Genomic DNA, 57,671 nt, shown 5'->3' with positions numbered 1-57,671 from the left:
TACGGGTACTCCTAAAGGGGTGCAGTGGGTGCGCATTCACAAACTCCCCGACTTTACTTATTTCAATCACAGTCAGCACGTAGCAGTGGGTGGATTGGAATGTCAGAAATGCCACGGAGAAGTACAACAAATGGAGGTGGTACACCAGCACGCTCCTCTTACGATGGGGTGGTGTATAAACTGCCACCGCCAAATGCCTGTGAATGCTAACAACCCTTATTATCAGCACTATGAAGAAGTGCATAAGGCTTTGGCTAAAAAGCTAAATGTAGCCAAACTGACGGTTGCCGAAATGGGAGGCTTAGAATGTGCTAAATGCCACTACTAATAATTACGAATTACGAGTTACAAATGACTAAAGAGTCCATACATAACATACCAACATCACGGCGGGATTTCCTAAAATTCTTAGGTTTTTCTACGGCGGTGGTAGCCTTGGCAGGTTGCGAAGGTGCTGTACACAAAACAATTCCGTATGTGATACAGCCCGAAAGTATTGTAGCAGGTGAAGCCAATTACTACGCTACTTGCATCGCCGATGGTTTTGACTTTGCCAGCGTACTGGTGAAAACTCGCGAAGGGCGCCCCATTGCTGTATTGCGCAACCCCGAAGCCAAAGCAGGAGGGGCAGTGAATGCAAGGATATTGGCATCGGTATTGAGTCTATACGACGAAAATAGGAAACCTCCCACCATTGCAGGGGAAGGTTTTTGGCAGAAAATTGACACCGATACTCTTTCAGCCTTAGAGAAAGCAAAAGCTGAAGGCAAGCAAATTGTGATGCTCAGCCAAACACTCGCAAGCCCGTCAAGTTATGCCTTAGTAGAACTATTAAAAGAAAAATACCCTACCTTTAAGCTCGTTGAATACGATACCATATCAGAAGATGCTATTCTCACCGCTTTTGAATGGCGCTATGGATTGCGTGCAATGCCTGATTACGATTTCAGCAAGGCAAAGCTCATTGTTTCCTTTGATGCCGATTTCTTGGGCGATTGGAATGGCGGGGGCTATGAAGCAGGCTATGCGCAAGGACGTATCCCCAGCAAAGCAAACGGAATGTCGCGCCATATTCAGTTGGAAGCTAACCTCAGCCTTACAGGCGCTAATGCCGATGAGCGTATCGCCCTCACCCCTCAACAACTAAAAATAGCTTTAGCACAATTCTATATTTTTTTAACAGAATATCAAACTTCTCATTCTGAAGATCTTCCTGCTGAAATCAATGAAAAACTCAAAGCAATAGCCGATGAAGTAAAAAAAGCGGGTAGTGATGCCGTAATCGTAACAGGTATTGATAAGGACAATGCCCAAGAACTCACCTTTGCGCTGAATAAAAGACTGAAAAGCAAGGCTTTTATACCTGAAACACCCGTACTCACGCGCAAAGGAGATATAGTGTGGAAATTCAAACCATTGCTCACCGATATGAACGAAGGCAAGGTAGGCGTTCTCTTTATCAACAATCTCAACCCTTTATACAGTTTGCCTAACGCCGAAGCATTTGCCACAGGCTTGAAAAAAGTACCTTTTTCGGTATCCTTTGCGATACGTGTTGATGAAACTGCCGTGCAAACGACCCTTTGGACGCCTCAACCTCATTATTTAGAGTCGTGGGGCGATGTAGAATTTAAATACGGGCACTACGGACTGATGCAGCCTTGTATACGTCCGCTTTTCAACACCCGCCAATGGCAAGACTGTTTTTTGCAATGGATAGGACACAAGGAGAGCTATTACGATTTTATCAAAGCTCATTGGGAAGGCCATATCTTAAAAGGATTTCCTTGGGAACAAGCCCTACACGACGGCACTTTTGTAGATAAGGAAAAAAGATTTGATTTTGAACAACAAGAAGAGGAACGACTAAGTTTATTCCGCACCAAAGAATCTTTTACTGATATATCTATCTCTCAATTACTTATAAGCCAAACGGAATCGCCTTTTGAACTTTCTCTCTACACTAGCACCGCTTTGGGCGATGGGCAGCAGGCTAACAATCCTTGGCTACAAGAGCTCCCCGACCCTATCCACCGCACTACGTGGGATAACTTCCTCACGATGCACCCCAGCGATGCCCAGCGTCTGAGTATTGAAAATTGGCATACAGCTGATGGTGCTTTGGACGGGCATCAGGCGAAAGTGAGTGTTAACGGCAAAAGTATCATCGCTCCCGTACTCATCACTCCTGCACAAGCGCAAGGCAGTGTGGGGCTTGCCTTAGGTTATGGGCGCAAGTCAGGTATACAAACCGAAATGCAAATAGGCGTGAATGCCTTCCCTCTTTATAAAGACCATTGTAAAAACCAAGGCGTACAGATAGAAAAAGCAGACGGCACACACGAATTTGCCTGCTTGCAACTGCAAAATGAATTGGTAGGGCGCAAAAATATCCTGAAAGAAATCAGTTTAGATACTTTCTTAAACTCCTCTGCCGAAGTGTGGAACCCTCAACCCCCTAAAACAAAGAAAGACTCTACCAGCCCACATCACTTTAAACTCTCTATCGACCTGAATGCTTGCACGGGTTGTGCGGCTTGTGTGATCGCTTGCCACGCCGAGAACAATGTGCCCGTAGTAGGCAAAGAAGAGGTGCGTCGCTCACGCGATATGCACTGGTTGCGCATCGATCGTTATGAATCAAGAGAAAACGAACAAAGGTGTGTTGGTTTTCAGCCCGTGATGTGTCAGCATTGTAATAATGCCCCTTGTGAGACTGTTTGCCCTGTAATCGCTACCGCTCATGGACAGCAAGGACAAAACCAAATGGCTTACAACCGCTGTGTGGGCACGCGTTATTGCGCCAATAACTGCCCTTACAAAGTACGCCGGTTCAACTGGTTTCAGTATAGTGAAAACAAGCAGTTCAACTACAATATGAACAACGAAATAGGGCGTATGGTGCTCAACCCCGATGTAACGGTACGTTCGCGAGGGGTAATGGAAAAGTGTTCCCTCTGTATCCAGAACACCCAAGCGGTGATTCTAAAAGCCAAAAGAGAAGGTCGTGCAGTTGCCCCAGGAGAGTTCAACAATGTAGTAGCTTGTGCCGCTGCTTGTAACACAGGAGCTATGGTATTTGGCGATGCTAACGAAGAAGAAAGCAAAATTGCCCAACTCAGTGCCAGCGAACGTATGTATCAGCTTTTAGCTGAGCTCAACACCGACCCTAATGTGGTGTATCAAGTGAAAGTTAGGAATTAGAATTTATGAAGTTTTACATATTTTTGATATACTTTTGGTGTGTTTCTCCTTGTGTGCTTTATGCAGGGATAGACCACTTGTTGCCTGAGCCACAACAAGTCATCGCTAATGGACAACGTTACAAGGTAGCCTCGGCAGAAATGCGCCCGCTCATTATTGTAGAAAGAGTAGCCGATTTGCCCGAAATTCCTATCAATAAAGAAGAAGGGTATCTATTGGAAGTTACCAAAAATTATATCCTCATTCGGGCGATCAGTGGGAGAGGCGTGTATTGGGCAAAACAAACCCTAAAACAACTTTTGGTTACCAAAGGCAATAAAGCCTATTACGAAGGGTGCAAAATTATTGATTATCCTGCTTTTAGAGTGCGTGGTTTTATGCAAGATGTGGGGCGCACCTTTATGAGTTTGGAGGAGTTGAAAAGAGAAATAGCACTACTTTCGCAGTACAAAATCAATGTATTTCATTGGCATCTCACCGAAAATCAAGGGTGGCGTTTGCAGAGTTTGCTTTATCCTGAACTCAATGCACCGTCTAGCTATGAGCGTATGCCTGCCCAATACTATACCCTACAAGAAGCCAAAGAGTTGATTGCTTTCTGCAAAGAACACAATGTATTGCTCATCCCCGAAATTGATATGCCTGGACACAGTCGCGCTTTTGAAAAGGCTTTTGGGGTAGATATGCAATCGGAAAAAGGAATGGCAATTCTCAAAGAACTATTGGATGAGGTAGTCGAAAATTTTGATGTTCCTTATATTCATATAGGCACTGATGAAGTAGTTTTTAGCAATCCGCAATTTGTACCTGAAATGGTGGCTTACCTGCGTAATAAAGGCAAAAAGGTGATTTCTTGGAATCCTGGGTGGCAATATAAAGCAGGTGAAATAGATATGACCCAACTGTGGAGCTATCGGGGTAAAGCACAAAAAGGCATCCCTGCTATCGATAGCAAATTTCACTATATCAATCATTTCGATGCTTTTGCCGATTTGGTTGCCCTCTACAACAGCAGAATTTTAAATGTAGCCCAAGGCGACGATGAGCACGCGGGAGCTATTATAGGGCTGTGGAATGACCGCTATATCAGAGGAGAGAGAAATATTCTCATCCAAAACAATTTCTATCCTGCAATGCTCGCCTTAGCCGAACGCTCTTGGAAAGGAGGAGGTAGCGAATATTTTGATGGCAAAGGCACTATGCTCCCTACTGATACCAGCGACCCTATATTCCGGCAGTTTGCTGATTTTGAAAGGCGTATGTGTTGGCATAAAACCCATCACTTTACTGCCGAACCCTTTGCCTACGTACCTCAAACGAAAGTAGTTTGGCGCATTACCGATGCATTCCCTAATAATGGCAACCTTTCTCTATCTTTTCCGCCTGAGAAAGCCTTAAAAGAAAGCTACTCTTATGAAGGAAAAACTTATCACACCCATAAAGCTATAGGGGCTGGCATTTATTTGCGACATACTTGGGGTAACCTTGTACCTGCTTTCTATAAAAAACCTCAACCCAACCACACTGCTTATGCGTACACTTATGTATATTCACCCGAAGAACAATCGGTTGGTTTATGGGTAAGTTTTCAAGATTACAGTCGGTCGGAAAAAGATCTCCCTCCGCCACAAGGCAAATGGGATTACAAGGAGAGTAAAATTTGGCTAAACAATACTGAACTCTCTCCTCCTATATGGGAATCAACTCACAGAGAGCTCTCTAACGAAATACCTCTTACTAACGAAAATTTTCAAGTGCGTCCTCCTTTACAAGTTAGGCTCAACAAGGGATGGAATAAAGTGTTGCTCAAGCTACCTGTGGGTGCTTTCTCTACCCCTGAAGTGCGATTGGTGAAATGGCAATTCACTTGTGTGTTTGTAACTCCCGACGGCAAGGATGCTGTAAAAAATCTTATTTATGCAGATACTCAACGATAAATCCTATCATACCATCAGTGAAGATATAGCGCGCCCCATCGAAGGTCGTGCTTCTCGCGCGTGGTGGATTGCCTTTGGCATTACCCTTTTTGCGACCCTCTGGGGGATATGGGCAATATGGGTAACCTTGCGCGACGGCATAGGCGTGTGGGGGCTCAACAAAAACGTAGGTTGGGCGTGGGACATCACCAACTTTGTGTGGTGGATAGGTATCGGGCATGCAGGAACGCTCATCTCGGCGGTATTGTTGCTCTTTCGCCAACAGTGGCGGGTGGCTATCAATCGCTCGGCTGAAGCAATGACTATTTTCGCTGTGTTGCAAGCGAGTATCTTCCCTATCCTACATTTGGGCAGACCGTGGTTGTTGCATTTCAACTTGCCTATTCCTAACCAATACGGCTCGTTGTGGGACAATTTCAACTCGCCTTTGTTATGGGATGTTTTTGCTATTGCTACCTACTTTTCGGTATCTTTAGTTTTTTGGTGGGTGGGCTTACTCCCCGATTTTGCGATGTTGCGTGACCGTGCTCTCAAGCCTTTTCAGAAGAAGATTTACAGCTTGCTGAGCTTTGGGTGGAGCGGGCGTGCCAAAGATTGGCAACGTATGGAAGAAACAATGTTGCTCTTGGCAGGTATTGCCACTCCGTTAGTCATTTCAGTGCATACTATCGTCTCTTTTGATTTTGCTACTTCGGTGGTCTCTGGCTGGCACACTACTATCTTCCCGCCCTACTTTGTTGCAGGGGCTATTTTTTCGGGGTTTGCAATGGTTAGTTTGCTACTGATTATCTTGCGCAAAGTATGCAAGTTAGAAACCTATATCACCCTCAAACACATCGAGTTGATGAATACCGTGATGTTAGTGGCAGGTAGTATTGTAGCGGTTGCTTACCTCACCGAGTTTTTTATGGCGATGCGTTCTCACTCGGAGTTTGAAAAATACGTCTTCATAAATCGTGCTACAGGTGATTATGCGTGGGCATTCTGGACGATGATTATTTGCAATATAGTCCTCCCTCAACTGCTTTGGTTCAAAAAGTTACGCCGTAGTATTGCCTTTTCAGTATGCGTTGCTTTGGTAGTATGTGTGGGGATGTGGTTCGAGCGTTTTGTAATTATCGTTACCTCACTGCACCGCGGCTATCTGCCTTCATCGTGGACGATGTTCAGTCCTACGTGGGTGGATATAGGGATATTTGTAGGCACTTTAGGATTTTTCTTTTTGTTGTTCTTATTATATGCAAGGAGTTTCCCAATGATTGCACAAGCAGAAGTGAAAGGTGTCAGGTCTCAGGTGTCTGAGGACAGATGTCAGGGGACAGATGTTAGCAGGCAGGAGTCTCTTAACTCTTACCTCTTAACTCTTAACTCGCCTGAAGAACTTTTAGATAAAATAAAAGAATTAAAATCAGAAGGTAGAGAAATTCAAGAAGTATATACGCCTTTCTATGTACACGGTTTAGCCGAAGCCTTAGGGCTCAAGCGCACGCGTTTAGGTAAAGCCACTTTTCTATACGGACTCATAGGCTTGTTTTTCGGGTGTTGGCTCACCTATTTCACAATGATAAAAGACTGGCCAATGGATATTGGCGGAAAGCCTAATGCCACTTTCTGGCAAAACCTCCCCTCTTTTGTACCCATAATATTCGAGTTGGTTGTATATTTTGCAGCGCATCTATTGGTGATTAGTTTCTTTATCAGAAGTAGGTTATATCCATTCAAAAAAGCTGAAAATCCTATAAAGAAAAGTAGTGATGATAAATTTGTAATTCAGGTAAGAGATAAGAAGTAAGAGGTAAGAAATGAAACATTTTAATAATTATATAAAGTATTTATTGCTAATATTATTGGTAGTTGGGTGTAGGAACAAGCAAGAGCGCAACATTGAGTTTATGCCCGATATGTACAAGAGTCCTGCTTATAAAACTTATGAAGTCGCACCGCTCTCCCCTCCTGAACACACTGTAAAAAGAGGTGAGTTGCCCTACCGCTACCCTAATACTATTGAAGGGTATGAGCAAGCTAAAGCACAATTGGGCAACCCCTTAGCAACTGATACCCTACAACAAACTCAAAACCTAACCGATGGCAAAAAACTTTACGGTATCTATTGCGCGCTCTGTCACGGTGAGAAAGGCGACGGCAAAGGCATTTTAGTGCAAAGGGAGAAGATTTTAGGCGTTCCCAACTACAAGAGCAGAGAGCTCACCGAAGGCAGCATTTACCACGTACTCTACTACGGACGCAATACAATGCCCGCTTTTGCTAATCAGCTGAATGAGAAAGAACGCTGGCAAGTAGCAATGTACGTTGAACAGCTAAGAGATAAGAGGTAAGAAGTATGAGCATATTGTTTTTAACATATTCAATTTTGTTGTTTGTAGCGCTTACGTTAGTAGGGGTGCTGGTGTTCTATGCTATTAACAAAGTTACGCACGCTGAGTGGGCTATGAGTTTGTACCCTATAATGAAGCGTATCACAACACCTTTATGGTTAGTGTTATTAGTTTTATTGGGAGTGCTGTATATAGTGCATCACGAACCTTATTTTTTATTGCGTACTGTGGGCTATATGGCAGTATGGGTGGGGTATCGCCATACTTTAAAAAAGTTTAAGAGTTTAACGCCTCACGTACTATTTTTAGTTATTTTCTTTCTTACCGAAACTCCAATGGCGTGGGATTGGTTTTTAAGTCTCACTCCCGAATGGCACAGCACCCTCTTTGCGTGGCAATTGCTCAGCAGTTTTCTGCTCTCAGGCATTGCCCTCATTACCTTATTTAGCAAGCCAGAGCACTATTCTGATTTAGGCAAATACCTCTTTGGATTCTCTATTTTTTGGGCTTATTTGTGGTTCTCACAATATATGCTGATATGGTACGCCAATATCCCCGAAGAAACTGTTTATTACCAAACCCTTCTCAGCAAAGGCTATGGAGAGGCTATTGTAGCAATGCTCATTCTCAGTTTTGCACTACCTTTTCTCATCTTGCTTTCCTCCAAAGCCAAACAAAAAAAGTTGCTCCTTTTTGGAACAGCTATCCTTATATTATTAGGGCAATACCTCAACTTCTATCTAATGGTAATGCCGTTTGTAAAATAGAACTTTACTCTTCGGCTTGTTTTTTAGCTTTCTTACTTCCTTCGTACATCTTATATTGTAACAATCGGCTTTCTAATTTACCATTAAAGAGTTTTATTTTTCGTGAAGGACGCAATCCTACATATTTTATACCTTCTAAATTAGAAGTGATAAACCACGCATCGGTATTGGGGTAATGATGTTTAAGAGTGTTGCCTATTGATGAGTAAAGCTGTTCTACATCGGTTTGTAGGCGCTCATTGTAAGGAGGATTAAACACCATATGTAATGGTTGCTGTTTATCTTCTTTTTCAGTAGCAAAAAAGTCTTTTTGGAATACTTGAATGTACTCAGATAGGTCAGCATTTTTTAAGTTATCTTTGGCTTTGGCTACTGCTGACGGTGCTTTATCATATCCTATAATTTGGTGGTGAAACTCTCGTATTTTTTTAATACAACTGCCAAAGATAAGATTAAAGAGGTCTTCATCAAAATCGTTCCAACGTTCAAAAGCGAATTCTTTTCGGTGTACATTGGCTGGAATATTACAAGCTATCATAGCTGCTTCTATCAAAAAAGTACCACTACCACACATAGGGTCTAAGAAATCACACTGCCCTTGCCAACCGCTGAGCAGTAGGATACCAGCAGCGAGCACCTCGTTGATAGGAGCTATATTGGTAGCTGTACGATACCCGCGCTGATGCAGTGAATTGCCCGAACTATCGAGTGACACAATTACTTCGTTGCGCTGAATATGAATATGTATCTCCAAATCGGGGTGTAATACATCTACATTGGGACGACGACCAGTGGCACTGCGAAAAGCATCAGCAATGGCATCTTTGGCTTTTAAAGCCACGTATTGAGAGTGATTAAAAAGTTCGGTTTGTAAGGTGGCTGTAACAGCGAAGGTCTGGTCTACTCTTAGATAGGTTTGCCAATTGAAGTCATAGAGTTTTTGGTAATATTCTTTCTCACTACGCACATAAAAAGAAGCAATAGGTTTCAGTATTTTTAAAGCGGTACGCAAGCAGAGGTTTGCCTTATACATAAAGCCTTTATCGCCTTCGAACTGTACACTGCGAACGCCTTTGGTTACGTGCATAGCCCCTAAATTGCGCAATTCATCAGCTAAAATATCTTCAAAGCCAAAGAAAGTTTTGGCTACCATTTTATAATTATTTTCCATTAGTATATAAAAATATGGCAAATATACATTATTTTTGCCATTTGAGAAAATAAATAACTGAAAAATGAACTTGCTACATACTGCCGATTGGCACTTAGGACAAACGTTTTACCAATACGACCGCTATAACGAACATCAATATTTCTTGGATAATCTTTTGCAAATTATTGAAGAACAACATACTGATGTTTTACTTATCAGTGGTGATGTGTTTGATACTGCTAACCCTGCAGTGGCATCGGTAAAGCAGTTTTATCATTTTCTTCATCAAGCAACTGAGCGTTTCCCTCAACTGCAAATTATAGCTATTGCGGGTAATCACGATTCGCCTGTACGCCTTGAAATGCCCCAACCACTCTTGGAAGATACACAAGTGCATTTGGTAGGATATGTGAAAAGAAATGAACAGAGAGAGATAGATTACAAACGTCTTATTATTCCGCTTTACGAAAAAGGGGAAGTAATGGCTTACTGCCTTGCTGTGCCTTTTCTCCGCTTAGGGGATACTCCTAAAAATGAAGCTACTAACCCCGATTATACTCAAGGGGTGGAGGCTTTCTACCGCGAAATTACGGAAAAGGCTTTAGCTATTGCCAAAGGGAAACCGCTGATTGCTATGGGACATCTGCACGCTTTGGGAGCAGAACTCAGCGATGAGGACACGGCTGAGCGTCCTATTATTGGGGGAATAGAAGGCTTCAAACCTACGAGCTTTCCTAACGTGTTACAATACATTGCTTTGGGACATATTCACAAAGCTCAAGCCTTAGGTGGTAAAGCTCATATACGCTACTCGGGAAGCCCTATACCCTTATCATTTTCAGAAAAGCATTATCAGCATCAAGTGGTGGCTTTTTCATTAGAAAAAGGACGTGTACAGGATATTAAAACGGTGCCTATTCCGTTGCATACTCCTATGTTAAGCGTGCCTGAACGACCACTACCGGTTAAAGAAGTGCTGAATGCTTTGGCTTCTTTACCTAAGGGAACTACTCATACTCCTGCCCCTTATTTAGAAGTAAAAGTATTACTAAACGAACCTGCTCCTGAACTCAAAAACAGCATACTGAAAGCTATCGCTCATAAACACGTACGCTTGGCGCGTATAGATGTGCGCTACCAACAGCAACAAAACACTACAAAGGAAACTTTGCAAAAGGAAATTACTTTAAACGACCTGCAACCTTATGAGGTACTACAAAGGGTTTACCAAAATAAATTCCAAAAAGAACTGCCTGAATTCTATAAACCTTTGTTTGATGAAGCAATGGAGAAAGCGAATGATTAATGGTTAATGGTTAGTGGTTAATTGATGTGAGTTCGATGTAAGAAAAGTGTAGCTTACGCTACAGAAATCTTACAAATCTTAAAAAAATCAAACAAATAAACAGCTTTGCTGTTTTAAATGTCTCGCACAGATTACACGGATTGCACGGATTTAGACTCCGATTGATTTCAATATTATAGAACAAAAGTGCACGGATTTTAGCAACGAGTTGCTTAGATTTTACTGATTATAACGTAAATACAACCGTAAATCAGTGTTATATATATCAAACTGATGCTAATTAAAAGTGTAGCTTACGCTACAGAAATTTTACAAATATTAAAAAAATCAAACAAATAGGTTACTTCGCTACTTTAAAATCTCGCACAGATTACACGGATTGCACGGATTTAGACCCCGATTGATTTCAATATTATAGAACAAAAGTGCACGGATTTTAGCAACGAGTTGCTTAAATTTCAGTGATTATAACGTAATCACAACCGTAAATCACTGTTATATATATCAAACTGATGCTAATTAAAAGTGTAGCTTACGCTACACAAATATTACAAATCTTAAAAAAAATCAAACAAATAAGTTGCTTCGCTACTTTAAAATCTCGCACAGATTACACGGATTGCGCGGATTTAGACCCCGATTGAGTTCAATATTATAGAACTAAAGTGCACGGATTTTAGCAACGAGTTGCTTAAATTTCACTGATTATAACGTAAATACAACCGTAAATCAGTGTTATATATATCAAACTGATGCTAATTAGTAAGAGAATTCTTTTTGGATTTCTGCAAAAGCAAGTTTAATACGTGTTACTAATTTTTATTGACTAATTTTTATTGACTAATTTTTGAATCTTTTCTCGTTCTTCATTATACGGTATTTCGCATTGGAGGGCTTTTTGGAAGAGTTGGTGTGCGGTTTCTTTGTTACCTTGTGTTTGATAAGCTCGCCCTAATAAATAATAGGCTTTCCAATAATGCGGGTTGAGACTTGTTATGTGCTTTACCTCGTCTATTACAATAGGGGTGTGTTCGCGCAAATGTGTTTCTATCTGTTGTTCTAATACCCTATACGCTTCGTAATCTTTAAACGCTTGGGTATACATAAAAGGGTCGGGCGGAATATTTAAGGAAGTTTGAGGATAAGGGCTGTGCGACGGATAAGCTTTGGTAGCAAATATCTGCTTCAAATCATAGGCTACAAAAGTGCCCAACTGATAAGGAGCTGTCGATACCCATACCAAACGTTCTTGAGGTTTAAAAATCACTGCGTGATGTGCCAATAGCTGGTTGAGCGCTTTCTCATTGCCATAGCCTATGGAATCGGCGTGTAAGCCTTCGGTACTGCGGAGGAGTGTAGCTATTTTAGAGGGGTTCAGCTTAGGTTCTTCTGTTAGGAACTCCTGCATTTTGGCATATCTATACGCTGAATGCGAAGTGCGTATCTGTTTGAGATTCTTCTTATCTTTCTTGTATACTTCACTTTGGAAATGATTGGCGCAAAGCACTGCATTAGGAGCTTCGTACACCCCAAACTTTTTGGGTGAAACCTCGATGATTACTGCTTTGCCGTCGGTAGCACTCCCCACCATTATAGCTTCGGACACGAATACCTTTCGCTTTTTAGCAATGGCAATCGCCTCATCGATATTTTTGGCGTACTGCAAGATTTCACGGCAGAGGAGCGAAATAGGGGTGCGAGCTTTCAGCGGAATAGATGACTTTCCTGCATTGATAGTAACCGTAAGACCTTCGAGATTCATACCCGAGAGTACACCTATCATTCCGCCCCAAGCGTAACTCATAAAAGGAATGCCTTCCTCAGGACGCACAAATCGCACTACCTTTTCAGTAGCAAAGTCATCGGAGAGATAAAAATCGAAATTGCGCCCTATGAGGAGCTGACCATCTTCGGTTTTATCGCCCCAAACCGCTAATGAAGAACAGCCTACGAGCATCAAATCTTGCAAAGCGTGCCCTAAATCGTGAGCCGAATGCAGGTAAAGGGTGCGCTGATAAGCAGGGGCTATGTAGTTGAAAATCGTATCGGAGTACTGCGCTTGTCCCCAGAGTTCTTGCCGGAAAGGGGGTATCACACAATTATTGATATCTCGATTGAACCATTTGACGAACTTGCGCAAAAAACGCTGTTTGCGCTGTGAAGGTACGAAATGATTGAGTTTAACAAAAAGTAGACTATCCTGACGGTGGTACAAAGGCTCAGTAAGGGCACCCGAATTGAGCCCTAACTGATAGGGATTTCCTGAAAGGTAGAGCTCCCACAAGCCTTGTTGATTCTTTGCAATATAGTTATCCTGAAAATACCGCAACGTATCATTTAGTGCAGTAATTTGAGGTTTCTGGTACGGATAGGTTACCTCAGGCGGAGTGATTTTCTTGTAGAAAATACCGCAAGAGGTGAGCAGGAGGTAAAAAGTAAGAAGTAAGAGTTTTTTCATTATGCCGACTCTTCGAACTGCTGATTAAGGTGCAAAAATAGAGATTATTTTTTAATACCCAAAATGCCAATAATGCCAATAATACCAGAAATGCGAAAATTGTAGTTTTCTGAGTATATAGTAAAAATTCGTACGGATTCGGATAATATCGGAGATAGTCGAAGGTAGTAGAAGAGTATACTTAGCTTATAGAAAGCTTATAGGAAGCTTATACGAATCTTGGACGATTGGTATAGAAAGGGTATATAAAAAGTTGATTATTAATAATTAAGAGCAAAAAGTGAATTGTTAAAAACAGTTAAATAAACCAAAGTAAAACAATGGTAAAAAGAAAGTAAGACAGAGCAAAAGTAGTTTAAAAATTGGTAATTGGTATTTTTTTACTACTTTTGCAGTCAGAATAAAAATTGGTAAATTAGCAGATTAGTAGATTAGCAAATTAGCACATATGACAGAACCCAAAAAATACAACCCTACTGATTTAGAAGAAAAATGGTATGCCTATTGGCTTGCCCATAACTATTTTCACTCAACCCCCGATGAGCGTACGCCCTATACCATCGTGATTCCGCCCCCTAACGTTACAGGGGTGCTCCATATGGGGCATATGCTCAACAACACCATTCAAGATGTACTTATCCGCCGTGCACGCCTCAAAGGCTTCAATGCTTGCTGGGTTCCAGGTACTGACCACGCTTCTATTGCAACAGAAGCCAAAGTGGTAGCCAAACTCAAAGAACAAGGCATTAAGAAATCCGACCTCACTCGCGAGGAGTTCCTCGTACACGCGTGGGAATGGACACACCAATACGGTGGGGTGATTCTCGAACAACTCAAAAAATTGGGTTGCTCTTGCGACTGGGAGCGCACTAAATTCACTATGGACGAGGAGCTTTCGGCTTCGGTTATCAAAGTGTTTGTGGATTTGTACAACAAAGGACAAATATACCGCGGACATCGTATGGTGAACTGGGATCCAGAGGCTAAGACCACTCTTTCTGACGAAGAGGTGATTTACGAAGAACGTCAAGGATTTTTATATCATTTGAAATATCAAATCGAGGGGACGAATGAGTACCTTATCATTGCGACAACGCGCCCTGAAACTATTTTTGGCGATACGGCTATCTGCATCAACCCCAACGATGAACGTTGGCAACACCTAAAAGGCAAAAAAGCAATTGTGCCTATCTGCAACCGTGTGATTCCGATTATCGAAGATGAGTACGTAGATGTAGAGTTTGGTACAGGTTGCTTGAAAGTAACCCCAGCCCACGACCCTAACGACAAGGTGTTGGGCGACAAACATCAGTTGGAAGTAATTGATATTTTCAATGATGATGCAACCCTTAATCACTACGGTTTGCACTATGCTGGCAAAGACCGCTTTGTGGTGCGCAAGGAGATAGTAGCCGAATTAGAAGCAAAAAACTTACTCGCTAAAAAAGAGACTTATACTAACAAAGTGGGGACATCTGAGCGTACCAAAGCTGTGATAGAGCCTCGCCTTTCCGACCAGTGGTTCCTAAAAATGGACACCCTTATCCAGCCAGCTATCAAGGCGGTATTGGAAGACGAAAGCATCAAACTATATCCCAAAAAGTTCGAGAATACTTATCGCCATTGGGTAGAGAACGTACGCGATTGGAATATCTCACGCCAATTGTGGTGGGGACAACAAATTCCTGCTTACTACTACGGCGAGGGCAAAGACCAATTTGTAGTAGCCGAAACTAAGGCAGAAGCCCTCGCTTTGGCTAAAGAAAAGAGCGGCAATGCACATCTTACTGAAGCCGATTTGCAACAAGATGAGGATACCCTCGATACTTGGTTCTCGTCTTGGTTATGGCCAATGAGCGTGTTCAACGGTATTTTAGAGCCTAACAACCCTGAAATCGAGTATTATTACCCTACCAACGATTTAGTAACAGCACCTGATATCCTTTTCTTCTGGGTAACCCGAATGATAGTAGCAGGTTATGAATACAAAGGCGAGCGTCCGTTTAACAATGTATACTTCACTGGACTTGTACGCGACAAACAACGCCGCAAGATGTCTAAATCTTTAGGCAACTCACCCGATGCACTCAAACTCATCGCCGATTACGGTGCTGATGGCGTGCGCGTGGGGCTCTTGCTCTCATCGGCAGCAGGTAATGACTTGCTGTTTGACGAAGCCCTTTGTCAGCAAGGAAAAGGATTTGGCAACAAATTGTGGAATGCCTTCCAATTGGTGAAAGGGTGGCAAGTGGATAGCTCGGTAGCACAACCTGCAGCTGCTCAGCTCGCTTTACAATGGTTTGAAGCGAAGTTCAACGCTGTACTCACCGAAGTAGAAGACCATTTTGAGAAATATCGCATCTCCGATGCCCTAATGGCAATTTATAAACTCGCCTGGGACGACTTCTGTGCGTGGCTTTTGGAAATGGTAAAACCCGAATACGGCAAACCAATGGACAAAGCAACTTACGAGGGCGTGGTAGCCGCTTTTGAAAATTTACTAAAACTCCTCCACCCCTTTATGCCATTCCTCACCGAAGAAATATGGCAAAGTTTAGCGCCTCGTACCCCTGAACAAGCCCTTATCGTGGCTACCTACCCCACTGTACAGCCGTACGACGAAAAACTATTGGCAGAATTCGACTTTGCTGCCGAAGTGATAGCAGGTATCCGCACGGTGCGCAAAGAGAAGAATATACCTTTCAAAACACCGCTTAACCTTTCGGTATTAAACAAAGAGCAAATGAGCAATCGTTTTAATGTGGTGATTTCTAAAATGGGCAGACTTGAGGCTATTACCGAAGTAAGTACAGCCATAGAAGGCGCAATGTCTTTCCGCGTAAAAGCTAATGAGTACTTTATTCCAATGGAAGGCGCGGTGAATGTACAAGAGGAACTCAAAAAACTACAAGAGGAACTCACCTATACACAAGGCTTTTTAGCATCGGTGCGCAAGAAACTTTCTAATGAGAAGTTTGTAAATTCAGCACCTACCCAAGTAGTAGATAATGAGCGCAAAAAAGAAGCTGATGCGTTAGCAAAAATTGAAACACTTGAAAAAGCAATAAAAGCAATTAATAATTGATAATTAGATAAATGGAACACTTAAAACAAATGATAGATGAGGCGTGGGAGAATCGCTCATTGCTTCGTGAGGAAATTGTACAGCAAACCATTAGAGAAGTGATTCACCTCTTAGATTTAGGTCAGTTGCGAGTGGCAGAGCCTACTGCCAATGGCTGGAAAGTAAACGAATGGGTGAAAAAGGCTGTAGTGCTTTACTTCCCTATCCAAAATATGAAACCCGTAGAAGTGGGTATCTTTGAGTTCCACGATAAGATTCCGCTCAAACACAACTACGACGAGAAAGGAGTGCGCGTAGTACCACCTGCTGTAGCACGTCGTGGTGCTTTTATTGCCAAAGGAGCCATACTAATGCCCAGCTATGTGAATATAGGGGCGTATGTAGATGAAGGTACAATGGTAGATACTTGGGCTACTGTGGGTAGTTGCGCTCAAATAGGCAAGCACGTGCACCTCAGTGGTGGCGTAGGTGTAGGGGGTGTATTAGAACCCTTGCAAGCAGCCCCTGTGATAGTAGAAGACGGGGCTTTCATCGGGTCGCGTTGTATCTTGGTAGAAGGAGTGCGCGTAGGCAAAGAAGCGGTACTTGGTGCTAATGTAGTGCTTACAGCCTCTACTAAAATCATCGATGTAACGGGTAGCGAACCTAAAGAACTGAAAGGTTATGTACCTGAACGCTCAGTAGTGATTCCTGGTAGTTACACCAAGCACTTCCCTGCTGGAGATTACCAAGTGCCTTGTGCCCTTATCATCGGGCAGCGTAAAGCCTCAACCGATAAGAAAACTTCACTAAATGATGCCCTTAGAGAATATGGAGTTTCTGTATAAGAAAAGTGATGAGGATATAAAATAGAAAAGGCTACCCCAAAGGTAGCCTTTTTAATAGATAATAGATTTAGAATTTATATCCTATCTTAATACCAAAGTTAGGTTCGATAGCCCAGAACTTCTTATTTTCATTAACTTGTTTACCAAAGTTTCGTGCAATATTTGCAAAAGGAGCGATGATAAAGGTATCGTCGAGATTCCATTGGTAACCTGCCCCTACACCTAAGATAAAACTATCCAAACGCGTTTTTACTCCATCTTCAGAGAATGTTCCAAAGCGTTGTTTGATAAAAGGATTTACATAGAGCCCTGTGCCTCCGTCTTCTTCAAAATAATAGTTATATCCTATTTGAATACTAGTAGCTCTGTACTTCTCTCCTTTTTTTCTAGGGAATACAGAAAAGCGGTCGTTAAAGAAAATAGTTCCTTCGATAGACTGATTAGGAGCTATGTAATGTTCATAACCTAACTCTACAGAAGCTAACCATATAACATTCAAGATATTCAAGTTTACTTGATGTTGAGGAAAATCACTTTGGGCAAATGTTTTTGCTGAGAAAAACATAAGCATTACAGCTACAATAATTTTTTTCATCGGTTTTCTTAGTTTAAAAATAATGGCAAAGATACTACTTTTATGCTAATACACAAAAATAATGCTGTAAAATCAAAAAAAGTCCAGTGTGTAGCACACTGGACTTTTATATGTAAAACTAACTAATTCACTTGTGAAGAAAAGGTAACAACTATTAAAAACACTAAAAAAGAATACAGACTTCACAAGGAATCGCAAACGAAATATAAAGACTTTACTACTATTATATTCCTTTACTAATAGTGGGGCAAAGGTATATATTATTTTGAATACATCCAAATAAATAGTAGAATAATTTTAAATAACATATATTTAATACTGATAATCAACACATAGCATATTCTCTATTTTTCTACCCAACTTGCATATTTAGGATAGTTTAGGGCAGTTCGCTCGATGAGAGTCCTCTGTTCATCGGTAATATTTTTGAGTTTTTTAGCAGGAACGCCAGCATAGAGGCTCCCTTTTTCTATATGGGTATTAGGAGGTACTACGGCTCCAGCAGCTACAATGCTATGGCTTTCTACCACACATCCGTCCATTACGATGCTTCCCATACCTATAAGCACATCATCTTCGATAGTACAGCCGTGTACGATAGCGTTATGCCCTATGGAAACACGATTGCCAATGGTTGTGGGGTGTGTTTGATAGGTAGCGTGAATCACTACACCATCTTGAATATTGGTGTCATCACCTATGCAAATAGTGTTTACATCGCCACGAATAACCGCATTATACCACACGGTACAGCGGTCGCCTAACTGCACATCACCGGTAAGGGTAGCATTTTCAGCAAAAAAGCAACCTTCCCCGAAGGTAGGTTGCTTTCCGTTAACTTTCTTGACTAACATATTCTTTTAGTTTATCTATTATCTCTTGTAGACCATTAGTTTTTATCTCGAAAGTAGTAGCCAATAGCATTCCTAATTTTCCTTTGGGGAATCCTTGAGTGCTAAACCACTCGAGGTAATAGGAAGGCAAATCAGCAATCATAGTACCCTTGTACTTGCCATAAGGCATAGGAGTAGTGATGATTTCTTTGAGAATTTCGGGGGACATAGAATTAGAAAATTAGGAAATTAGATAATTAGAAAATTAGCAGATTTACTAATGTGCTATTTTAACCATCTTCCTCTTTTCTTCGTTGCGCTCTATTTTATGGTTAGGGCGCGTCCATTTAGGGTTTTCGCCCAAGGAGTGATATTGAGAATCTTCCGCTTCTACGGTGTGTGGTTGTGGATGTGTTTCAAAAGGTTTCTGAATGCGCATACCGAGTACGCCGAGCATTTGCATATCCTCATTGATATCGGGGTTAGGAGTGGTGAGGAGCTTATCGCCTGCGAAAATAGAATTAGCTCCCGCAAAGAAACAGAGCGCTTGTCCTTCTTGGCTCATTTGGGTACGACCTGCGGAAAGGCGCACTTGCGATTGAGGCATCACGATACGCGCGGTAGCTACCATACGCACCATCTCGAAGATATCTACGGGCTCACAGTCTTCCAAAGGCGTTCCTTCTACGGGCACTAAGGCATTGATAGGCACCGACTCGGGTTGTGGGTTGAGGGTAGAGAGTGCTACGAGCATTCCGGCGCGGTCTTCGAGTGATTCACCCATACCAATAATCCCTCCACTGCACACAGTGATATTGGTTTTGCGCACGTTGTCAATCGTTTTGAGACGGTCGTCATAACTACGGGTAGAAATGATTTCTTTGTAGTATTCTTCTGACGTATCGAGGTTGTGATTGTAAGCGTACAAGCCTGCTTCCGCCAAACGTTGGGCTTGATTTTCGGTAAGCATACCGAGTGTACAGCACACTTCCATATCCAGCTTATTGATAGTACGCACCATTTCAAGTACTTGTTCAAATTCGGGACCATCTTTTACGTTACGCCACGCTGCCCCCATACACACACGTGAAGCTCCTGCTGATTTAGCACGAAGGGCTTGGGCTTTTACGTGAGTAACACTCATCATATCGGCGTTTTCTATTTTTACTTCGGTTTCGTAACGCGCCGATTGCGGACAGTAAGCACAGTCTTCGGAGCAACCTCCCGTTTTAATAGAGAGAAGTGTAGAGACTTGTACCGAGTTAGGGTCGTGATATTTACGATGCACGGTAGCGGCTTCGTAGAGCAACTCCATTAGGGGTTTATTGTAAATAGCCATTATTTCTTCTTTCGTCCAATTATGACGGGTTTCGGCATTGCTACAGCCACACGTATGTTGATTTTCGCACATAGTTCTTTTCTTTATTTCGGGGGCAAAGGTAGTAAATTAATTACGAATGACAAATTACGAATTACGAAAGTGTGTGACGCAATATTAACTTTTAACCATTGCTAAGATTTTTTGTACTTGTTCCTCTATAGTAAGATTGGTATTATCGATAACTATGGCATCATTGGCTTTTTTGAGAGGTGACTCTTTGCGGGTAGTATCGATATGGTCGCGGTGCTGGATATTGGCAAGCACTTCGTCGAACGATGCTTTATCGCCTTTGGCTTGTAACTCTTTATAACGGCGCTGAGCGCGCACTTGTTCGCTAGCGGTCATAAATATTTTAAGTTCAGCATTGGGAAATACCGTTGTACCTATATCGCGTCCGTCCATTACAATACCTTTGTCTTTACCCATTTTGCGTTGAAGGTCTACTAAGTAAGTGCGGACTTCGGGTTGTTTGGCAACTTCGCTCACCCAATTGGCTATTTCAATACCGCGTATTTCGTTTTCGATATTCTTACCGTCCAAATAAATTTCAGAAAATCCCAACTCAGGGTTGTACACGAACTTTATTTCCGACTTTCGCAGGGCTTTCATCAGGGGTTTTACTTCGATGCCCGAGGTAGAAACATAACCTTTTTCTAAGGCTAAATAAGTAACGGCGCGGTACATCGCACCTGTATCGATATAGACGTAGCCCAACGCTTTGGCTACGGCTTTGGCAGTAGTACTCTTTCCTGTTGAGGAATAGCCATCAATGGCAATGATAATATTCATTAGTGTTTAGTTATTAGTTTTTAATCGTTAGTTATTTGTAGAGTGATGGGGCTATTTCTATTTCGGTTACAACTTTTTTGTTTTTATCGTAGTAATAATAGTATAGTGTTATATTGTTATCAATGAAAAAGCGCATCTTTTGGCGATTGCTTCTTAGGTTTTGTACAATAGCTTCCTTAGCTGCTGATGCGTCGAACTCTACTTCTTCGGAATCGAAATTAAAAAGAGTTGCATAATACCCCATAGTTTTTTCCCCTTTTAGGGCAACACTATCTAAGCGCACCCCCTCTTCTATTATTTGTGGTAATTGCCGGTTTATTTCGGCTACTTGATTCTTCATTTCATCGGTAACTAAATCGTTTTTAGCTTTTGAAAAGAAGGAGCTTGTGAGATAGCGCGTCGTAAAAAATGCCGCTAAAAATACCACAACAAAAGACACCACACCCACTATTAGTGCCATAATGTTTTTAGTGCGTTTGTTCTTTCGGGTTTCCTGAGTGTTAAGAAAATCGTTCATTTTTATCTCTTTTTAACGCTACAAAGATATAAAACAAAATGCAAACTGCAATGCCCTGATGCGTTTTTATCTTAAAAAAGTACGACTACCTAATGATAAATACTTAAAAACAATGAAATAAGAAAATGAGAAAATGAGGAAATGAGAAAATTAGAGAATGAGAAAATGAGGTGGAGTTACAAGAAACGTGCTAGCGGAGGGATTGTAAGTTTATTCAACTTTGCCAAAGGTCGTAGCACGACGGGCAATTAACTTTGGCAAAGTGTGTACTGCAAAAGCGATGTGTTTGAGTTATTAGGAGAAGGCGGAAGATATCGGAAGAGTTCGGAAGAGGTGATTCAGATGAAAGGTAAAAAATGAGCTGTAATTTAGGTGGTGTTAGCTTATAGAGAGCTTATAGGAAGCTTATACGAATCTTGGACGATTGGTATAGAAAGGGTATATAAATAATTGATTAATAATATAATACAACAACGCTAAAAATGTTAAAAACAGGGTTTCGAGGCGAAAGAAAAGGGAATGAGTAATGGATAAGGATAGGAACTCGGTGCTTACTCAAAAGTCGGTGAGCTATTGTTGAACAGTATGCGAGATTAGAAATTAGTTTTACGTATACCCAAAAGATGTTATATTATATCGAATAGACATTATTTAATAGAAATTCATACGAACTGATAAACAGCAAGATAAGAGGAGGTTACCCATAAAGTTTTGAGAAAAAGTGTAAGAATATTTGTGTAGGTCAAAAAAAAATCGTAAAATTGCACCCGCAAAAAGTAGTGTCTACAAAACACTTAAATAACTGATTTATAAGGTAAATATATAATAGAAAGAAAAATAATATGGGTTTTTTTGATTTCTTGACAGAAGAAATAGCCATTGATTTGGGTACTGCGAACACCCTCATTATTCACAATGACAGGGTAGTGATTGATAGTCCATCGATTGTAGCAATAGATAGGACAACCAGAAGAATTATAGCCGTAGGTAGAGAAGCACGGCTAATGCAAGGGAAAACACACCCTAATATCACCACTGTTCGTCCGCTAAAAGACGGGGTAATTGCCGACTTTGACGCTTCGGAACAGATGATAGGAATGCTCATTAAGAGTATACCTGCGTTGCGCAAACGCTTTTTCTCGCCTTCTTTGCGTATGGTAGTTTGTATCCCCTCAGGAATTACCGAGGTGGAAACGCGTGCGGTACGCGAGTCGTGCGAACGTGTGAACGGTAAGGATATTTACCTCGTACACGAACCGATGGCAGCGGCTATTGGTATAGGGCTTGACATTATGCAACCTAAGGGTAATATGATTATCGACATAGGTGGGGGTACTACCGAGATTGCGGTGATTGCCTTAGGGGGTATTGTATGCGACAAGTCGGTAAAAATTGCAGGGGATATTTTTAACTCGGATATTGTGCACTATATGCGTACGCAACACAACCTTTACGTAGGGGAAAGTACTGCAGAAAACATCAAGATGACCGTAGGAGCTGCTACTGAAGACCTCGATGCCCCACCAGATGATATTATGGTACAAGGGCGTGACCTGCTCACCGGTAAGCCTAAGCAAGTGCAAGTATCCTACCGCGAAATGGTAAAAGCACTGGATAAGTCTATTCTTCGTATAGAAGATGCTATAATGGAGACACTTTCGCAAACGCCTCCTGAATTAGCTGCCGATATCTATAATACAGGTATCTATATGGCAGGTGGTGGCTCGATGTTGCGAGGGTTAGACAAACGTATTTCTATGAAAACTGACCTCCCTGTATACGTAGCCGAAGACCCTTTGCGTGCCGTAGTACGTGGAACAGGTATCACTCTAAAAAACATTAACAAATTCAGAAGTATTTTATTAAAGTAAAAATAGATAGAGGTAAGAGATAAGAAACAAGAGGTATGAACCAAATCATTCAATTCTTTATGAGGTCGAGGGACTTTTTTGTGTTCCTCGCACTGTTCTTATGCGCTATTGGTTTGGTTTTTAACAGCAATTATTATCCTCAGAGTGCTTACATAAACTCAGCGAATGCAGTGTCGGGTAGGCTTTACAGTTTCACAGACTATTGGGCACAATATTTTAGCTTACGCGGTCAGAACGAAACCCTTACTGAGGAGAATCGAGCTCTGCGCTCACAACTCTTACGGATGGAACAGCAAATCCGCAATATATCTCTTGTAGATTCGGTGTCATTTCCCACTACCGATTCACTGAAATACAAGGTACTTAAAGCAAATGTGATAAAAAATAGTTTCCGTTTAAAAAACAACTACCTCACTATCGACAAAGGCACGAAAGACGGTGTAAAGCAAGATATGGGAGTGCTCTCGCCACAAGGAGTTGTGGGGATAATAGAGAATACTTCGGAGAGGTTTGCTACTGTACAAAGTGTACTGAATACTAGGTCGGCACTGAATGCAATGGTGAAGCGCACACAACACTTTGGTTCATTGCGTTGGGATACCAGAGAAGTGAATAAAGTACAGCTGTTAGAAGTACCTAATATAGCCCCTATACAGAATGGAGACACGATTGTAACAGGGGGTATGTCGAACATATTCCCCAAGGGAATTCCTATTGGCAGGATAGTTCATTTTGAAAAGAGCAAAAAGGATAATACGTATATCATTGATGTAAAGCTATTTGCTGATATGTCGAACCTTGAATATGTGTATATTATTGAAGATAGAGATAGAGCAGCCGTTTCTGACTTAGAAAAACAGAACCCAAAATGAGTCACCCAGTAGTAAGAAATGTATATTTATTTGTATTCTTAGTGTTGTTGCAGGTACTCATCTTCAACAATGTGGAGTATTGGGGCTATGTAAATCCGATGGTTTACATAGTGTTTATACTGTTATTACCCTATCGTGAAAACAGAATGCCTTCATTGGTAGCGGCATTTTTAATAGGGTTGTGTATAGACATTTTTTCTAATACGGGAGGGTTGCACGCTGCCAGTAGTGTACTCATAGCTTATTTGCGTAATCCGATACTACTAACAGTATTTGGCAAGAATTTTGAGTATCAAGAATTGGATTTGCTCGCTTATCCGTTTTCTAAGATTTTTAGCTATACAACCTTGATGGTGGTAGTGCATCACACACTGTTTTATTTCTTAGAAGTCTTTAACTTCAATCACTTGTTTCTTACATTAGCAAAGATTGTAGGAGCATCTATCTTCACTATCATCGTTTGTTTGCTATTCATCTATCTGTTTAGTAAAAATAAGAAATGAGAAAATATCTGTTGCCCATTATTATTCTTTTTGTGGCAGTGGTGTTCTTAGTACGGTTATTCTTCTTACAAGTAATATTTCACGAGGAAAATACAGGAATTGACAACATTGCTATTGAAACGGTATACGATTACCCCGAACGCGGATATATTTACGACCGTAATGGAGAACTATTAGTATCGAACCAACCTGCCTATGACGTGATGGTTGTGCCCAGTGAGGTGAAAACTCTCGATACCTTAGAGCTTTGTGGACTCCTTGAAATCAGTAAAGAAGAGTTTAGGGAACGACTCATAAAAGCAAGTGATTACTCACGCAAAAAACCTTCGGTAATCGTGCACCAGCTCTCCAAAGACGATTATGCTGTACTACAAGAAAAGTTGCGCAAGTTTCAAGGATTTTATATACAGAAGCGAATGCTCCGCAGTTACCTCACTCACAATGCGGGAAATGTATTGGGATATATCAGCGAGGTAAATGAATGGGAACTAAAAAAGAACCCTTATTACTTAGCTGGTGAACTGATAGGGCGCAGTGGGGTAGAAAAACAATACGAGGAATTCTTACGAGGTAAAAAAGGTGTACAATTCTTCCAAAAGGACAAACACAACGCTGCTATTGAACGCTATAAAAATGGCGCAATGGATACTTTGCCTATCACTGGACAACCATTGCAACTAACCATAGACATCAATTTGCAAGCCTATGGCGAAATGCTGATGCAACACAAACACGGCGGAATTGTAGCTATAGAACCTAAAACAGGTGAGATTCTCGCATTGATATCAGCGCCTACTTTTGATCCTGCTCTGTTGGTAGGACGTGAACGTTCTAAAAACTACACAGCCCTTTATAACGATTCGATTGCTAAACCTCTTTACGACCGCACACTATTAGCAGAATACCCACCAGGGTCGCCATTTAAAGTAATAAACGCACTAATAGGCTTACAGGAAGGTGTGATAACACCAGGTAGTGTATTCAGCTGTGGAGGAGGTTATCGTTTTGGAGGGCGTATAATGCGTTGCCACTGCGGGCGCAGTTCTAATGACTTATTACACGGGATAGCTTTTTCTTGTAACTCTTATTTTGCAAATACCTATAAGCGTGCTATTGATATGAAAACCACTTCGGCAGTGGGTATGGACAAGTGGAATGCTCACGTACGAAGTTTTGGATTGGGAAGCTTTTTAGGTGCTGACCTACCGACGGGACGTGCAGGGAAAGTACCTAATACTGCTTTGTATGACAAACAATATGGTAAAGGTCGCTGGAATGGTACAACCAATATCTCTAACGCTATTGGGCAAGGAGAACTGCTCACCACTCCTATACAGCTTGCTAATGTTATGGCAGCTATCGCTAATAGAGGTTATTACTATACCCCTCATATCGTAAAAAAAATAGATAATAAAATTACTCCATTTCAAGAGTATACCGTTGCTAAGCACACTACAATAGCCCCTAAGAACTTTGAACCTGTGATTAGAGGTATGAATATGGCATATGAGCAAGGTACTGCACGCCGTACCCAAATTGAAGGTATTAATATCGCTGCTAAAACAGGTACCGCCGAAAACTTTATAAAAGTGAATGGCAAGCGTATGCAACTTACTGACCACTCTATATTTGTAGCTTTTGCCCCCATAGAAGACCCTAAGATTGCTATTGCCGTATTTGTGGAAAACGGGTATTACGGAGCACGAGTAGCTGCTCCCATCGCCTCACTAATGATTGAAAAATACCTAAAAGGTGAAGTATACCGCTGCGACCTCGAAAAACAAATGCTCGAAAAGAGTCTTGAAGACGAATATATGAAGCCTTATAGCGGATTGCCTTTTACCATCAACCGATAATGAAGAAAATTATATTAGCCTCAGGCTCACCGCGCCGTCAGCAGTTCCTGAAAGAATTAGATATCCCTTATGAGGTAGTTCTTAGACCCATAGACGAAACCTACCCAAAACACTTAAAGCGAGAGCAAATCACCGACTATCTCGCCCAGCTGAAAGCTACGCCCTTTGCAGGTGAAATACCTACGGATTGTGTGCTTCTCACCTCTGATACTATTGTGTGGCACGAAGGTAAAGCCCTTGGTAAACCGAAAGACGCTACCGAAGCCTTCGCAATGTTGCGTTCGCTCTCGGGGAAGACTCACGAGGTAATTACCTCTATATGTTTTACTACTAATGAAAAGCAAATAACGGAGCACTGTATTACGAAAGTAACCTTTAAAGAGCTTTCCGATGACGAAATAACCTATTACATAAGTCACTATCAACCTTTCGATAAAGCAGGAGCTTACGGTATACAGGAGTGGATAGGACATATAGGAGTTACCGCTATTGAAGGCTCTTATAACAACGTAATGGGACTGCCTACGCATTTAATTAAAGAACAAATATAAAACAAATAAACTCTGGTAATTCTTGAATTTTACCAGAGTTTTTTCTTATATACTAATTAGCTTAAACTATTAAAAAACAATTTATTAAGAAAAATAATAAAAAAAGAATTATTAAAAAAATTGCAGTTTTAAAATATTTATTGTACTTTTGGGGCTGTATTTTAAATAGAAATACAAATGGCTATATTTAATAAAGAGAGAGATAATAAAAAGATTATTATGGCAGCAGAAAATCCCACAGGAAGTAGCAACCGTATTGTTACTGAAACAAAATTCAAAGGAGAAATCAATTCAAAATCTGATTTTAGAATTGATGGTGAAGTGGAAGGAACTTTCCAAACTTCAGGTAAACTAGTAGTAGGCAGAACCGGTGTGATAAAAGGCACTGTGATTTGCGAAAACGCCGATATTGAAGGTAAAATAACAGGTACCCTCAAAGTGAGTAGTATTTTAAGTTTAAAATCTACTGCAGTTGTAGAAGGCGAAGTGTACGTAGATAAGCTTTCTATAGAACCAGGAGCGGTATTTAACGTTTCTTGCTCGATGAAAGGAGGCAAAAACAGCTTTACTATCAATGAAAAACCACAAGCACCACTTACAGCCGAAAAACAACCACCTAAATAAGTGGATTACCTTTTCACAAATAGGGCTACAAATGGCTATTACCATAGCCATTTGTAGCTTTTTTGGTGTTTGGTTAGATGGTAAATTTCCTAATGAGTACTCTCTATGGACAGTGGTATGTTCGCTTTTTGGGGTATTTGGAGCTATGTATTCAGTAATTAAGAAAGCCCAACAGATGAGCGATGAAGAGTAACATACTCCTGTTTGTAAAATATTTATTATTGCTTATTGCCGGAGGGGTAGGACTCTTTTGGCTGTACGATTATTGCGTAAACACAGAGGGTATTAGTTTGTATTATTCGCTAAATACCTTGCTCATCTTCCATTGTGGTTTATCTTTCTTCTTATTTAGTATTATCTTCATCGTAAACAAAAGACGCAAACAGCACACTGCTTTTGCTTTTATGGCGGGCTTTGTATTGCGTTTTGTAGCCGTAGTAATTCTCTCACTTCCGCTGGTAAAAACTGTAAGTCCTTCACCTTTATACGAAATGTTCTTCATCTTATTGCCCTCTCTTTATTTCACAACCATAGAGGCTGTATTAGCGATTCGGTTGATAAAATAAGTGGAGCCGTATGGCGGGTAGAAAATTAAAAAATTTGGAAATTAGCAAATGAGAGAATTAGGAAATTTGGAAATGAGAGAATGAGAAAATGAGAAAATGAGTAGTGATAAAAATAGTTTTTTGAGAGGTCTGACTTGTCGGACAAATCGGACTGGTCTGAGTTATCGGAGGAAAACGAAAAATATAAAAAGTGAGTTGGGAGGGTTTTTGATGAGAAAAGGCTATGAGATGGGTGGGGTTAGCTTATAGAGAGCTTATAGGAAGCTTATACGAATCTTGGACGATTGGTATAGAAAGGGTATGCAAATAATTGATTAATAGTGTAATACAACAAGGCTAAAAATGCTAAAAACGGGGTTTCGAGACGAAAGAAAGAGGAAGAGGTGATAGACCTTAGACCATAGGCACTAGGAGATAACCTCCCCCTTACACATACCCAGCTATCGCTGGCTACCTCGAAGAAGGGGAAGGTAGCGACGGAAAAAGGAACAAATAACGAAGGACGAGAGGCGAATGATGAAGGCAAGACGATAGTAAGATAAGGGGAAAATAGAGACCGAGTGTGGCAATTTTGTGGGAAAACACCTTGTTAAAGACACTATTTGTGAATTTGAATCAGAAGTATAACTTTTTTTGTTAAAATATTAGGCAATATCAAAAAAATGCTGTAATATTGCACCATAATTTTAATTTCATAATTTTACACACTATGGATGCACAAAAAGTGGATATGTTTATCGTAACTAATGGTAAATTTTTCAGACCTGAAATCGTTCCTCAAATTCGTGAAAAGCTTCTTTCTTTGGACGAATCAAAATGGGTAATGCTACAAACGATACAGTTTAAAGACCCTACTACTTCTCTCCTCATTTCTATTTTTGCAGGACATTTGGGCATTGACCGTTTCTACATAGGCGATGTAGGTATGGGAGTTGGTAAATTGCTTACTTGTGGTGGTTTGGGTATTTGGACGATTGTGGACTGGTTCCTAATTATGGACGCTACAAGAGACAAAAATGCGGAATTATTAGCTTCAGCACTTAGTTACTAATTGACGACTAAAAAGTTCTATACATTCATCACACTCCTATGTCTTGCCTGTTGGGGGTGGCTACTTAGCCACTATGTTTTTCACGGGCAGGACATAGGGGTTACTGTTTGTGCAATAAAGAATGTTACGGGGTACCCCTGTCCGTCGTGTGGTACCACGCGGTCGGTTGAGGCTTTTTTTGAAGGACACTGGGGAGAGGCGTTACTAACCAATCCGCTTGGGGTATTGGCATCGGTATTACTTATCATTACTCCGTTATGGTTACTTTATGATTTATGCAGAAAGAAAACTACTTTGCAGGGAGCTTACATAAAGTTTGAACAATTCTTTAAACACCCTTACGTGTATATTCCCTTTTTTATTCTCATAGTACTGAACTGGATTTGGAATATTTATAAAGGTTTATGATAGAATCTAAACAATTAAACGAACGCATCAGCGATGGTGACAAAGAGCGCGCTGCCAATAGCTATATAATGTCGATAGTGGCTATTATGGCGGGAATGCCTTTGCCTATTATCAATCTACTGGCTACCATATTCTTTCTGGTGGCACATCGCAAAGGTTCTTATTTTGTGCGTTGGCATTGTTATCAAGCCTTCGTTTCACAACTCTTCTTATTTTTTGTAAACACCACTACTTTCTGGTGGACTGTATCAATAGTATTGGGGAGCAATTTAGTAACTAATGCTTATATTGCTTGGCTGATTATTGCCTTTATCTTTAATGTCTATGAAATTATAGGCACGTTTTATTCTGCCATAAAGATACGCAAGGGCGAACATTTATCGTGGTGGTTTTACGGTGATATTGTAGATTTAATAGTGAAAAAATAATGAATAAAGTAATATCAAGAGGCTCTATTTTACTGTGTGTTTTCTTTGGCGGTTGGTTTTTACTGCAACAAGTAAACTGGTTGGGGATTTTTAAGATTAACCCGCTGATAAGGAATGAATATGTGAAGAAAATAGAGGTGAAGCTGGGTGAAATGATGTTTGAGGACTTCACGAGCAGAAACTCGGTGGTAGACGATAGCCTTGCAGTAGCGACTATCGACAGTATGGTGACCAAAATATGTGATGCTAATAACATCGACCGGAAGGAGCTGAAAGTGTACTTATTAGATAGTGAAGAGATAAATGCTTTTGCTTTGCCTAATCACCAGCTGATGATTTATACAGGACTTGTAAAAAAGACCTCAAGCCCAGAAGCCCTTTGTGGGGTGATTGGGCACGAGCTGGCGCATATTGAAAAAGATCACGTAATGCAGTCGCTTGTAAGAGAATTAGGGATAGGCACTTTGTTTGCTATTATTTCGGGGCGGTCAGACCTTTCGATGATTACAGAAGTAGGCAGAATCGTGTCTTCGAGTGCTTTTAACCGAAATATGGAAAAAGAAGCCGACCTTGTGGGACTTACCTATATACAAAATGCGAAGATAGACCCTAAACCTTTTGCTGAGTTTATAGGGGTAATAGATGATAAAAATACTCCACCTTCGGCATTTAAATGGGTAAGCACTCACCCTTTCCCAAAGGATAGGAAAGAGTATTTGCTTCAAAATATCGGTAAACAGCAAACTAACTACAAGCCTGTTATTTCTTCATCTACTTGGGAAACATTTAAGGAAATCATAGAGGAAGAATAATTATGCGACTCTTAGCTATAGACTACGGAACCAAACGCACAGGAATTGCTGTAACCGACCCTTTGCAAATCATCGCTTCGGGGCTTTGCACAGTAGAAACCCCTACCCTACTGGCTTTCCTAAAACAATATACTGCCGAGGAAGCCGTAGAAGCCTTTGTGATTGGGCAACCTAAACGACTCAACAACGAGGATTCCAGCGTAGAGGCTGAGATACAAAAGTTTATCAGTAAGTTACAACAGGAGTTTCCAGAGATACCTATCCACCGTCAAGACGAGCGGTTTACCTCCAAACTTGCTTTCCAAACAATGATTGATAGCGGACTTAAAAAGAAACAACGTCAAAACAAAGCATTGATAGATGAAATAAGCGCTACAATTATCTTACAGGAATTTCTTTCAGGGAGAGCCAATGAGTGGTCAAGTAAAAGATAAAATCACGATAAAAATATTTAACCAATGAAAAAGTTTATTATCACTATTGTATGTATGTTGTGTGCTGCGCCTCTTCTTTTTGCACAAACCCTTTTATCTCCTAATGGGAACCTCAAACTCTCATTTCGGCTTAATGAAAAAGGTACGCCTACTTATGCCTTAACTTTCAAAGGCAAAACAGTCATCAGTGAGAGTGCTCTGGGGTTTGTAATCAACCAAAAGGAGGATTTCAACAGCAATTTTGAAATCACAGATGTTCAATTTGCTGAAGCTAATAGTGTATGGCAACCCGTATTGGGCGAAAACAAAGAGATTCGCGACCATCACAAAGAAATGTTTGTCCGTCTCACTCAGAAAAACAACGGACGACAATTGCACTTGCGCTTTCGCTTGTTCAACGACGGTTTAGGTTTCCGCTATGAGTTCCCCGTGCAAAACAATTTCCGTCACTTTAGAATTCAAGAAGAACTTTCTACTTTTCAACTTTCGGGTAACCACAAAGCCTTCTGGATTCCTGCCGATTATGATACCAACGAGTTCCCTATAACCACTTCTGCCATTTCGGAAATTCCAAAACTTATAGATAAAGTGCGCGAAGAACCTTTGGCTGCCAAAGCACCTACTCCCAATGTAGCCGTACAAACGCCTTTGATGCTCAAATCAAATGATGGATTATACATCAATCTGCACGAGGCGGCTTTGGTGAATTACCCTTCAATGATGCTCAACGTCAGTGCTACCAAACATCAGTTATCAGCTCATTTAGTCCCCGATAAGAATGGGGTAAAAGGCTATATTCAAACGGGTAGCGTAACGCCGTGGCGCACGATAGTAGTAAGCGATGATGCCCGTGATATTTTAGCTTCTAACCTTATCCTCAACCTCAACGAACCCTGTAAAATCGCCGATACCTCTTGGATTCACCCTACTAAATACATAGGTGTTTGGTGGGAGTATTTCATAGGAGGCGGCAGTACGTGGGCTTACTCCGATGACCGCGATATTACCATTGGCGTTACCGATTATACAAAACTAAAACCTAACGGACATCACGGTGCTAATACCGAGCACGTAAAACAATACATCGATTTTGCCGCTCAGCACGGTTTTGATGCCGTTCTTGTGGAAGGTTGGAACGAGGGCTGGGAAGATAATTATGCTTACGACAAAGAGCGCATCTACAGCTTTACCAAAGCCTACCCCGATTTTGATGTACAAGCACTACACCAATACGCCGCTGCCAAAGGAGTAAAACTGATTATGCACCACGAAACTACCTCCTCAGTAGTTGATTACGAACGCCACCTGCACGAGGCTTTCCGCTTTATGAAAGACAACGGTTACGACGCCGTGAAAACAGGTTATGTTGGACATATCATTCCGCGCAGCGAATACCACGACGGACAATGGATGGTAAACCACTACAACTATGTAGCCGAAACCGCTACTAAGTACCGCATAATGGTCAATTCTCACGAGGCGGTGCGACCTACTGGTATGAGCCGTACTTACCCTAACTGGGTAGCCCAAGAGAGTGCACGCGGCACCGAATTTGAATCGTTCAACGGCAATCGCCCCGAACATACTACTATCCTCCCCTTCACCCGCTTAATGGGTGGCGCTATGGACTATACCCCTGGTATTTTTGAAGGCGATTTGAGCCGATATGGCAACAACAAAGCCAAACTCAGCACTACCCTTGTGAAGCAATTAGCGCTCTACGTAACAATGTATAGTCCCTTGCAAATGGCAGCCGACTTACCTGAGAACTACGAAAAACACCTCGATGCTTTCCAATTTATCAAAGATGTAGCAGCCGACTGGGATAATACTTACATTTTAGAAGCCGAACCTGGTGATTACATCACCATTGCCCGAAAAGCCAAAGGTAAAAATGAGTGGTTCGTGGGTGCTATCACCGATGAAAACGCTCGTGAAGCTCTCGTCGATTTTAGTTTTCTACCCAAAGGAAAAACCTATACCGCTACCCTCTACACCGATGGCAAAAATGCTGACTGGCGTACCAACCCCAAAAGTTACTCCATCAAAACAATGAAAGTAACTCACAAAACCAAACTCAAACAACGCCTTGCCCCCAGTGGAGGTTTGGCTATAAGCATTAAGTGATTATGAAACAATTCTTTTTCCTTCTCAACCTTATTCTTTGCATTTCGGCAAATGCCCAAGACCCGTGGGTGCTCAAAGCAGAGAGCATCGACCCCACTAACTATTACGGGGTTACAATAGGCAATGGAATGATAGGAATGCGTTCTTCTGCTGTACCTCTACAAATAGACCAAGTAATCATAGCAGGGCTGTACGATTACAGCAAAAGTAGGGTAGTTTCGGCTATGCCTAATATCAATCCATTACAACTGCGAATAGCTATTGATTACGAGGATATCAACACTCATTCCGTTAGTGATTTTACTCAAGAATTAGAGTTGCGCAATGGGGCATTCACAGGGCACTTCAGCTTTAAAAACAAAGCTAAGGTGTCCTACACTTATTATGCTTTAAGGCACTTGCCTCACACCTTGCTGTTAGACATCAGTATTACCCCTTTGCGCGATATTACGCTTCTGGCAGAGAACATTCTAACCACTCCCGAGGGCTTCCGCAACCCTCAAAACTACTTCAATGAAATCAACCCGCCTCACGCTCATATCCCATTGCTCACTACGGTGGCTCAAACACCAGCAGAGAATGCCAAAGTAGCAGTAAGCAACGCTTTTCTTTTCGATAAAAAATACGGTAACGCTCCTCAAATATTGCACGAAATGAGGGATTATAACAGTCACCTAATGCAATTTACTCATAAGCTAAAAGCAGGCGAAACCTATTCTTTCTCACTAATTGGCAACCTAATAACCTCTCAGCACTCTGCCGACCCTTACAACCAAGCCGAAAGACTCTGTACTTATGCTTTCTTGCAAGGACACGAGGCGCTACTTGCAGGACATAACAAACAGTGGGCAAAACTCTGGGAAAGCAACATTGAGATTGAGGGTGATGATCAAGCTAATCAGGACATCCACAATATGTTATACCACTTATACGCTTCGGTAAGTGAGCTCCATTCCTTTTCTCTTTCTCCTTATGGGTTAAGCCACACAGGGTATATGGGACACATTTTTTGGGATACCGAAATGTGGATGTATCCCCCTTTGCTATTATTGCAACCCGAAATAGCTAAAAACCTCCTCAACTATCGCTATCAAAGGTTAGAACGCGCCAAACACAACGCTGCGTTGCACGGTTATCAAGGTGCTATGTTTCCTTGGGAAAGTGCCGCTTCAGGAGAAGAAGATACCCCTGTGTGGGCACTCACAGGCACTTACGAGCATCACATTACTGCCGATGTAGCCATAGCGGTTTGGAATTACTATTGTGTAACTAAGGATAAAGAGTGGTTGCGCCGCATAGGCTACCCCATTTTAGAAAGTACTGCTACTTTTTGGCAAAGCCGAGTGAGTGAACAAGCTCCCTATCAAATTAAAAACGTAGTATGTGCCGATGAATGGGCTGAAAATGTAGATAACAACGCCTATACCAATGCGGCTGCCAAACTGAATTTGCTCTACACTACTGCTGCTGCTAAAGTATTAGGCATAAAAGCTAACCCACAGTGGAAAACCATAGCCGAACAGCTCGTTTTCAGCACAATGGATAATGGCGTAACTCGTGAACACGATAGCTATACGGGGCAATTCATCAAACAAGCTGATGTAAATCTATTAGCTTATCCGTTAAAAGTAATTACCGACAAAAAGCAAATACGCAAAGATTTAGAGTATTACAAAGACAAAGTGCCTTACAACGATACCCCTGCTATGACACAAGCTATATTCTCTCTCTTATACAGCCGATTGGGCGACCGCGAAAAGGCTTATAAGTATTTCACCGAAGCCTACCACCCTAACCTCTTGCCTCCTTTTAGAGTAATGGCGGAAACCAAAAATGGTAAGACTCCTTATTTCCTCACTGGAGCAGGTGGCGTACTACAAACGGTGATGATGGGATTTGGAGGCTTAGATATATCCGAAGAAAAAGGTGTACAACAACTAAAAACTGTAATGCCCTCTCATTGGAAAAAAATCACTTTAAAAGGCATCGGAATTGACAAAAAAACATATATCATATCAAATGAATAAACCTCAATCACACCCCCCTAAAGCCAAACAAATACCTCATATATTCAACGAATTTGGAAAAGAACGCACCGATAATTACTATTGGCTGCGTGAGCGCGAAAATCCTGATGTTATTGCTTATTTAGAAGCCGAAAACGCCTACTATCAGGCGCAAACAGCACACACCAAACCTTTGCAAGAAACGCTCTTTGCCGAAATGAAAAGCCGCATCAAAGAGAACGATAGTTCTGTGCCTTATTGCTACAACGGTTATTGGTATCAAACTCGTTATGAAGAAGGTAAGGATTACCCTATTTATGTGCGCTACAAAGAAACGCTTGATGCTCCCGAAGAAATTCTTTTCGATTGTAATACAATGGCTAAAGGCAAAGCCTACTTTCACCTCGATAGCTTTGCCATAAGCGACGACAATCAGTGGGCAGTTTTTGGGGTGGATACGGTATCTCGCCGGCAATATACACTGCAAATCAAGAACCTCAGCACAGGTGAAATACTGCCCTATAAAATCAAAAATACAAACGGACAAGCGATTTGGGCAGCCGATAATCGTACCATTTTCTACGTGAAAAACAACATCCAAACCCTGCGCTCTTTCAAAGTATACCGCCATATTTTAGGCACTGACCCCAAAGACGATGTACTGATTTTCCACGAAAAAGACGATATTTTTGATGTGTTCGTCTACCGCGAAAAGTCTCGCAAATACCTTGTGATAGGTAGCGAGAGTACCCTTACATCTGAATATCAAATCTTAAACGCCAATACCCCTCTCGAGGCTTTCAAAGTATTCCAACCCCGCACACGAGGCTTGGAATACGATATAGCTCATTATGAGGAGTATTTTTATATTCTCACCAATAAAGACGGTGCGACCAACTTCAAACTGATGCGTACCCCCGAAAGTGCTACAACTTCCGAGCATTGGGAAGAGGTAATAGCCCATCGTCCCGAAGTACGCCTCAACGATATCGAGATTTTTAAAGATTTCTTAGTAGTCGAAGAAGTGTACAACGGCTTAGAACGTATACAAATACGCTCGTGGGATGGCTCAAAAACGCATTACCTCCCCTTTGATAGCGAAACTTATACCGCCTATACTACCCAAAATATAGATTTCAACACCGAATGGCTCCGCTACAACTACCAATCATTGGCAACTCCTGCTTCTATTATAGAATATAATATGCGCACTGGCGAAGAGCGCCTACTAAAAGAACAAGAAGTATTAGGCGGGAACTTCAACAAAGATAATTATATAGAAGAACGTCTTTGGGCAACTGCCCCCGACGGAGTGAAAGTCCCTATTTCGCTCATCTACCGCAAAGACATAGTGAAAAACTGGCAAAATCCTTTGTTGTTGTATGGTTATGGCTCGTACGGAGTAACCATCAATCCTTATTTTTCTACCACTCGTTTGAGCTTGTTAGACCGCGGTTTTATCTATGCTATTGCACATATCCGCGGGGGAGAATATTTAGGTCGCCAATGGTATGAAGATGGCAAACTCCTCAAAAAGAAAAACACATTTACCGATTTTATCGCTTGTTCTCAGTTTCTCATCGCCGAAGGCTACACCTCTCCCGAACATCTATTTGCCGAAGGTGGCTCGGCTGGAGGTTTGTTAATGGGTGCCGTAGTGAATATGGCACCACAATTGTATAAAGGCATTATCGCCTCTGTACCTTTTGTAGATGTGGTAACCACAATGCTCGACGACAGTATTCCGCTCACTACGGGCGAATACGACGAGTGGGGGAATCCTAATAACGAGAAATATTACAATTATATGCTCTCCTATTCGCCTTACGACCAAGTGCGAGCCCAAGCCTATCCAGCAATGTACGTGAGTACCGGTTTGCACGACTCACAAGTACAGTACTGGGAGCCCGCCAAATGGGTAGCCAAACTGCGAGAACTCAAAACCGACGACCATCCGCTATATTTAGACACCAATATGGAAGCTGGTCACGGCGGTGCCTCAGGACGCTTTGAAGCCTTAAAAGAAACTGCAAAAGAATACGCTTTTTTATTGGAATTATAGGAAAATAGATAAACAGAAAAAGGAATGTTTAGTAAACATTCCTTTTTATAAAGGATACTACTCTATTAAAAGTAGAATAGTATTTTATTTAATTTTTACTACTCTTCGTAGAAATTAATTTCAGAGAATCCCATCCAATAAGAGGAAGCGTTTTCATCATTAACAAAGTTTCCTACTGATAGACGTATAAGAGGAATAGCTTTTTTAAAGGTTATTACAATATCACCACTACCGTTATAAGTTATAGTTCCTTGATATTGCTCACTTCCTTGTGTCATACCAGCATACGCTGATATATTTTTCACTTGGTTCCCTGATATAGGTTTCAATACTACTGATTTTATAAGTCTTACTTTAGGAAAAGTAAAGTAATAATAAGCGCCATCTCTCACATAAGAATAGGTATTTTCATCTCCATCTAATAGAAATCTTGGAGAGTAATATATGTCTCCATAATAAGAAGCGATAATACCTTTTCTATCTATTATTTTACCTGATGGTTGAGTGCCCACTTCTACATTATCATTTGATGAGACTAACTCTTTAATGTCGAAATTCACAAAGAGTTTGTTATTACTCAATTCTTGTTCATTGCCTGAAGCATCTTTTACTACATATTTGAGAGGTAATGCGTATTCTCCCTTATTAGTAAAAGAATCTTCATTTAGATTGAAAGTAAGTTTTTTACTTAACGCATCGAAATTATCTTCGGGGAGAGTTCCTTCAACTCCTGCAGGCGCGAGGATTCTACCACTTAGCACAGCACTATCATCGCGCACTAAGGCTACTTTAAGTCCTGTTGGGAGTTCATAGCTACTCTTTATAGTGAAAGCGACTTCCTTATCACTATTCCCTATATAAACACTACCATTGTAGTAGCCTAAAAGTTTGGAAACAACTTTAGATTCAGCAGTGATTTTTATTTCTTCAGGGAAGACTTTTAGTACAAATACATCTTTCCCTTTAGGAAGTGTAAGACCGCTATCGGTTACTTTTAAGGCGTAAGGCAAAATAACTTTTTTGTTAAAATTAGAGTTATTGCTAATAGTAAGCGTGAAAGTAACAGAAGTTTCACCTTTGCTAAGGGTTTTGGTAGCTTCGCTCAACTGAACAAGGTTAGCATCACCTAATTCAAAACCTGAATAATTAGCTTTTACTTTGTCGTAAGCTGATGCATCGTAAGCAAATGATACTTGAATATCCTTATCATAAGGTTTGTCAAGTAGTCTTACTTCTACTTCTTTGGTATAGTTTCTATTAATAGTTACATTACCAAAAGAGAGCATTGGCAGATCGGCAACAGTGGGTCTGAGATAAATATAGTTAAGACGAGGGTCATACCCTAATTGGGTACGAATATCATTGTCTTCTATTTTTTTATCAATTTCCCAAGTAGTGCTATCGTTTTTTTCGACAGTAATCTCGTCTTTTTTACAAGATACTAATAGTGAAAAACAGAAAGCGACTGTTAAACTATTGAATATTATTTTTTTCATTGTGTTTATTTTTTAGAAGCTATTTCTTTACAGTATAGCCTCATTGTTATTACTAATCTTCTGTATCTAAGATTTCAGATGGGAATTTTACATTCTCTTTCCATTCTATCGTAGGAGTAAAGGTAGCTTCATCAATATCTTTTACATACGAATCACCATCTTGTTCTCCTGTATTATAGGAAGAAGTACCTTTTCTATAGATAGTGGTATTATTGTACTTGCTCATATCTTTAAAGCCGTCTTTTTTGGTGATAGGCAAGTAGGCTACCAAACCTTTACTAGTTGGATCAACAGGCAAGTATAAACCATCTACAATCTCAGCATCGGTAAGAACTCTGTTCCACAATCTAAACTCGCGGAAATAACGATTCGCAGAGTAAGAGGTTTGGGTATTTTCGATATTGATACGCATACCAGGAGATACTTTTAAGCTAGGGCGTTGATAAGTTTTAATAAGTTTACCATTGATATACAATTTAAGGAAAGAGTCTTTATAGGTGAAGGTAATTTGTACCCATTTTCCTACAGCAATATCTTTAGATTCTGCCCAATCGTCGGGGCTATCTCCACCACCGTTTTTCACCTGTATTTTACCAGCATCTATACGGGTATAAGGTAACATTTCGCCTTGGAAAAGTGACATATTTACATTGGTATTATTATAGGAGTGAAATTCTTCAAACAAGAACATTCCTTGTACGGTAAATTCATCATTTCCTTGAATATTGTCGGCTACTTTCACTCCTAAACCATAGCCTTGTTTAATTTTGGCTACTGAAGTTTTGAACGGACGACTAAGGCTTATTACCACATCTTTATTAGAAAGAATAGGCAAAGAAGCAGAGACGATACGCAATGGGATAGCGTATTTTATGCCTAAAGGGAAGGTATCATCATTTAAAGGGCGTACTTTCACTCCCACTTGTACAGCTGTTTGTCCAGCTTTTAGAGTGATATTCAAACTACCATTAGTAGATTTATTGGTAGTATTACCTTCTTCATACAATTCGTACTCAGAGACAGGTAACATTTTGTAATTAGTGGTGTTTTTCTCGTTGTATTCAGGGAAAAAATCGGTAGCAGCAATGGTGATGGTTTCATTGCGCTCTCTGAGGTTAGACATACGGATTTCAAACTTAGTGCTACCTGATTCAGTAGACTTGGCAAAGCTCACATTGACATTGTTGTCGTTCATATACACCGCTGAAAGGTTTCCGAGACTGTTACTATTGTCGTTGTCTAACTTTTCTTGACAAGCGGTGAGCCCTAAGAAAAGGGCTACACTCGCTAACTTTATGATTGTATTTTTCATTGTAATAATTTTTTAAGGGAGAATGATTGTAGGTTCCATTTCTTTATAGCCTGAGTAATCAGGGCGAGGATTAGCAATGCGGATCGCTTCACGAGTCCAAGCGTAGTGCAAATACTTGCGAGTAATATTATTATCTTGGAGATATTTTTTGAAGTGAGGGTCACTTTCATTAGTAACAGCGTAATCACTTTGTCCGTGGTATGCTCCTAAACCCCATATTTCTTTATTTTTTACAGCTTTTCCTTTTCCTATCATTACATTAAATTTACCTGCTTGATAATTAGCTGAGGTAGAGTTGTAGTAAACACCTCCTAAATGTTCAATATGATTTCCTACCCCATTAACATTATAGTCTTGTAAAAAGTGTTTATCAAAATAAGTAGTAAAGTGATTATGGAAAATTGCTGCTACGTGACAGGGCACATCGGCACAGAAATAGTAACGTTTGGTAAGATAGTTAGCTGGCAAATAAGATTTGAAACTATTAATATATTCAGCTTCTTTAGGGTGGAATCCTGAAGTAGAAGCGGTAAATAACGCTTTAAGATTAGCTTCGCGTTCTGCTTGAGTTTTTACAGCATGATCTGCTCCTATAGGACCAAAGTATTTAGCCATTTCTTTTACAAATTTAGCTATATTACTATTCTCATTACCCCAATCTACCATTAATGGAGTTTGTTTTTTCTGTTCTTCTCCTGTAAGATTTTGATTATGGTTCCCACAAGTTTCCCAGTCTACGTCATAACCATCAAAATCCATAGCGATGATATAGCGTGCTAATTCACGAGCATAGATTTCAGGCCATTGGTTATAGCATTCAGCATAAGGATATTTGTTATGAAAGTCTTGACTACCTGACACTCCTTCTTTGGTAGCGGGTAAGCCTAAACCTACACTTGGAGTTTGCCAGCACATTAAGATAGAGCCTCCCTTTTTGTGGAAAACCTCAATATCTTTTTTGTGATTAGCGGTTAGAGTTTCGGGGCGCATATTAGTACCTCCCCAAATAGAAAGCGCTACTATCGAGTCGGGTACAGCTTGTAACCAGCCACGTGCAATGCCTTTTACAGGTTGCCAAGTAGGCCCATCAAACCAAAAATATACCATAGGCACCTGTCCGCCTGCTTCACCTGTATTGAGCCACGCTTTTTGTTTGTACTCGCGGAGCTGAGCCCAATAGGCTTCAAGAGCTTTTTTGTTCTCTTCAGTACGTTCAGCTTCAGCAAGCCATTTGGCAGCGTCTCTTTTGTTCTTTAAGTCCTCTAATGCCGCTCTTTCAAAATCTTCGGCATTCGACTCTGTTTCTGTCCACTTACTACAGCTTGTAAGTCCGATAGTAAGGGCTAATAGTGTGTATACAAATTTTTTCATCGTATTTTACTTTTAAATTTATTTAGTTTTTTTGTCCCACCATACGTTAGTAGCAGCGTTATCAGTACCACCTAAGAGGCTTTGAGCAACTGTAACGTTTTCTCTGTTTTGTTTAAATTCATTTTCAGGGAATGGGAAACGACGCATACCGAAATCTTTACCAGAAGCAGGGATATTTTGCACTCCTACATTGGTTCTGTTTAAAGCGGCTGTAAACATACGAGGGTAGCCCGTACGACGCCATTCACTCCAAGACTCGAAACCATTAGGATAGTTAGCGAGGTATTTTTGAGTGATAATTTGCTCTAAATGGTCTTCAGTACTACCGCTGGTGAGCCATTTTTTATCAATAGTGCTCGCTGCACTGATGTTGTAAACAGAGTTTTTAGGGTCGGCATAGTTAGCGGGTTGAGCGCTGCTATTGTAATAGCTTTGCGCTTGAGCAGCAGTTAAACCATTTTCGGCGAAAGATACTTCAATACCTTTTTTGTACAAATTTTCGGCAGTATCGTTAGTATACCATCCTATCAAAGCAGCTTCGGCGAGTAAGAATTGTACTTCGGAAGCGCGCAACCAATAGGTAGGAGTAGTTTGTACTACAGTAGGTACTGAGAAGTTTTTGTAGACAGCTACATCGGTGGTAGGGTCGATACCAGAGCGTACAGCGTAGAAATCGGAGGTTTGAGTATCGGCAGTTGCTTTGGTAAAGTATTTAGCCATACGAGGGTCGTTATATCCTTTTAGATAAGAATAGATAGTCGCGCCCATTTTAAGCTCTCCATAACCTAACATAGTTACCAAGGAATGGTCGAAAATATATTTACTAGAGGTTACTAACTTACCTGCTTGAGAATCGTCTTCAATAAGTCCACCAGGATTCGTAGTAGCTTTGATTACATATTGTTGAGCGAGCGCTTGGTCGGCAAAGCGTACGCGCATTGCTAAGCGCAACATCAATGAATTGGCTAAGCGTATCCATTTAGCAGTATCACCTTGGTACACAGGGTCGAAGTTTTCTAACACTTTGTTGTTAGCTCCATATTGGTTGAGTATGGTTACTGCATCGTCTAATTCTTTTAAGAAAGATTTGTAAACTTTTTCTTGGCTATCGTATTTAGCTTTGATTTTACCAGGTTCCATATCGCTATAAGGGATAGGACCAAAGAGGTCGGTAGCGCGATGCATAGCCATTATTTTTACGATTTGTGCTAAAGAATAAGCAGCTTGGCTTGTCAAATCTTTAGGGGTATACACCAATTTACCATTTACAGTTTGGACATTGTGCAAGCGGTTTTTAATCTCAAAATAAGGGTTCATCACTTTTGTAATAAGTGTAGAGAAAGTACCATTGGCACGGAAGTCGGACACATAGTAACTGGTTTGGTTATTACCATTATCCCAGTGATTACGCCCTGGAGAGAAGTAACCTACCCAGTTATCAGTACTCATATTTTGTACTACTTGATAGTCGTTAGCAGGGCCAACACCTACTCCTGTAGGGATCGGGCGTTGTACCAGCTCGGTAAAATATCCACCAGAGGCATAGCCACCACGATTGATATCTTCATCGGTAGGTTGTGTTTTATTAGTATTTACATCGGCAAAATCTTTAGTACAAGCGCCGAGTAATATACCTGATAATGCTACAACTGCTATATTTTTATTGAATATTTTCATTGTTTTGTCGTTTTTGAATTAGAATTTAATTTTCAAGCTCGCACCGTAAGTAGCTGCACTTGGAGTCATAAAGAACTCAGTAGTAGCATAGGTACCTACACCATAAGTAAGTTGAGGGTCGAAAGGAGCTTTGTTGTAAATCATCCAAAGGTTAGTACCAATGGCACCAATCGTTACGCTTTTTACTTTATCCCAGAAGTGTTTACCATCTATAGTATAGTTGAGTGATACTTCTTGGAGGCGTACATTAGTAGCGTCGTAAGAGTAATAACCAGGAAGGTCTTTAATGGTATTGTAGTATTTTTGAGCGTCGTATTTTTTACCATTCACTACTACTCCATCATTATCACGAGCATCGGCAGAAGCTTTTGATACTCCATAAGCATCGAGCATAGGTTGTGTACCTGCTAAAACGATACCTCCAAAGCTACCGTTGAACAAGAAGCTCAAATCGATACCTTTATAAGAAAGGGTGTTGCGCCATCCCATTTGGAAATCGGGAGTAGAACGTCCTAATTTTACTTCTTGAGTTTTATCAAATTTGTATTGAGAAGCTTCTTCGATAAGATCACCGTTCACATCGCGGAGCAATACACCTCTTACTACAACATCGGACATACTACCGCCTTCGCGCAATACAGTGCTACCTTTGCGCACTTCGGTAATATCAAATAATTCACCTGTGAAAGGATTGCGGTAACCGCGAACTAATTCTTTTATTTCGTTCACATTGCGTGAATAGGTAAGAGTAGAATTCCAGTTGAGTTCTTTGTTAAGGAATTCTTTATTGTAATTTACTGACAACTCAATACCGCGATTTTCAACGTTACCTGCTTGCAAATAGAAAGAAGAGTAGATAGAAGAAGCGGACAATTGTTGTTCAAAGAATTGATTATAAGTGTTAGATTTGTACAAAGTCAAATCTACTGACAAGCTATTACCGAACAATTTCGTATTTAAACCAGCTTCCCAAGAAGTAGTGCGTTCAGCTTTAAATTCTGGATAAGGATATACCTTATTAGTTTTCAAGCCGTCGGCAGTAAGTTCGTGAGTAATAGTACCTGGAGTAATACCTGTTTTGCTGATAGGAGAACCTACCTCAGTATATGAACCGCGTACTTTCAAATAGTTGATAAACTCAGGCAATTTTGTCATTTGAGAAATCACTGCTGAAAGCCCTACAGAAGGATAGAAGAATGAAGGTTCAGCAGAGTTTACCAATTGTGAAGACCAGTCGTTACGACCTGTAGCTGAGAGGTATAACATACCTTTATAGCCGAGTTCGGCACTTGCGAATACCGCTACGTTTTTAGCGCGAGAATAGCTCTGACCTGAGCCTCCTCGTTGAGGGTCGAAGTTAGTTGTTGAGAAGAGGTTAGGCAAACGGAACAACACGCCTCTTGCCGAAAGACCTGTGCTATAACGGTCGTTATAACTTGAACCAACGTTAGCTGTTAAAGAGAATTTTTCGCCAAAGTTTTTATTGACGTTAAACATTATATCGGCATAAGTTTGCTCATCTTTAGTTTGGGTATTAGCATAAGAACCGTTGTTGTTAGGCCCCCATTCAGTTTTCCAACCAATTAAGAAGTTGGTAGTGCTGGCATATAGTTTTTCTTCAGCAGTACCGTAGTCGTTATCTAAGCGCACACGTCCTGTAACGTTCAACCAATCGAGGATATCGTATTTCAAAGAAGCCGACATCATATAGCGTTTCTTGTTGTTCAAAAAGAGTTCTCGGTTCGCTACCCAATAAGGGTTTTCGGAGAAGTAACTGTCAACTCTATCAGAATAAGGTTGATATCTTTCATAAATACCTCTTGAAGGGTTGTAGCGTTCATAAGCTTGTACATCGCGATAATCCATACTGCGTGGCATTAAATACAAACCTACTAAGGGGTTGAAATAACCACCTCCCGCCATCATATTACGGCTACCTTGGCGAATAAAGTTACCACTTACATCTAAGTGCAATTTATCTTTAGCAAAATTAGCAGTATTGCGCACCCCTACATTGTAACGATAGTAAGCGTTGTTAGGAATGAGACCTTCGGCATTGGTTTGTGCAGCCGATACAAAAGTTTGGTTTTGAGCGTTCCCTGTAGAGAAGGTAACAGAGTTCATAAAGTTTGTACCTGTATTGAAGAATTTACGAGGTTCGAAAGTAGAAGGTGTTGCTAATTTAGCACCCCAGCTTTTATCACCATTGCTACCATAAGTATTTTGGAATTCAGGTAATAATATAGGAGTCATCAACTCTACACTGCTGGATAGGTTTACTTCAGTTTTACCTTCTTTACCTTTTTTAGTGTTGATAAGGATTACCCCGTTAGCGGCTTCACTACCGTACAAAGCTGCTGCCGAAGGCCCTGTAAGTACGTTGATACTTTCGATATCCTCAGGGTTGATATCTGAAATACCTTCTCCTCCACCTGGGCGACCGAAGTTATTACCTCCGCCATCACTTTGTTTGTTGAACAAAGGCACCCCATCAATCACATAGAGCACACCGTTATTTCCGTCCAATGATTTGAGACCGCGCATCACCACTTTAGTCGAACCTCCTACCCCAGAAGAACTACGTTGGATATTCACCCCCGCTACTTTACCGTTGAGGCTGTTCACCACGTTCACGTCTTTCACTTTGGTAAGTTCTTCCGACTTCACTTGTTGTACGTTATAACTCAAGGCTTTTTCTTGGCGTTTGATACCCAAAGCGGTTACCACTACTTCACCAAGTTGTTGTGCTTCTTCTTGTAACACCACATCTAAAGTAAGAGTACCGCTCGCTTTCGTAACTTTTCTTTGCAGAGTACTATACCCCAAGAAGCTGTACTCAATAGTTTCATTGGCAGCTGCTTGTAGTTCATACTTCCCGTCAAAGTCAGTTGAAACACCACGTGTTGTACCTTTAATCACAACACTTACACCTGGCAGTGGCATACCATCACTGCCTGTAACTGTACCAGTTACTTTCGTTTGTGCCATTAGCACACCGCTAAACAATGCAAAAACGAACATTAGCATTGATATTTTTACTTTCATTACTTTATTGAATAAATTAATTTGGGCGCAAAATTAGGAATATTTTAACATAGCGCAAATTTTTTACCTTACTTTTTTCCTTTTTTTTCTCTTTTTCTTTATTTCAAAAATATATATTATTGATAATCAAACAGAATCAAAAGTACTAATTTTATATTTTTCTCCTTCAAAAATCTCCAAAGATTAAAAAATAATCTTCTTTATATCTATTTTATTAAAGAGAAGCTTATCTTATACGGTTATTTTTTAAATCTATTTAATTATTATAACCAAAATAGTTTACTCATTAAATTAAAGTCTTTTTTTCTAAATCAATACCCATTCTTAATATTTTCTTAAAACAAATGTTAAAGTCTTCTCCCCTTCATCTCAGCGTCATTTCATCACTCCCTTTCAAAATCGCAAACCACTATTCTTCTCCCCTTTTCCCGACCATACACCTTACCAAAGTTTCTAATTGCTTTTCGTACTACAACCTTTTACAAAGTCAAAAACTAACAATAACCCTCTTTTTATCTCCACCTTACCTTTAACTTAGCTTCACTTTTTCTTCGTTCATTCTTCGTTCATTCTTCGTTCATTCTTCGTCTTTGCATCGCTACAATTCCCCCTTTGGAGGTAGCCAGCGATAGCTGGGTATGTGTAAGGGGGAGGTTACCTTTGTCTTTCCTCTATCTGTCCGTGTAACTCACGCTGTCTTTTATTCATTGTAGACCCACTATAGACCCACTATAGACCCACTATAGACCCACTATAGACCCACTATAGACCCACTATAGACCCACTGTAGACCCACTGTAGACCCACTCATTATTCAATTATTCTATAAGCTTTATACAATCCTCTCCCAATTCCACCATTAACCACCAACCACTAACCACTAACCACCAACCATTAATCATTGACCATTAATTCAAAAATTTGTTCATTTGCTAATTATTTTCTACTTTTGCCTACTGATAACCGATACTTGTAATCATAATAATGAATAAAAATGCTGTATTAGGGTGGGCAACCCTCATAATGATAGTAGTAGGCTTAGGGCTTATCGCTTTAGGAGCCTTTAAATACAACGAAGTAGCAGGCTTTGGATTCGGAGCAGTAGGCATCGGCTTTTTTGCTATTGCTTGGGTATTCAACGCCCTCAAAGGAAGAGTATGACAATTTGCTAATTTGTTAATGTGATAATTAGCAAATGTACATACCCTACTCATTTGCTAATTTACTAATTTGCTAATTAAAAAATTATGAATATACCAGAACAATTTCAAGTAAAACCCTTTCGCCAAGACACTTACCTTATCGATGGCGAACTCCGTGAGTGGAAAGGTGAGTTCACCAATATCTATTCCACTATTTCTTCTACTGAAAAGTATGAACGCACCCTCTTGGGTAGCGTGCCTTCGTTAGGCAAAGCTGATGCTTTAGAAGCTCTTCATTCGGCTACTGAGGCTTATAACAAAGGTAAAGGTCTATGGCCTACAATGAAAGTAAAAGACCGCATCTCCGCAATGCTTAAATTTGTAAAACAAATGGAAAAGCAACGCGATGAAGTCGTAAAACTGATGATGTGGGAAATTGGCAAAAACCTGGACGACTCGCGTAAGGAATTTGATCGTACCGTAGAGTACATCTACGACACTATCAATGCTTATAAAGAACTCGATAACCAGTCGTCTAAATTCGTACAACGCGATGGAGTCTATGCCCTTATTCGTCGTGGCCCCTTAGGGGTTGTACTCTGTTTAGGCCCTTATAACTACCCACTGAATGAAACCTTTGCACTGATTATCCCTGCGCTTATTATGGGCAACACAGTGATTTTTAAGCCCGCTAAACACGGGGTATTACTCTTCACGCCTCTATTGGAAGCCTTCCAAAACTCCTTCCCTCGTGGGGTGATTAATATTCTTTACGGACGTGGTCGCACCGTTGCACCTCCCATTATGGAGAGTGGTAAGGTAGATGTATTGGCTCTCATAGGCAACAGCAAGACAGCGATTGCTTTACAAGACCAGCATCCTAAGAAAAACCGCTTGCGCCTTGTCTTTGGCTTGGAAGCTAAAAACCCTGGGGTAATACTTCCTGACGCCAATCTTGATTTGGCAGTAAACGAATGCGTGAAAGGAACTTTGTCTTTCAACGGACAGCGTTGTACAGCACTAAAAATACTCTACGTGCACGCCAAGATAAAAGATGAGTTTCTCAAGCGTTTCGCCGAAAAGGTAGATGCGCTCAAGTTCGGTAATCCGTGGGACGAAAAAGTAGCCCTCACTCCCCTACCCGAGGTCGATAAACCTGCTTTCTTACAGGAACTCATAGATGATGCTCTTGCCAAAGGCGCTACTATTCAGAATAAAAAAGGTGGTCAGCGCACTGATAACTTCATTTTCCCTGCGGTACTTTATCCCGTTACCAAGGAAATGCGAGTGTATAACGAAGAGCAGTTTGGTCCCCTTATTCCAGTAAAACCGTTCTCCAATATCAACGAGATTATAGATGAGATTTCCGATTCTAAATACGGACAGCAAATCAGCCTGTTTGGTGAAGACCCACACGAGCTCTCTCCTCTCATCGATATGTTGGTGAATATGCTCTGCCGTGTGAACCTCAACAGCTTATGTCAGCGAGGTCCCGATGTGTTCCCTTTCACCGGCAGAAAAGACTCTGCTGTGGGTACCCTAAGCGTACACGATGCCTTACGCTCGTTCTCTATCCGCACCTTTGTATCGTTCCAAAACAACGACTACAACGATAGGATAGTAGAGAACCTCCTCCGCACTGGCGCTTCTAACTTCATCAACACCGATTTCATTTTATAATCGTTAAAATATCTCAACCAAAAAAGCAGGTTACTGAAAACTCAGCAACCTGCTTTTTTATATCCGCAAAACAGCTGATTTAGATAAATTAATTTAATAGGAATAGAAGATAACCGTAGAATCTTTAACACTAAAAATTTGTATAATGATATTAATATTCGTATCTTTGCCACACCAATTTAAGTAATGAAATAAATGAAGTATTCTGAATTACACAAAAAACTACGTGAAGCAGGTTGTTATATAGTAAGGCAAGGAAGTAATCACCCCATTTGGTTTAGTCCTCTCACTAATAAAGAATTCCCAACCAGTAGACACGAAAGTCAAGAAGTAAAAGCAGGTACTTTAAATAGCATTCTTAAATTAGCTGGTCTTAAAAAATAAACAGAAGATATGAAAGTAAAAGCAATTATAGAAAGAGGTAACGATGGCTCTTATGGCATCTATTTAGATGATGATAATTTAAATTTTGGAATCATAGGAGAAGGTAATACAGTAGCCGAGGCTAAAGATGACTTTTTATTATGTCGTGATGAGATGAAAGAGTATTACGATGAAATAGGTAAAGAGTTCCCCGATTTAGAATTCATATATCAATATGACACCGCATCTTTCTTAGAATATTACAGCAAAATTATTTCATTGGCAGGATTAGAACGTCTTACTGGAGTAAATCAAGGGCAACTAAGCCACTATCTCACAGGCAAACGTAAACCTAGCGCCAAAACTACTCAAAAAATACAACGCCATTTGCACGCTTTTGGTAAAGAATTACAGCATTTAGAGTTTGCTTAGTATACTGTCTCACATTACACTCTCGTCACTCCATAGAGCACAACCAAAAAAGCAGGTTGCTAATTAGCAACCTGCTTTTTTTTCCGTGACCGCAAGAGGAGTCGAACCTCCAACCTTCAGAACCGGAATCTGATATTCTATCCAGTTGAACTATGCGGCCTCTTTTAAACTATATATTACTAAGACAATAATCTCTTTACAATCTCCGAAATGAGCTTGCCATCAGCTTTGCCTGCCAATTGTTTGGTGGCTACACCCATTACCTTGCCCATATCCTTAGGCGTAGTAGCGCCCACTTGGTTAATAATTCCTCTCAGAGCAGTTTCTACTTCTGCTTCACTGAGTTGAGCCGGTAAGAACTTCTCTATCACCGCCATTTGGGCTAATTCAGGCTCAGCTAAGTCATTCCTACCTTGCTGTGTGTACAAAGCCGCACTATCTTTGCGCTGTTTTACTAATTTCTGTAATAGTTTAAGTTCATCAGCTTCCGAAAGTTCTTCGGCAGCTCCTGCTTCTGTTTTGGCTAACAAAATAGCCGATTTAATAGCTCTCAACGATTCTAATGCCACTGTGTCCTTGGCTTTCATCGCTTCTTTGAGAGCCTCCATTACTTTAGTTTGTAAACTCATAATTTTTCAGTGTTTTGTGGGGCAAAAGTAATGCTATATTTATAAACTGCCAACTTTTACCTCTATTTTTTATTTCCAACGGAGGCTTTCCATTATCCTCCTCACATCTTTTTCTAAATAATTACTCGCAGGTTGTACCGAATCGTAATTAGGAACCACCCTAAAATACACCGAACCTGATATAAAATGACGCACACTATCGGTAGCGTAAAACTGTGCTTGCGAAGCTGCATTGCCATACACTTGGTAAAACATACCGTATACTTTGGTCGTATCGTTCATAAATACTGTCGAAGCAATATTATCTGCCTTAATCGTATGGTCATAAGTAAACTTTTGTGCATCACTCAGCAACTGACGAATATTGCCATTCACATTTTTATAAGTGAGATAAACCGTAGCCTTCATCGCAGGATATTCTATATTAACATCACACGAATGGGGCTTGTACTTCAATTCCGATAGCGTATTTACCTCAAAAGTAAACGGACAATTAGGCAATTCGGTTACTTTCTGATACGATGCTTGCGGGTATTCCAATCGCAATACCCCCTTAGGCTTAGGCAATATATCAGTACCACAAGCTACTAACAATAGCACTACACTACTCAACAGACTATAAATAAGTTTTTTCATACATCACACTAATACCAAAAAACCTCAGCCACTTATGCTAAGGTTTTTCAGTGTAAAAAAGTTTTTATAATGGGTGAAAAATTATTCTACAGGTTTTTCTTCTGCTTTTACTTCTTTTTTCTCACCGCCTTTTTCGTGGCAAGACTTTTTTCCATCTTTCTTACCGTCTTTTTTGCAACAAGATTTCTTTTTGCCATCTTTATTGCACTCTTTTTTCTCGCCGTCTTTATCGCAAGATTTCTTCACTTTCACTCCTCCGTTACCATCTTGGTCTACGATAAGGCTTTTAGCGATTTGATTTACATTAAGGGTCATAGCCCCTACATTAGTACTAAATGCAAACATTACAAATGCTGCAACAATTAATTTAAAAGTGTTCTTCATACAATTTTATATTTAGTTATTAATTTTCTGTTTATCAATATATTTCCTTTCTTATCCCAACATCGCATATCCCATCGTAGCAACGCCTATTTCCACATTGGGTACGGTTTTCAAAAGCTCATAACAGTTCGTGAGCGTGGCTCCTGTGGTCACCACATCATCTACCAAAAGCACCTTCTTGCCTTCTATTCTATGAGTATTTTGAAGAGAAAATATATGTTCGCTCTCCTTCAAACGTCGCCACACCACCTTTCGGGTCTGCGTAGTATTAGCTTCAATTTTCACCAATACATCATCTATATAATCAAGGTGTAATACCGAAGCCAATGTCCTGCCAAACAAGGCTACTTGGTTGTATCCTCGCTTGCGTTCTTTACTTTTGTGTAAAGGCACAGGCAACACCACCTCAGCCTGCTGAAATAGGGGCACATTCTTTATCTTTTCACCGAGCCATTGCCCTAACCACTCCCCTATCTGCTCTTCTCCTTTGTACTTCAAAAGATGTATCAAATGTTGTGCCATATTGTCCTTTTTAAAGTAAAATAATGCAGTAGCCGCAAACACTTCGCACTCTTCTGTTAGTCGCTGGGTAAACAAATTTTCCGCCTGCAAATGAAAGTTCGTTTCTTCCAACTTTTCTCTACAATTTACACACAAAAATTGCTCGCCTGTAACCAATAATTTTCCACAACCCCTGCAATAAGCAGGTGATAACACCGAAAGTATATCCGATAAAATCATAATTCTTTTAGCTAATAGGTCGTTAATAGCTTCCTCTTAAATCCACCTTCTCTCCTTCCGCTCCTCATTCATTGTTCGTTCTTTATTCGTCTTTTGTTCATTATCTGCCCGTGCGGCTCGCACCTGCCCGTGCCTTGCACCGTTGTTTATTCGTTTATATGTATGAACTTTGCCAAAGTTTCAAATCTTTGGCAAAGTTGAAATCCACTAATAACCTTCTTTTTATCTCTGCCTTAGCTTCAACTTTCCTCCTACTTAGGTTCGTTGTTCCTTCGTTCATCGTTCGTCTTTTGTTCGTTGTAGAGCCACTGTAGACCCACTGTAGACCCACTGTAGACCCACTCTTTGTCCATCTATCCTATAAGCTTTGTATAATCCTCTCTCAATTTCACTATTAACCATTAACCATTAATCATTAACCACTAACCATTAATCTAAAACTTTTTCGGCAAATATACTCCTTTTTCCAAAAAATAATAGTACCTTTGTCCAATTATTTTTGATCTGAAACAAAACTTAATCTATTTTTATAACTGAAAATCAATTGAATATATGGCAAATACAGACGATCAATTCAAAAAAGTTGTTGCTCACGCCAAAGAATATGGCTTTATTTTCCCTTCAAGTGAAATCTACGACGGACTCGGTGCCGTATACGATTATGGGCAAAATGGCGTTGAACTAAAAAAGAATATCCGCGAATATTGGTGGCGCGCAATGGTGCAGATGAACGAGAACATTGTGGGTATCGATGCTGCTATCTTTATGCACCCTACTACGTGGAAGGCTTCTGGGCACGTCGATGCTTTCAACGACCCTCTTATCGATAACAAAGACTCTAAAAAACGCTACCGCGCCGATGTGCTCGTAGAAGATTATGTAGCTAAACTCGATGATAAGATTGAAAAAGAAATCGCTAAAGCTCAAAAACGCTTCGGCGATGCTTTCGACCGCGAGCAGTTTATAACTACCAATCCTCGCGTGTTAGAATACAAAAAACGAGGCGAAGAAATATTACACCGCTTGGGTAAATCGCTTGAGAAAGAAGACCTCGCCGATGTAAAAGCTCTTATCGAAGAACTCGAAATTGCCGACCCCGAAACAGGTTCACGCAACTGGACAGATGTAAAGCAGTTCAACCTAATGTTCGGCACCAAAATCGGCGCCTCTGCCGATGCTTCTATGGATTTATACCTACGTCCCGAAACCGCTCAGGGTATTTTCGTAAACTTCCTAAACGTGCAAAAATCCGGACGTATGAAAATTCCTTTTGGTATCGCCCAAACGGGTAAAGCCTTCCGCAACGAGATTGTGGCGCGTCAGTTTATTTTCCGTATGCGCGAGTTCGAACAAATGGAAATGCAATTCTTCATCAAACCGGGTACCCAACAACAATGGTATGAGTACTGGAAAGAAACCCGCCTCAAATGGCACCTATCCTTAGGAATGGGTGAAGAAAACTATCGCTACCACCCACACGAAAAGCTCGCTCACTACGCCGATGCTGCTTGCGATATCGAGTTCCGTTTTCCTTTTGGTTTCAAAGAATTAGAAGGTATCCACTCTCGTACCAATTTCGACCTCGGTAACCACGAAAAGTATTCAGGCAAAAAAATGCAATACTTCGACCCCGAAGAAAATAAGAGCTATACTCCTTACGTACTCGAAACCTCTATCGGGCTCGACCGTATGTTCCTTGCAGTGTTCTCTAACTCATTGCAAGAAGAAGCCTTAGAAGGAGGTGACACTCGCACCGTATTGCGCTTGCCTTTTGTGTTGGCACCTACCAAAGTAGCTGTATTGCCATTGCTCAAAAAAGACGGACTTCCAGAAGTTGCCGAACAAATCGTGAACGAGCTAAAATACGATTTCAATGTAGCTTACGACGAAAAAGATGCAGTAGGTCGCCGTTATCGCCGCCAAGATGCCGTAGGTACACCTTTCTGCGTAACCGTCGATCACCAAACTTTGGAAGACAACACCGTTACCTTACGCCACCGCGACACTATGGAGCAAGTGCGCATTGCCATTCCTGAATTGCGTAACACTATTGCCAAAGAAGTGGATATGCGTAATTGGCTTCACAAATTAGATACGAAGTAAGAGATAAGAGGTAAGAAAATGACTGAAACTCCAACAATCAAACGTCCCGTGCCCATAGACGAAGAAGTGTTGTGGGATAAAACCACTACCCTGATGAGTCGTACCAACAAGCACGGACATATAATGGAAACCAATAAGGCATTTCAAGAAGTATCAGGCTATACTGAGGCTGAGTTGTATGACCAGCCTCATAGCCTGATCCGCCACCCCGATATGCCCAAAGTAGTTTTCAAAATACTGTGGGAAAACCTCAAAGGGCATAATAATTTCCACGCTATCATCAAGAACCTCTCTAAAAGCGGGCGCTATTATTGGGTGATTACTAATTTTGAAATCATACGGAATGAGCAAGATGAGATTACTGCTTTTGTATCACATCGCAAAGCATTGCCTAAGGCACTCATCAGCGAGCATATAGCCCCTTTGTACGAACGTCTTTTAAAGATAGAAAAAGCCAATGGTTTGGAAGTAAGTGAACGCTATTTCAACGGCTTTTTAGAAGACCGTAAAACTACCTACGATGCTTTCATTCGCCAATTGCTCAAAGAAAACGCCGAAGAAATCAAAGCCTTCTATAACAACAAAAACACCGATAGCTTTTTAACAGAACTCATTCGATGAAATACTTTTTACTATCCTTTCTCCTTTTCTCCCTATATCCTGTTACAGCACAGGAAAACGACTCTATTCCACAAACTACATTGGATAGCATTGCAAATGCTTTGCAAGGCGCACACCCATCTGAAGCAGATTTATCAGGTAAACAATACAAAATCAATGATAATCTAACCTATGTATACCAAAAACCGCGTTTTGTAGATATCTTCAACAAAATACCACGCAACATAGGTAAATCGGCAGTGGAGATGGTGTCTAAACCGAATTATCCTTACGGATTGGCAGCTATTGGTGCTACTGCAGCACTTATCCCTGCTGACCCTTGGCTCATTAGAGAGAGTAGAAATTTGGGAGAGAATTTAGGACTAAATGAAGCACATACCTATAAGAAATTAGGCTTTTTGAAGATTATTCCCGCCGATGTAAACTCTGCCTTATACTTCATAGGCAATGGCACTACTTTTATCATCATCAGTGGGGGGATGGCTACTTATGGTCTTATTACAGGTGATTATCGCGCCAAAAGTACTGCTATGCAGATATTGGAAAGCATCATCGTATCGGGGGCATTTGTACAACCCATCAAACGACTTACAGGGCGCGAGAGTCCGTTTATAACCGCAGGCGACGGGCGTTGGCACAGTCAGTGGACATTTGCTCCCAGCTTTAAAGCTTACCAAGAGGATACCCCTATGTATGACGCTATGCCCTCTGGACACCTCACTACTGCAATGTCAGCACTCACAGTGATTGCCGAAAACTATCCCGACTACAAATGGATAAAGCCCGTAGGTTACACAGCTTTAGGTTTGATGTGTTACGAAATGATGCAAAGTAAAGTACACTGGGCCTCCGATTACCCTATCGCCCTATTTGTGGGCTATATTACCGGTAAAACGATTGCTAACAGACGCATCACCAAAATAAGAAAAGAAGAAACTTTTTTAGTTAATAAAGTAAAATATAGTTGGGAATTCTGTACCTCCAAGACTTGGGAAGGATATCAGCTACTTGGAGTAAATATTAAATTTAAGTAAAGAAGATTATTGACTTACCTCTTCTAAATGAACGACTTCTACACCTGCTTTTTCGAGAAAAGCTAACCCTTCGTTGTCGCGATAGCCTTCCTTATACACCACGCGCTTAATCCCCGATTGGTAGATGAGCTTACTGCACTCTTTGCAAGGTGACATTGTGATATAGAGCGTCGCTCCTTCCGACGATTGGGTTGACGAAGCGACTTTCATTATCGCATTAGCTTCGGCGTGAAGTACATACCAATGAGTATTGCCTTCCTCATCTTCACAACAGTTATCAAAACCAGTGGGCGTACCATTATAACCGTCTGAAATAATCATACGGTCTTTTACTATTATAGCTCCTACTTGCTTGCGCTGTGAATAAGACAATTTTGCCCATTCCATCGCCATACGCATATAAGCTTTGTCATAACGCAATTGCTTTTCTCGCTGTTGTTTCGTCATCTTGTAATTGTTTTTTAAGAAGTGCTACCGAAGAGAACTTTCGTTCTTCACGTAGGTATTTTACAAAATATATTGTGAGTTCACGGTCGTAAAGGTCGCCGTTGAAGTCAAAGAAATACACCTCGATAGAAGCCCCTTTTCCTTCGATAGTAGGGTTTTTGCCAATGCTCATCATTCCATAAACTTTTTGTGCGCCAATGTAGCTATACACGGCATATACGCCATCTTTGGGAATGAGCTTATAGTACTCAGTTACTTGTATATTAGCCGTAGGGTAGCCTAAGGTACGCCCCAATTTGAGTCCGTGTACCACAGTGCCTGTAAGGCTATAAGGAGTCCCGAGGTAATGCTCAGCAGTGATAACGTCGCCTTTATTCAACGCTTCTCTGATTTTGGTGGAACTCACCGATACTTCATCTACTTCTTGCACCGATATTTCTTCTACAGCAAAGCCATACTTTTCGCCAAATAAACGCATATCGCTTATATTTGCGGTACGATTGCGCCCAAAACGGTGGTCGTAACCAATAATCACCTTTTTCACGTTGAGATGCTGTACCAAAATAGTACTTACGAACTCCTCGGCAGTAAGTTGAGCAAAAGCCTCATTAAAAGGTTGCACCACGAGCAAATCGACGCCTAATCGCTGGAGTAGTTGCTTCTTCTCTTCCAAAGTGTGAATAAGTTTCAAGCCTTTGTCGTGTTGCACTACCATTCGCGGATGCGGAAAGAAAGTGAATATTGTTGCTAAAAGTCCTTCTTGGCGAGCTGTTGTTACTACCCTTTCAATGATTTTCTGATGTCCCAAATGCACACCATCGAACGTGCCTATGGTGAGCACCGTAGGTTGCTGGGTAGAAAAAGTAGTAATATCGGTTATTTCTCTCACTTATTGTAGAACTTATTGTAAATATCTATATATTTTTCTTTAATCACGCGTCGTTTGAGTTTGAGAGTGGGAGTGAGATGACCGCCGTCTATCGTCCATTCATCGGGGGTAAAATCAAAAAGTTTTACTTGTTCCCACTTGCCTAAATGCTTGTTTACCTTTTCTACCTCTTTGGCAATACGATCGTGAACGGCTTGGTTTTGTATAATCTCTTCGTTGGTCTTTCCTAATTTCACTTTATGACGGCGCGCCCATTCTCTTACAAACGGGAAGTTGAGCTGAATAATAGCCGCTGGCATCTTTTCACCTT

At 40.8% G+C, this 57,671-nt stretch carries 52 protein-coding genes, 1 tRNA gene and 1 pseudogene (2 of these 54 cut by a window edge); 32 read left to right on the top strand and 22 right to left on the bottom strand.

What is annotated here, in order from left to right:
* The 6 genes in view from ACSQ7D_RS03550 to ACSQ7D_RS03525 are tightly spaced (at most 23 nt apart) and all read left to right on the top strand, a layout consistent with a single transcriptional unit that may run on beyond the window.
* Window positions 1-328, top strand: partial view of a cytochrome c3 family protein gene (locus ACSQ7D_RS03550; protein ID WP_437135401.1) — the end only. Its footprint begins 374 nt before the window's first position; only the last 328 of its 702 coding nucleotides appear in the window; its start codon lies beyond the left edge, outside the window; the stop codon is at window positions 326-328.
* A gap of 23 nt (window positions 329-351) precedes the next feature.
* On the top strand, window positions 352-3,204 hold the full coding sequence (locus ACSQ7D_RS03545; protein WP_437135416.1) for a 4Fe-4S dicluster domain-containing protein: 2,853 nt from the start codon (window positions 352-354) through the stop codon (window positions 3,202-3,204).
* Window positions 3,205-3,209: 5 nt separating this feature from the next.
* Window positions 3,210-5,141 (top strand): family 20 glycosylhydrolase, encoded by a 1,932-nt coding sequence (locus ACSQ7D_RS03540; RefSeq protein ID WP_437135400.1) that lies wholly within the window; start codon window positions 3,210-3,212, stop codon window positions 5,139-5,141.
* Window positions 5,122-6,933: a quinol:electron acceptor oxidoreductase subunit ActD gene (locus ACSQ7D_RS03535; RefSeq protein ID WP_437135399.1), complete on the top strand. Its 1,812-nt coding sequence runs from the start codon at window positions 5,122-5,124 to the stop codon at window positions 6,931-6,933. Before ACSQ7D_RS03540 ends, ACSQ7D_RS03535 begins: the two co-directional genes overlap by 20 nt.
* Window positions 6,934-6,943: 10 nt before the next feature.
* On the top strand, window positions 6,944-7,477 hold the full coding sequence (locus tag ACSQ7D_RS03530; protein ID WP_437135398.1) for a c-type cytochrome: 534 nt from the start codon (window positions 6,944-6,946) through the stop codon (window positions 7,475-7,477).
* Window positions 7,478-7,482: 5 nt separating this feature from the next.
* Window positions 7,483-8,244, top strand: a complete 762-nt coding sequence (locus tag ACSQ7D_RS03525; RefSeq protein WP_437135397.1) for a hypothetical protein — start codon at window positions 7,483-7,485, stop codon at window positions 8,242-8,244.
* Between the two features lie 4 nt (window positions 8,245-8,248).
* On the opposite strand, the gene ACSQ7D_RS03520 is transcribed toward ACSQ7D_RS03525, so the two are convergent.
* Window positions 8,249-9,415, bottom strand: coding sequence for a THUMP domain-containing class I SAM-dependent RNA methyltransferase (locus ACSQ7D_RS03520; protein WP_437135396.1), 1,167 nt, complete (start codon window positions 9,413-9,415; stop codon window positions 8,249-8,251).
* Window positions 9,416-9,479: 64 nt separating this feature from the next.
* Between ACSQ7D_RS03520 and ACSQ7D_RS03515 the strand changes: the two genes are divergently transcribed.
* Window positions 9,480-10,703: an exonuclease SbcCD subunit D gene (locus ACSQ7D_RS03515; RefSeq protein ID WP_437135395.1), complete on the top strand. Its 1,224-nt coding sequence runs from the start codon at window positions 9,480-9,482 to the stop codon at window positions 10,701-10,703.
* Window positions 10,704-11,529: 826 nt separating this feature from the next.
* Here ACSQ7D_RS03515 and ACSQ7D_RS03510 read toward each other — a convergent pair.
* The gene (locus ACSQ7D_RS03510; RefSeq protein WP_437135394.1) at window positions 11,530-13,161 is read right to left on the bottom strand and encodes a C45 family autoproteolytic acyltransferase/hydolase; all 1,632 of its coding nucleotides are present in this window, start codon (window positions 13,159-13,161) and stop codon (window positions 11,530-11,532) included.
* 448 nt (window positions 13,162-13,609) lie between these two features.
* Between ACSQ7D_RS03510 and ACSQ7D_RS03505 the strand changes: the two genes are divergently transcribed.
* Together ACSQ7D_RS03505 and ACSQ7D_RS03500 are read left to right on the top strand one after the other, a co-directional pair.
* Entirely contained in the window at window positions 13,610-16,246 is a 2,637-nt protein-coding gene (locus ACSQ7D_RS03505; protein ID WP_437135393.1) for a valine--tRNA ligase, read from the top strand.
* 11 nt (window positions 16,247-16,257) lie between these two features.
* On the top strand, window positions 16,258-17,073 hold the full coding sequence (locus tag ACSQ7D_RS03500; protein WP_437135392.1) for a 2,3,4,5-tetrahydropyridine-2,6-dicarboxylate N-succinyltransferase: 816 nt from the start codon (window positions 16,258-16,260) through the stop codon (window positions 17,071-17,073).
* 67 nt (window positions 17,074-17,140) lie between these two features.
* Here ACSQ7D_RS03500 and ACSQ7D_RS03495 read toward each other — a convergent pair whose 3' ends face one another.
* From ACSQ7D_RS03495 to ACSQ7D_RS03470, 6 genes are all read right to left on the bottom strand, one after another.
* Window positions 17,141-17,668 carry a DUF3575 domain-containing protein gene (locus ACSQ7D_RS03495; RefSeq protein ID WP_178977615.1) on the bottom strand — a complete coding sequence of 176 codons (528 nt, stop codon included), beginning with the start codon at window positions 17,666-17,668 and terminating at the stop codon, window positions 17,141-17,143.
* A gap of 344 nt (window positions 17,669-18,012) precedes the next feature.
* The gene (locus ACSQ7D_RS03490; protein ID WP_437135391.1) at window positions 18,013-18,522 is read right to left on the bottom strand and encodes a gamma carbonic anhydrase family protein; all 510 of its coding nucleotides are present in this window, start codon (window positions 18,520-18,522) and stop codon (window positions 18,013-18,015) included.
* Window positions 18,503-18,730 (bottom strand): DUF3820 family protein, encoded by a 228-nt coding sequence (locus ACSQ7D_RS03485; RefSeq protein WP_009414122.1) that lies wholly within the window; start codon window positions 18,728-18,730, stop codon window positions 18,503-18,505. The genes ACSQ7D_RS03490 and ACSQ7D_RS03485 overlap by 20 nt, the downstream gene beginning before the upstream one ends.
* A gap of 48 nt (window positions 18,731-18,778) precedes the next feature.
* A complete protein-coding gene (gene bioB / locus ACSQ7D_RS03480; RefSeq protein WP_308765909.1) occupies window positions 18,779-19,912 on the bottom strand; it encodes a biotin synthase BioB in 1,134 nt (377 codons plus the stop codon).
* 84 nt (window positions 19,913-19,996) lie between these two features.
* A complete protein-coding gene (gene cmk, locus ACSQ7D_RS03475) occupies window positions 19,997-20,671 on the bottom strand; it encodes a (d)CMP kinase (RefSeq protein ID WP_437135390.1) in 675 nt (224 codons plus the stop codon).
* Between the two features lie 31 nt (window positions 20,672-20,702).
* Window positions 20,703-21,188 carry a hypothetical protein gene (locus tag ACSQ7D_RS03470; RefSeq protein WP_437135389.1) on the bottom strand — a complete coding sequence of 162 codons (486 nt, stop codon included), beginning with the start codon at window positions 21,186-21,188 and terminating at the stop codon, window positions 20,703-20,705.
* Window positions 21,189-22,030: 842 nt separating this feature from the next.
* On the opposite strand from ACSQ7D_RS03470, the gene ACSQ7D_RS03465 reads away from it, so the two are divergent.
* From ACSQ7D_RS03465 to ACSQ7D_RS03425, 9 genes are all read left to right on the top strand, one after another.
* Window positions 22,031-23,059, top strand: coding sequence for a rod shape-determining protein (locus ACSQ7D_RS03465; RefSeq protein ID WP_002675473.1), 1,029 nt, complete (start codon window positions 22,031-22,033; stop codon window positions 23,057-23,059).
* Between the two features lie 35 nt (window positions 23,060-23,094).
* Window positions 23,095-23,931, top strand: coding sequence for a rod shape-determining protein MreC (gene mreC, locus ACSQ7D_RS03460; protein WP_002675472.1), 837 nt, complete (start codon window positions 23,095-23,097; stop codon window positions 23,929-23,931).
* Complete coding sequence (gene mreD / locus ACSQ7D_RS03455) at window positions 23,928-24,434, top strand: rod shape-determining protein MreD (RefSeq protein WP_009411304.1); 507 nt, start codon at window positions 23,928-23,930, stop codon at window positions 24,432-24,434. The genes mreC and mreD overlap by 4 nt, the downstream gene beginning before the upstream one ends.
* Window positions 24,431-26,290, top strand: coding sequence for a penicillin-binding protein 2 (gene mrdA / locus ACSQ7D_RS03450; protein WP_002675470.1), 1,860 nt, complete (start codon window positions 24,431-24,433; stop codon window positions 26,288-26,290). Before mreD ends, mrdA begins: the two co-directional genes overlap by 4 nt.
* Window positions 26,290-26,841, top strand: coding sequence for a Maf-like protein (locus tag ACSQ7D_RS03445; protein WP_437135388.1), 552 nt, complete (start codon window positions 26,290-26,292; stop codon window positions 26,839-26,841). Before mrdA ends, ACSQ7D_RS03445 begins: the two co-directional genes overlap by 1 nt.
* Window positions 26,842-27,018: 177 nt before the next feature.
* Window positions 27,019-27,465, top strand: a complete 447-nt coding sequence (locus ACSQ7D_RS03440; RefSeq protein ID WP_002675467.1) for a bactofilin family protein — start codon at window positions 27,019-27,021, stop codon at window positions 27,463-27,465.
* Window positions 27,416-27,658 (top strand): AtpZ/AtpI family protein, encoded by a 243-nt coding sequence (locus ACSQ7D_RS03435; protein WP_082315870.1) that lies wholly within the window; start codon window positions 27,416-27,418, stop codon window positions 27,656-27,658. Before ACSQ7D_RS03440 ends, ACSQ7D_RS03435 begins: the two co-directional genes overlap by 50 nt.
* Window positions 27,648-28,031, top strand: a complete 384-nt coding sequence (locus ACSQ7D_RS03430) for a hypothetical protein (protein WP_437135387.1) — start codon at window positions 27,648-27,650, stop codon at window positions 28,029-28,031. Before ACSQ7D_RS03435 ends, ACSQ7D_RS03430 begins: the two co-directional genes overlap by 11 nt.
* Before the next feature lie 709 nt (window positions 28,032-28,740).
* On the top strand, window positions 28,741-29,082 hold the full coding sequence (locus ACSQ7D_RS03425; protein ID WP_009417595.1) for a TM2 domain-containing protein: 342 nt from the start codon (window positions 28,741-28,743) through the stop codon (window positions 29,080-29,082).
* A gap of 80 nt (window positions 29,083-29,162) precedes the next feature.
* Here the strand turns inward: ACSQ7D_RS03425 and ACSQ7D_RS03420 are convergent, their stop codons facing one another.
* Entirely contained in the window at window positions 29,163-29,330 is a 168-nt protein-coding gene (locus tag ACSQ7D_RS03420) for a hypothetical protein (RefSeq protein WP_009417661.1), read from the bottom strand.
* On the opposite strand from ACSQ7D_RS03420, the pseudogene ACSQ7D_RS03415 reads away from it, so the two are divergent.
* From ACSQ7D_RS03415 to ACSQ7D_RS03385, 7 genes and pseudogenes are all read left to right on the top strand, one after another.
* Window positions 29,251-29,490: pseudogene (locus ACSQ7D_RS03415) on the top strand (DUF2752 domain-containing protein); the annotation flags it as partial. The gene ACSQ7D_RS03420 and the pseudogene ACSQ7D_RS03415 sit on opposite strands and share 80 nt — an antisense overlap.
* A complete protein-coding gene (locus tag ACSQ7D_RS03410; protein ID WP_009422620.1) occupies window positions 29,487-29,918 on the top strand; it encodes a hypothetical protein in 432 nt (143 codons plus the stop codon). The pseudogene ACSQ7D_RS03415 and the gene ACSQ7D_RS03410, both read left to right, overlap by 4 nt.
* The gene (locus ACSQ7D_RS03405) at window positions 29,918-30,730 is read left to right on the top strand and encodes a M48 family metallopeptidase (protein WP_437135386.1); all 813 of its coding nucleotides are present in this window, start codon (window positions 29,918-29,920) and stop codon (window positions 30,728-30,730) included. Before ACSQ7D_RS03410 ends, ACSQ7D_RS03405 begins: the two co-directional genes overlap by 1 nt.
* 2 nt (window positions 30,731-30,732) lie before the next feature.
* Window positions 30,733-31,164, top strand: coding sequence for a Holliday junction resolvase RuvX (gene ruvX / locus ACSQ7D_RS03400; protein ID WP_009422551.1), 432 nt, complete (start codon window positions 30,733-30,735; stop codon window positions 31,162-31,164).
* A 24-nt stretch (window positions 31,165-31,188) separates the two neighbouring features.
* Entirely contained in the window at window positions 31,189-33,291 is a 2,103-nt protein-coding gene (locus ACSQ7D_RS03395) for a glycoside hydrolase family 97 protein (RefSeq protein WP_437135385.1), read from the top strand.
* A 2-nt stretch (window positions 33,292-33,293) separates the two neighbouring features.
* Window positions 33,294-35,318: a glycoside hydrolase family 65 protein gene (locus ACSQ7D_RS03390; protein WP_437135384.1), complete on the top strand. Its 2,025-nt coding sequence runs from the start codon at window positions 33,294-33,296 to the stop codon at window positions 35,316-35,318.
* Window positions 35,311-37,359 carry a S9 family peptidase gene (locus ACSQ7D_RS03385; RefSeq protein WP_437135383.1) on the top strand — a complete coding sequence of 683 codons (2,049 nt, stop codon included), beginning with the start codon at window positions 35,311-35,313 and terminating at the stop codon, window positions 37,357-37,359. The genes ACSQ7D_RS03390 and ACSQ7D_RS03385 overlap by 8 nt, the downstream gene beginning before the upstream one ends.
* A 98-nt stretch (window positions 37,360-37,457) precedes the next feature.
* Here ACSQ7D_RS03385 and ACSQ7D_RS03380 read toward each other — a convergent pair whose 3' ends face one another.
* The 5 genes from ACSQ7D_RS03380 to ACSQ7D_RS03360 are packed head-to-tail and all read right to left on the bottom strand — an operon-like array spanning window position 37,458 to window position 46,260.
* On the bottom strand, window positions 37,458-38,855 hold the full coding sequence (locus tag ACSQ7D_RS03380) for a DUF1735 domain-containing protein (protein WP_437135382.1): 1,398 nt from the start codon (window positions 38,853-38,855) through the stop codon (window positions 37,458-37,460).
* 52 nt (window positions 38,856-38,907) lie between these two features.
* Window positions 38,908-40,167, bottom strand: a complete 1,260-nt coding sequence (locus ACSQ7D_RS03375) for a DUF1735 and LamG domain-containing protein (RefSeq protein ID WP_437135381.1) — start codon at window positions 40,165-40,167, stop codon at window positions 38,908-38,910.
* Window positions 40,168-40,179: 12 nt separating this feature from the next.
* On the bottom strand, window positions 40,180-41,538 hold the full coding sequence (locus tag ACSQ7D_RS03370) for a hypothetical protein (protein ID WP_437135380.1): 1,359 nt from the start codon (window positions 41,536-41,538) through the stop codon (window positions 40,180-40,182).
* 18 nt (window positions 41,539-41,556) lie between these two features.
* Window positions 41,557-43,215 carry a SusD/RagB family nutrient-binding outer membrane lipoprotein gene (locus ACSQ7D_RS03365; protein ID WP_437135379.1) on the bottom strand — a complete coding sequence of 553 codons (1,659 nt, stop codon included), beginning with the start codon at window positions 43,213-43,215 and terminating at the stop codon, window positions 41,557-41,559.
* A gap of 18 nt (window positions 43,216-43,233) precedes the next feature.
* A complete protein-coding gene (locus tag ACSQ7D_RS03360) occupies window positions 43,234-46,260 on the bottom strand; it encodes a SusC/RagA family TonB-linked outer membrane protein (protein WP_437135378.1) in 3,027 nt (1,008 codons plus the stop codon).
* A 984-nt stretch (window positions 46,261-47,244) separates the two neighbouring features.
* Here ACSQ7D_RS03360 and ACSQ7D_RS03355 point away from each other — a divergent pair.
* From ACSQ7D_RS03355 to ACSQ7D_RS03340, 4 genes are all read left to right on the top strand, one after another.
* The gene (locus ACSQ7D_RS03355) at window positions 47,245-47,421 is read left to right on the top strand and encodes a CAL67264 family membrane protein (RefSeq protein ID WP_002675432.1); all 177 of its coding nucleotides are present in this window, start codon (window positions 47,245-47,247) and stop codon (window positions 47,419-47,421) included.
* Between the two features lie 86 nt (window positions 47,422-47,507).
* Window positions 47,508-49,082 carry an NADP-dependent glyceraldehyde-3-phosphate dehydrogenase gene (locus ACSQ7D_RS03350; protein ID WP_437135377.1) on the top strand — a complete coding sequence of 525 codons (1,575 nt, stop codon included), beginning with the start codon at window positions 47,508-47,510 and terminating at the stop codon, window positions 49,080-49,082.
* 195 nt (window positions 49,083-49,277) lie between these two features.
* Complete coding sequence (locus tag ACSQ7D_RS03345; protein WP_048748100.1) at window positions 49,278-49,466, top strand: type II toxin-antitoxin system HicA family toxin; 189 nt, start codon at window positions 49,278-49,280, stop codon at window positions 49,464-49,466.
* A 9-nt stretch (window positions 49,467-49,475) separates the two neighbouring features.
* Complete coding sequence (locus tag ACSQ7D_RS03340; protein ID WP_009411287.1) at window positions 49,476-49,877, top strand: helix-turn-helix domain-containing protein; 402 nt, start codon at window positions 49,476-49,478, stop codon at window positions 49,875-49,877.
* An 86-nt stretch (window positions 49,878-49,963) separates the two neighbouring features.
* On the opposite strand, the gene ACSQ7D_RS03335 is transcribed toward ACSQ7D_RS03340, so the two are convergent.
* From ACSQ7D_RS03335 to ACSQ7D_RS03315, 5 genes are all read right to left on the bottom strand, one after another.
* Window positions 49,964-50,037: transfer RNA gene (locus ACSQ7D_RS03335), tRNA-Arg, on the bottom strand.
* A gap of 19 nt (window positions 50,038-50,056) precedes the next feature.
* Window positions 50,057-50,506, bottom strand: coding sequence for a GatB/YqeY domain-containing protein (locus ACSQ7D_RS03330; protein ID WP_009411286.1), 450 nt, complete (start codon window positions 50,504-50,506; stop codon window positions 50,057-50,059).
* A 69-nt stretch (window positions 50,507-50,575) separates the two neighbouring features.
* Window positions 50,576-51,142 carry a gliding motility lipoprotein GldD gene (gldD, locus tag ACSQ7D_RS03325; RefSeq protein WP_002675426.1) on the bottom strand — a complete coding sequence of 189 codons (567 nt, stop codon included), beginning with the start codon at window positions 51,140-51,142 and terminating at the stop codon, window positions 50,576-50,578.
* A gap of 81 nt (window positions 51,143-51,223) precedes the next feature.
* Window positions 51,224-51,526, bottom strand: coding sequence for a hypothetical protein (locus ACSQ7D_RS03320; RefSeq protein WP_002675425.1), 303 nt, complete (start codon window positions 51,524-51,526; stop codon window positions 51,224-51,226).
* A 51-nt stretch (window positions 51,527-51,577) separates the two neighbouring features.
* Complete coding sequence (locus ACSQ7D_RS03315) at window positions 51,578-52,267, bottom strand: ComF family protein (RefSeq protein ID WP_181831746.1); 690 nt, start codon at window positions 52,265-52,267, stop codon at window positions 51,578-51,580.
* 552 nt (window positions 52,268-52,819) lie between these two features.
* Between ACSQ7D_RS03315 and ACSQ7D_RS03310 the strand changes: the two genes are divergently transcribed.
* The 3 genes from ACSQ7D_RS03310 to ACSQ7D_RS03300 are packed head-to-tail and all read left to right on the top strand — an operon-like array spanning window position 52,820 to window position 56,025.
* Entirely contained in the window at window positions 52,820-54,370 is a 1,551-nt protein-coding gene (locus ACSQ7D_RS03310; protein WP_002675419.1) for a glycine--tRNA ligase, read from the top strand.
* Between the two features lie 18 nt (window positions 54,371-54,388).
* Window positions 54,389-54,991 (top strand): PAS domain-containing protein, encoded by a 603-nt coding sequence (locus tag ACSQ7D_RS03305; RefSeq protein ID WP_178977594.1) that lies wholly within the window; start codon window positions 54,389-54,391, stop codon window positions 54,989-54,991.
* The gene (locus ACSQ7D_RS03300) at window positions 54,988-56,025 is read left to right on the top strand and encodes a phosphatase PAP2 family protein (protein WP_437135376.1); all 1,038 of its coding nucleotides are present in this window, start codon (window positions 54,988-54,990) and stop codon (window positions 56,023-56,025) included. Before ACSQ7D_RS03305 ends, ACSQ7D_RS03300 begins: the two co-directional genes overlap by 4 nt.
* A 6-nt stretch (window positions 56,026-56,031) precedes the next feature.
* On the opposite strand, the gene ACSQ7D_RS03295 is transcribed toward ACSQ7D_RS03300, so the two are convergent.
* The 3 genes in view from ACSQ7D_RS03295 to ACSQ7D_RS03285 are tightly spaced (each overlapping or abutting the next) and all read right to left on the bottom strand, a layout consistent with a single transcriptional unit that may run on beyond the window.
* Complete coding sequence (locus ACSQ7D_RS03295; RefSeq protein ID WP_009417611.1) at window positions 56,032-56,472, bottom strand: deoxycytidylate deaminase; 441 nt, start codon at window positions 56,470-56,472, stop codon at window positions 56,032-56,034.
* A complete protein-coding gene (locus tag ACSQ7D_RS03290) occupies window positions 56,435-57,361 on the bottom strand; it encodes a bifunctional riboflavin kinase/FAD synthetase (RefSeq protein ID WP_437135375.1) in 927 nt (308 codons plus the stop codon). Before ACSQ7D_RS03290 ends, ACSQ7D_RS03295 begins: the two co-directional genes overlap by 38 nt.
* Window positions 57,358-57,671 carry the 3' portion of an AMP-dependent synthetase/ligase gene (locus ACSQ7D_RS03285; protein ID WP_437135373.1) on the bottom strand. It continues 1,459 nt past the right edge of the window, so the window shows 314 of its 1,773 coding nt (coding positions 1,460-1,773); its start codon lies beyond the right edge, outside the window; its stop codon occupies window positions 57,358-57,360. Before ACSQ7D_RS03285 ends, ACSQ7D_RS03290 begins: the two co-directional genes overlap by 4 nt.

Source organism: Capnocytophaga sp. G1920 (genome assembly GCF_051417515.1).
Note: the sequence above shows the minus strand (reverse complement) of the source record. Positions and strands in the feature narration are given on the sequence as shown.

Coding starts and splice junctions, on each gene's coding strand:
- ACSQ7D_RS03540 (WP_437135400.1), top strand. CDS start 3,210: ATGAAGTTTTACATATTTTTGATATACTTTTGGTGTGTTTCTCCTTGT.
- ACSQ7D_RS03425 (WP_009417595.1), top strand. CDS start 28,741: ATGGATGCACAAAAAGTGGATATGTTTATCGTAACTAATGGTAAATTT.
- ACSQ7D_RS03535 (WP_437135399.1), top strand. CDS start 5,122: ATGCAGATACTCAACGATAAATCCTATCATACCATCAGTGAAGATATA.
- ACSQ7D_RS03355 (WP_002675432.1), top strand. CDS start 47,245: ATGAATAAAAATGCTGTATTAGGGTGGGCAACCCTCATAATGATAGTA.
- ACSQ7D_RS03375 (WP_437135381.1), bottom strand. CDS start 40,167: ATGAAAAATACAATCATAAAGTTAGCGAGTGTAGCCCTTTTCTTAGGG.
- gldD (WP_002675426.1), bottom strand. CDS start 51,142: ATGAAAAAACTTATTTATAGTCTGTTGAGTAGTGTAGTGCTATTGTTA.
- ACSQ7D_RS03490 (WP_437135391.1), bottom strand. CDS start 18,522: ATGTTAGTCAAGAAAGTTAACGGAAAGCAACCTACCTTCGGGGAAGGT.
- ACSQ7D_RS03485 (WP_009414122.1), bottom strand. CDS start 18,730: ATGTCCCCCGAAATTCTCAAAGAAATCATCACTACTCCTATGCCTTAT.
- ACSQ7D_RS03470 (WP_437135389.1), bottom strand. CDS start 21,188: ATGAACGATTTTCTTAACACTCAGGAAACCCGAAAGAACAAACGCACT.
- ACSQ7D_RS03305 (WP_178977594.1), top strand. CDS start 54,389: ATGACTGAAACTCCAACAATCAAACGTCCCGTGCCCATAGACGAAGAA.
- ACSQ7D_RS03365 (WP_437135379.1), bottom strand. CDS start 43,215: ATGAAAATATTCAATAAAAATATAGCAGTTGTAGCATTATCAGGTATA.
- ACSQ7D_RS03500 (WP_437135392.1), top strand. CDS start 16,258: ATGGAACACTTAAAACAAATGATAGATGAGGCGTGGGAGAATCGCTCA.
- ACSQ7D_RS03300 (WP_437135376.1), top strand. CDS start 54,988: ATGAAATACTTTTTACTATCCTTTCTCCTTTTCTCCCTATATCCTGTT.
- ACSQ7D_RS03385 (WP_437135383.1), top strand. CDS start 35,311: ATGAATAAACCTCAATCACACCCCCCTAAAGCCAAACAAATACCTCAT.
- ACSQ7D_RS03310 (WP_002675419.1), top strand. CDS start 52,820: ATGGCAAATACAGACGATCAATTCAAAAAAGTTGTTGCTCACGCCAAA.
- ACSQ7D_RS03440 (WP_002675467.1), top strand. CDS start 27,019: ATGGCTATATTTAATAAAGAGAGAGATAATAAAAAGATTATTATGGCA.
- ACSQ7D_RS03505 (WP_437135393.1), top strand. CDS start 13,610: ATGACAGAACCCAAAAAATACAACCCTACTGATTTAGAAGAAAAATGG.
- ACSQ7D_RS03410 (WP_009422620.1), top strand. CDS start 29,487: ATGATAGAATCTAAACAATTAAACGAACGCATCAGCGATGGTGACAAA.
- ruvX (WP_009422551.1), top strand. CDS start 30,733: ATGCGACTCTTAGCTATAGACTACGGAACCAAACGCACAGGAATTGCT.
- ACSQ7D_RS03345 (WP_048748100.1), top strand. CDS start 49,278: ATGAAGTATTCTGAATTACACAAAAAACTACGTGAAGCAGGTTGTTAT.
- ACSQ7D_RS03545 (WP_437135416.1), top strand. CDS start 352: ATGACTAAAGAGTCCATACATAACATACCAACATCACGGCGGGATTTC.
- ACSQ7D_RS03430 (WP_437135387.1), top strand. CDS start 27,648: ATGAAGAGTAACATACTCCTGTTTGTAAAATATTTATTATTGCTTATT.
- ACSQ7D_RS03360 (WP_437135378.1), bottom strand. CDS start 46,260: ATGAAAGTAAAAATATCAATGCTAATGTTCGTTTTTGCATTGTTTAGC.
- mreC (WP_002675472.1), top strand. CDS start 23,095: ATGAACCAAATCATTCAATTCTTTATGAGGTCGAGGGACTTTTTTGTG.
- ACSQ7D_RS03405 (WP_437135386.1), top strand. CDS start 29,918: ATGAATAAAGTAATATCAAGAGGCTCTATTTTACTGTGTGTTTTCTTT.
- mrdA (WP_002675470.1), top strand. CDS start 24,431: ATGAGAAAATATCTGTTGCCCATTATTATTCTTTTTGTGGCAGTGGTG.
- ACSQ7D_RS03350 (WP_437135377.1), top strand. CDS start 47,508: ATGAATATACCAGAACAATTTCAAGTAAAACCCTTTCGCCAAGACACT.
- ACSQ7D_RS03340 (WP_009411287.1), top strand. CDS start 49,476: ATGAAAGTAAAAGCAATTATAGAAAGAGGTAACGATGGCTCTTATGGC.
- ACSQ7D_RS03320 (WP_002675425.1), bottom strand. CDS start 51,526: ATGAAGAACACTTTTAAATTAATTGTTGCAGCATTTGTAATGTTTGCA.
- ACSQ7D_RS03435 (WP_082315870.1), top strand. CDS start 27,416: ATGAAAAACCACAAGCACCACTTACAGCCGAAAAACAACCACCTAAAT.
- ACSQ7D_RS03315 (WP_181831746.1), bottom strand. CDS start 52,267: ATGATTTTATCGGATATACTTTCGGTGTTATCACCTGCTTATTGCAGG.
- ACSQ7D_RS03520 (WP_437135396.1), bottom strand. CDS start 9,415: ATGGAAAATAATTATAAAATGGTAGCCAAAACTTTCTTTGGCTTTGAA.
- cmk (WP_437135390.1), bottom strand. CDS start 20,671: ATGAATATTATCATTGCCATTGATGGCTATTCCTCAACAGGAAAGAGT.
- ACSQ7D_RS03525 (WP_437135397.1), top strand. CDS start 7,483: ATGAGCATATTGTTTTTAACATATTCAATTTTGTTGTTTGTAGCGCTT.
- ACSQ7D_RS03465 (WP_002675473.1), top strand. CDS start 22,031: ATGGGTTTTTTTGATTTCTTGACAGAAGAAATAGCCATTGATTTGGGT.
- ACSQ7D_RS03390 (WP_437135384.1), top strand. CDS start 33,294: ATGAAACAATTCTTTTTCCTTCTCAACCTTATTCTTTGCATTTCGGCA.
- ACSQ7D_RS03530 (WP_437135398.1), top strand. CDS start 6,944: ATGAAACATTTTAATAATTATATAAAGTATTTATTGCTAATATTATTG.
- ACSQ7D_RS03295 (WP_009417611.1), bottom strand. CDS start 56,472: ATGACGAAACAACAGCGAGAAAAGCAATTGCGTTATGACAAAGCTTAT.
- ACSQ7D_RS03510 (WP_437135394.1), bottom strand. CDS start 13,161: ATGAAAAAACTCTTACTTCTTACTTTTTACCTCCTGCTCACCTCTTGC.
- ACSQ7D_RS03495 (WP_178977615.1), bottom strand. CDS start 17,668: ATGAAAAAAATTATTGTAGCTGTAATGCTTATGTTTTTCTCAGCAAAA.
- ACSQ7D_RS03445 (WP_437135388.1), top strand. CDS start 26,290: ATGAAGAAAATTATATTAGCCTCAGGCTCACCGCGCCGTCAGCAGTTC.
- ACSQ7D_RS03515 (WP_437135395.1), top strand. CDS start 9,480: ATGAACTTGCTACATACTGCCGATTGGCACTTAGGACAAACGTTTTAC.
- ACSQ7D_RS03330 (WP_009411286.1), bottom strand. CDS start 50,506: ATGAGTTTACAAACTAAAGTAATGGAGGCTCTCAAAGAAGCGATGAAA.
- ACSQ7D_RS03380 (WP_437135382.1), bottom strand. CDS start 38,855: ATGAAAAAAATAATATTCAATAGTTTAACAGTCGCTTTCTGTTTTTCA.
- ACSQ7D_RS03395 (WP_437135385.1), top strand. CDS start 31,189: ATGAAAAAGTTTATTATCACTATTGTATGTATGTTGTGTGCTGCGCCT.
- ACSQ7D_RS03370 (WP_437135380.1), bottom strand. CDS start 41,538: ATGAAAAAATTTGTATACACACTATTAGCCCTTACTATCGGACTTACA.
- mreD (WP_009411304.1), top strand. CDS start 23,928: ATGAGTCACCCAGTAGTAAGAAATGTATATTTATTTGTATTCTTAGTG.
- ACSQ7D_RS03420 (WP_009417661.1), bottom strand. CDS start 29,330: ATGATAAGTAATACCGATGCCAATACCCCAAGCGGATTGGTTAGTAAC.
- bioB (WP_308765909.1), bottom strand. CDS start 19,912: ATGTGCGAAAATCAACATACGTGTGGCTGTAGCAATGCCGAAACCCGT.